The sequence below is a fragment of the Rhizobacter sp. LjRoot28 genome (assembly GCF_964253025.1).
Taxonomy (GTDB): Bacteria; Pseudomonadota; Gammaproteobacteria; order Burkholderiales; family Burkholderiaceae_C; genus Rhizobacter.
The window spans coordinates 1,501,366-1,558,612 of the sequence record NZ_CAXUQC020000001.1 but is presented as its reverse complement, the minus strand read 5'-3'; the positions used below and the strand labels follow the sequence as shown (position 1 = coordinate 1,558,612).

Genomic DNA, 57,247 nt, shown 5'->3' with positions numbered 1-57,247 from the left:
AACCTCAGCGACCGGATGCCCGCCACAGACTCCAGCGCGCGGCGGATCTCCCCTTCCTCGGTTGGACAGTCCATGTTGGAGATCCGGAATGCCGTCGCGTCGGCGCGACCGCCGGAAGCAGGGGGCGCCGACGGCGGCGGGGCGCTGCAGCCGCCGCAAGCGCCGCTCCCGCAAGACGTGGCGGAGGGATCGGAAGACACCGGTGAAGTCGACATGGCAAGCCTTTCGTCAGAGGGCCGGGCGACGGGCACGCCAAGCATTAAGCATGAAGCCAGAGAGCGCAATCACCAGCACGAGACCTTGCGCAAGCATCGTTTCAGCGGAAGGAAACATGCCAAGCAGTTCGATCCGTGGCCAGGCGATCGGATGGGCCGACAGCCAGCCAGCTTCTTGCAGGTTGGCAACACCTTTCCCCGCAAGAACGACTGCCAGCACTGCGACGAGAACGGAGCTGGCCAGAAAGAACTTGCCGAGTGGCATGCGGGCGCTGGTGCGCAGCAATACCCAGGTGATGACAGCCAGAAGAACGACACCAGTGATGAGTCCTCCAAGCAGCGCGCCTCGGTGCCCGTCCACTGCGAGCGCGGAGAAGAAGAGCACCGTCTCGAACACCTCGCGATAGACAGCGATGAACGACAAACCGGACAGGGCCCATGCCGAACGGCGAGACAGTGCTGACGACAGTTTGTCCCGTAGGTAGGCCTGCCAGCGACCCGCGCTGCTCTTTTGGTGCATCCACAGGCCAACGCCCAGCAGCACGAGGGCTGCAAAAAGCGAGGACAAGCCTTCGGTGACTTCCCTGTTCGCACCGCTGATTCCCACCACGTAGGTCGCGACTCCCCACGTCAGGCCGCCCGCCAAGAGCGCAGCCACCCAACCGGCATGTACATGAGGCAGGACGTCTTGGCGTTCGGCCTTGCGCAGAAACGCGATCATCCCGACCACGATCAGCAACGCTTCCAAGCCCTCGCGCAAGAGGATGGTCAGCGCGCCCACGAAGGTCGTTGTCGCATCCGCTCCCCCCTGGAGTTCGCTTTGAGCCCGCGAGAACAGCCCGTCCAGTCGTTCAGCCGCGGCTTGCGCCTCGTCCAGTTGCCCGGCGCTAAGAGCGGCGCGGTAGCCCAACATGGCCGACTCGATGTCGATCATCAACGGCTTGTTGCGGGCGGCCAGCACGGGCTCCAGCGGCTCAAAACCGTCCAGATAGGCAGACAGCCCAAGTCGCATGGCCTCGGCCGCGTTGCCGGCGCCGGCGGCCGCAAGGCTTTGCTGCAAACGCTCCCTGGCGAGCACGATACCCCCAGCCCCGGACGGTGCAAGTGCGGATGCGTCGTGGCGCAGGAACGCCACGACGTCTCGCGCCGCGACTGGGCCCAAGCTTTGGGCCAGTTCTACCTCCGTTCGGGTTGTGAGTGCGGCCAGATCCTGCACCGCGGCGCGCGCGCGCGCATCGGTCGACCAGAGTTTTGCACCTCGCTCGCGCATCGATGCGTCGGTCGACAGCGTGCCGGCATACCAGGCAAGCGCCCACCGGTCAGCGTCCGGCAAGTTCTGAAAGGCAGGCATCGATGTGCCGGACACGCCTTGCCCGATCACTTGGTAGAGCGCCATCAGGCTCCGCGAGGCCGCGCGCTCCCTATCGGTGAAGGCGATCGGCTTGGGATCCAAGCTCGCTGCAAGTGGTCCATCGCCGTTCCCCGTCGGGCCGTGGCAGCTCGCGCATTGCGCCTGGTAGAGCGAAGCGCCGCGGGCGAGTTCCGGTGCTTGCTTGGGCGATACCGAAACCGGGTATGCGGCCAAGAGCTGAGCGTTCGCTTGACGCGCCAGGTCGGCCACGCGAGTGGCCTCCGCCTTCGACACCACGGCCTCACGCAGCAAGCTGACGGCTTCAATCAATTGCGGCCTGGCGGGGTGGTCCGGCAAGGCTGCAGCTTGCCCACGCGCTTGCTGGCTGAAATCCAGCATTTCCGCGTACTCGGCCTCGCTGGTGATCTTTCCCGACTCGACCGCTCCGCTGTAGTCGACACCCACGTAGTCGATGAGTTGCCACAGCTGGCGAACGGCGGCTTCGTGCGCTTGTGCCTGCACACCACCAGCGAAGAGGATGAAAAGGGTGGTGACGAGGCGCGAAAAGATGGAATGCATGCGGGCGTTGCGAATCGTTGTCGTTTCCCTAATTTGAAACCCTGTAGCAGGTGTAGAGTCAAGCGATCTCAGGAGGCACCATGAAAATCGGCGAGTTGGCGCAGGCGACCGGGACGTTGGTCGAGACGGTCCGGTTCTACGAGCGCGAAGGGCTGCTGCCGGCAGCCGCGCGCACCGAATCCAACTACCGAGTTTATGGAGAAGATCATGCCGAGAGGCTGCGGTTCATCCGCCATTGCCGAGCGCTCGACATGACGCTCGAAGAGGTCCGCGTGCTGCTGCGCTTCAAGGATGCGCCGAGTGACAACTGCTCCGGTGTCAACGAACTCCTCGACCAGCACATCGGACACGTCGCCCAAAGGATTCGAGAGCTGCGCGCCCTGGAAAAGCAACTCAACACGCTGCGCGAGCAGTGCGTCGACGCGAACACGGCGGGCGGATGCCGAATTCTGAAGAAGCTGTCTGACCCTGGCGCGCCAGCGGTTGCCGGAGGCGGCCACCGCCACCTCTCAGGGACGCACTGACCAGATCACAGGCGGTCGCGCGCCACCCGCAGGAATGTTCGACGCCATCCCCCCGCTGGAGTCGGTCGATTGATGCCATACGCATTGCGCTCGGAAACACAGGGTCCAAGGCGACCATCTTTCGGCACCTGAAGAGGGTCGGCCGGGAATCATGTGATGTCACGCCAAAGCTAGCGTAAGTCGCTATCCCCGTACAGGAAATTGCAATTTGTCTGCGGCGCACTCGCCTACCCTCCAGTTCGCCGCGCAGGCAAGCGGCTAGCCAGCTGTCGCAGAGTTCGCCTTGGCTTTGCCATTTGTCGCCGGCGGTCCGACCCGCGCAAGCAGCTCCTTGACCATGTCCCCGTGGGACTGCGCTGTCGCATTGGCGCTCGCCAACAACAGCTCCAGCTCCCCATTGCGCTGATGAAGGTCGCTGGCCCGCAGACGCACGGTTTCGTACTGCTGCGCCGCCTGCTGGGCTTGGCCGCGCATGTCCTCGACGAGTTGGTTTTGCACAGCCAGACGCTCGGCGGCATGTTTCAGCTCTCGCAGCTGCTCGTCGACCTGGCGCCGCTCGGCCCGCGCGGCCGACAGCAGTTCCAGTGCATCTGTCTTCTCCTTCAGCGCGGAACGCAATTCGAGCTGCTTCGCAGTCAAGGCTTCGGCGGCACCGGCCGACTCGCGCTGCAGGTACTGCAACTGTTGTTCGTGCTGACGGGCCTCCCGGTCGCGCTGCTCGCGGGAGGCGTTGCGGAAGTGTTCTAGGGCCTCGCGGGCATGGCTGTGCTTCTCCTCCAGGGAAGCTACCTGAGCCTTGGCCGCAAGGTGCTGCTCCTGCGCGCCCTCCAACTGGGCGGTGAGCTGCGTGCTTACCTGCCCAAGCTCCAAGCGCAGCGCGGCCAACTCAGCCTCTACCCGCTGACGCGTGGTCCGCTCGGCCGACAGTTCGATCTGGCTGCGCTCGGCTTCTGACCGGGCTGCGCGGGATTCTGCTCGGGCTTTCTCCAGCTGCTCTGTCAGGCGGCGCACCTCTTCGGCGTGGCCCGCCCTGAGAGCGTCGAAGCGCTCCTGCGCTTCGAATTCCAAGCGCCCGGCCAGACTGTTGACGAAGGCCATCAATTCGTCGCTGACCGTCCCCTGAGGGACGCCCGTACCCCCTTCGTCGGCCTCGATTTCCTTTAGGTGCCGAAAGATGGTCGCCTTGGACCCGGTGTTGCCGAGTTCGATGCGTATGGCATCGATCGACGGATGCCTGCCAGCCTTCAGCAGCGCCAGTCGGGCTCGTTGGACATCGAACTTCGTCACGCCTGCACGCGCCATGCTTACACCAATTCCGTATGTGTTACGTAATGCCAGTATTACGTACCACGATACAAGCGTCAAGTTATCCAAGATGACCGATTTCTAAGAAGGATTAATATCGAATTATTCCTTGTGATGACGGTGCAAGCCGCGCTGAACCGCCCCGGACGGTACGAAACCGTCGGATTCATAAGAATGCCGCCGCTGGGCTCATGTGGCTTCATTGCTCGGGCCATGCAGCTCGAAGCCCGCAGGTGGGATGGCCTATCGGCGCCTCGGCGCTCGGCTCAGTTCAGCGTGGAAGGAAGGTTCAAACGCGCCAGCATCCAGACATTCCACTCAGGTGGATGTCCCTCAGAAATCGCCAACTGCCCCCGCTCGTCAACGACGAGATGGGGGCCGCACGCAAATCCGGACCCTGTCGGAAATAGCGTGAAGACCGTGACCCCGTGTTCCAAAGCGTGAGCAACTTCATGTGCAGCCGCAATAACCGGCTCTACCACCCAGTCGCACAACGATGGCGTTGTGACGCCCCATTCAACATGGCTGACGTTCCCATAGCAATCCTGCGCTACTCGCGAGACCGCGCACACCGATCCTCTCGGCCTCCAGTGCTCCAACGCATCCGCGAAACCAGCCGGCAATGCCGAGCTGCCAAGCCAGTTGGTCCCGGTGGTGCCCTCTTCACCTTTTCTCTTAAAGCGTCGCATGCGCTCTCTCCCTATTTAAACCGCCCGGGACGCGGTCCGCGCGCCTCCCAGCCCCCGTCAGAATTCTGGCGCCAAGCAGACGATGCCGGCCGCGAAGCCTGCCGGTGCCGAGAAGCCATTCAGGTGCTTCCCGAAGGCTCTCTGCCCCATACGTCCTCGCGCAAGTAGCACACGATCCCGCCGATCCACAGCAGCGCGGGCGCCAGCAGCAACCAGCGGAAGTCCGAGTGCAGCAAAAAGTTGGTCGCGCTCATCAGCCCGACGCCGGCTCCCCCTGTGACTGCCAGCGCCAATAAGGTTCCGGGAGCGCGACGGGCGAGAAATTGCCAAGCCACCAGGATCGTCACGGTCCCCGCGGCGATCATGAATCCGCCCATGACGTTGAAGACGTGGCTGAGCCAGCGTTCGAGGCCCGGCGCCGCTGCGCGCAAGGCGTCGAGGGACGTCCCCATGAAGCGTGGATCCTCCGGCAGCAGCGCCGGCCGAAGCGCAATGAAGTAGACGCCCAGCAGAACCATCCACAGCCCGCAGGCAACGAAAACTTTGCCGGACAGTCGCATAGGCAAAGTTGGTAACGTCATGGGGTCACGCTCACGCCGTTGGGCCCCTTGCCAACGCGAACGGTGCTCACCACGGCGCGTGACTTGATGTCGATCACCGACACGGTGCCGGCGTAGGTATTGGTGATGAACGCAAAGCGCCCTTCACGGTCCACGGCCACACCGTGAGCACCCGACCCTGTGACCACTGTTTTCACCGGCTTGAACGTCTGCAGATCGATCATGGTGACCGTTTTGCCCGGCTTGCTCCGAGTGCCCTGGTTCGCCACCAGAAGGGTGCGTGAATCCGGCGTCGCAAAGAGCTGGATCGGCACAGAGCCCACGCTGATCTTGCGGGTCACCTTCTGTGTGGCCGGGTCGATCACCGCGACCGCTTTTTCTTCCGACAGCGACACAAACGCCTGCAACCCGTCCGGCGTGAACCCCACTTGAGCAGGCCCCTTGCCGACGGGAATCTGCGCGATCTCCTTGTGACTTGCGACGTCGACAACCGAGACCGTTCCGCCTTTCAGATTGGCGACGTAGGCAAATCGCCCATCGGGCGCAAATCGCAGGCCATGCGGAAACTTCCCCACGGGGATCGTTGCCACAAACTTCCTTGTTGTTGCATCGATCACGGTGACCGAGTCGTCTCCTCCGTTCGTGATGTATGCAAACCGTCCATTCGGCGTGAGCGCAACGTGCGCAGGGTGCATGCCAACTGGGATCTTGGCGATGACTGCGTCGGTCGCCGTGTCGATCAGCCAAACCGCGCCCGGCTTGGCCATGGCGGCGTGCTCCGTTTTGTTCATGCTCACGTGTCCGGGCGCAGCATCGGGATCCCGCTCACCGTTGTTGGTCACCCAGACCACCTTGCCATCCGGCGAGACCTGCACGTTGTGGGGCATCTTCCCAACGGTCACAGGCTTGAGCGTTTTGAAGGACGCCGCGTCGAGCACGCTGACGCTGTCAGCGTTTTCGTTGGCGACGTATACCTTGTCAGCAGCGGCGACTGCATTGGCGCACGCAAGCAAAGCCATCGCTAGGAGTTTCTTGGTCATGGTTGAGTTCTCTCTGTAAGGGAAAAAAAACCGCTCCGCCCGCGCATCTCGCGCAATTCGGTGACGGCTGGCACGGTGGTGTCACTCAGGGCCAATCACAGCCTTGCGAAGCCGCAGCGCGTTGGTGATCACCGACGCCGAACTCAAGCTCATGGCCAGCGCCGCGATCATGGGCGACAGCAGCCATCCGGTGAACGGATACAGCAGCCCGGCCGCCAGCGGCACCCCCAACGCGTTGTAGACGAACGCGAACGCAAGGTTCTGCTTCATGTTGGCAACCGTCGCGACCGACAGACCGCGCGCTGTGGCAATGCCGCGCAAGTCGCCCTTGACCAGCGTGAGCTGTGCACTGTTCATCGCGACATCGGTGCCAGTGCCCATGGCAATGCCCACATCGGCGCGTGCCAGCGCCGGGGCGTCATTGATCCCGTCGCCAGCCATGGCCACCACACGGCCTTCCGCCTGCAGCTTTTCGACCAGCTTGAGCTTGTCGGCCGGCTTGACCTCGCCATGGACCTCGTCGATGCCCAGGCGCTGGGCGACCGCGCGGGCCGTGGTCTGGCCATCGCCGGTGGCCATGATGACGCGCAACCCCGCATTTCGTAACGAGGCCAGCGCTTCGGCCGTTGTGGCCTTGATGGGGTCGGACACGGCCAGCAAGCCAACCAGCTTTTGCTCGACCGCCAAGTGCATCACGCTGGCGCCCTGGGCGCGCAGCGCCTCTGCTTGGCTCGTCATGGCGGACACGTCGACGCCCAACTGCTCCATCAGCGCGGTATTCCCCAGCGCCACCGCCTGGCCGCCCACCGTGCCACGCACGCCGATCCCGGACTCCGAGTCGAACTGCTCCGGCTTGACGAGTGCCAGACCGCGTTCCTTGGCTGCCGAGACGATGGCAGCTGCGAGAGGATGCTCGCTGCCCTGGTCCAGGCTGGCTGCCAGGCGCAGCACCTCGTCGTCGGCCATCCCGGGCACCGCAACGGCCCGCTCGAACGTCGGTCGCCCCTCGGTCAGAGTGCCGGTCTTGTCGACAATGAGGGTGTCGACCTTGCGCAGGTTCTCGATCGCCGCTGCGTCGCGGAACAGCACACCGCTGGTCGCACCACGACCGGTGGCCACCATGATCGACATGGGCGTGGCCAAGCCGAGGGCACAGGGGCACGCAATGATCAACACCGCGACTGCGCAGATGAGGCCATACACCCAGCTGGGCTCCGGCCCGAAGAAGCCCCAAGCGAAGAAAGTCAGGAGGGCTACGCCGACCACGCCCAGCACGAAGTAGCCGGCTACCTGGTCAGCCATGCGCTGCATTGGCGCACGTGAGCGCTGCGCCATAGCGACCATTTGGACGATCTGCGCGAGGACAGTGGCCGAGCCGACATGCTCTGAGCGCATCACCAGGGCGCCGCTGGTGTTCATGGTGGCGCCGATCAGCTTGTCACCCGGCCGCTTGGTGACGGGCAAGGGCTCTCCCGTCAGCATCGATTCATCCAGCGCGCTGCTGCCTTCGACCACGACGCCGTCCACTGGCACTTTCTCGCCCGGCCGAACGCGCAGGTGGTCACCAACGTGCACATTCGACAGTGGCACGTCCGCCTCGCTGCCATCAGCAGCGATGCGGCGCGCCGTCTTCGGCGCAAGGCCAAGAAGCGATTTGATCGCGGCCGACGTCTGCGATCTCGCTTTCAGTTCCAGGATTTGTCCGAGCAGGGTCAACGAGATGATCACTGCAGCTGCTTCGAAGTACACGGCCACCCGGCCCATGGACACGAAAGACGCGGGGAATACTTGAGGTGCCACCGTGGCCACCACGCTGTAAACAAAGGCCGCACCCGTGCCCAGGCCGATCAATGTCCACATGTTGGGGCTGCGGTTCGCCACGGATTGCGCACCGCGCACGAAGAACGGTGCACCCGCCCACAAAACAATCGGAAGCGTCAGCACGAGTTCGATCCAGCTCTGCGTGGCCATGTCGAACCAGCCAAGACTGTGGCCGAACATCGCGAGCAAGGTGACGACGACTGTGAGCGGCAACGTCCACCAGAAGCGCCGTTTGAAGTCCTCCAATTCCGGGTTCGCTTCGTCGTCGAGCGAGGGGAGCATCGGCTCCAACGCCATGCCACATTTGGGGCAGTTCCCGGGATGATCCTGGCGAATTTCCGGGTGCATTGGGCAGGTGTAGATCGAACCTGGTTCGGTCGCTGGAGGGGGCGCCGCCACTGCAGGGATTGCTGGCCCGACGAACTTGGCGGGCTCCGCCACGAATTTGGTCTGGCACTTGGCGCTGCAGAAGTAGTACAGACGACCGTCGTGCTCATGCCGGTGCGGCGAGCCTTCGGTCACCGTCATGCCGCAGACAGGGTCCTTCAGCGCCTCAGTGCCATCGGACGACTCCGCAGGCTTGTGCGCATGGCCCTGGCGGGCGTCGTGAGTGTGCGTGTGCATGTTCAGCGGTCCTTTGCTCGCGGCAGGCTGGAACCGGGGTCTTGGCGGCCGCCATGCCCCCCGTGGCCGTGATGGAACAGGTGCATCACGGGGCAAGCCAACAGCAGCAGGTACGCCCAGGAGCCGGCGAGGTGCTCCCGGTGCTCACGCAGAAGAAAGAATATGCCGATCAACGCGGTCATGAGGACGGCACCGAGCACGGCACGCCGCGGCAGCCCGCTGGACTGGGGAGGCGGATTGGTATGAGCGTGGTCAGTGGACATGGCAGTGTTCCTTCTTGGTTCGGTGGCCCCGTGGTCACACCCGGTCGAAGACTGAGGGATTCGATCGGGAAGAGGCCGGCGGCTTCTTCAGCTTTGGGGCCGGATCTGGGAAGGAGCGCCACAGGATGAGGCCGAGTTCCCCAGCCTAGCGGCGCGCAGTACTTATCACTTGCGACAGATCAAGTAGAGCGACGGTGCGCCCGGCCCAAATCGGAGCTTGTCCGATCGACCGATCCCCAGCGCCCTGCGCCGCTATCGCAGATGGGTGTCACTTGTTCTGCTGCAACCACTTGTCCAGTTGCTCGATCTCCTTGGACTGGTCCTGGATCATCTTGGACGCCATGGCCTTCAGTTCGGGCGACTTGCCATGCTCGAGCTCCACCTTGGCCATCTTGAGGGCCTGCTGGTGATGCATCTTCATCATCATCGCGAAGTCCTTGTCGGTGTCGCCGCTCATGTGCATCTTGTGCATGCCTTGCATGCCTGATTCCATCGACTTCTTCATCTGCTCAGAGCCGTGTCCCGAGGATTGAGCAAAGGCCGATGCAGAGGCGAGCGCCCCTGCAAGCAGCACGTTAGCGATCTTGAAGTTGGAATTGAAAGTCATGGCAGTCCTTTAGGAGGTTGAGGGTCCAAAGCCGAGCAATCCGCGCTCCGTGGCCCAGCGGTGGCGCAAATGAGTTTCCTTCGAACCCCACGCGGCTCGAAGCGGTCGTTGCAGGTGGGTGCTGTCTCGCTGACCTCTTCGAAGGCTGTTGTCAGCGGCGACTTCCGCAGCACCCCGTCGCCCGCGCTGCAGCGGGTGCAGGCGCAGTTGCAAGGGCGTTCGTCACTTGGACCGGGTGGTAGCCAGCCTCCCGGATCGCGGCTTCGAAGGCGACGGTGTTGCCCAACGGCGAGTTGATCTGCACCCGCTTGGTGTCGAGGTTCACCGACACGGACGCTCCGTTGTCCGTTTTGCGAACGGCTTTGGTCACGGCGTTCACGCAGTGACCGCAGGTCATGTCTTGGACGTCAAATGCAATCACGGTGGGGTCCTTTTGATGAGTGATGGGCTCACTGTGAACCTTGTCACCGTGGGAAGGCGGCGCTCTCACTTGGCCGCTTCGATCTGCGTCAAGACGATCGCTCCCTGGGCACGTTCCGCCGCGAAGAGAACCTTGTCACCCGCTTTGAAGCGATCAAGTACAGCCGGGTCTTTCACTCGGAAGACCATCGTCATGGCGCCCATGTCGAGATTGGCGATCGGGCCGTGGCGAAGGGTCATCTTTCCCTGCTCCTTGTCGACCTTGCGCACTTCGCCCTCCGTAAGAGGTGCGTTGACGCTTGCCGAGGCGGCGGGGGGCGACGGCTGGACGCTTGGGCTGTCGTTCCCGGAGGCCGTCTGCGCGAAAGCGCCCGCGGCTGCAAAGGTCGCCAGGAGGATGGCGGTGGCGGTCTGGATGGAGTTCATGAACATTCCTTGGTGGGTTGTGACGTTTGCTGAGCGCGGAACCGGGTTCACTTCACGGTCACGCTGCCGACCATGCCGGCCTCGAAGTGGCCAGGGATCAAGCAGGCGAACTGGAACTCTCCGGCCTGGGTGAACTGCCAAACAATCTCGCCTGACTTGCCCGGCTTGACGTGCGCCATGTGGGGCTCGTCGTGCTCCATCTCCGGGAAGCGGCGCATCAACTCGGCGTGCTTCTTGAGTGCCTCCGGTGTGCCGAGCACGAGTTCGTGCAGCACCTGGCCCTTGTTGCTGGCGACCAGGCGCACGGTCTCACCGCGCTTGACGACCAACTGGTTCGGTGTGAAGCGCATCGCGTCGCTCATGTCGAGGCGCACGGTGCGGCGGACCTTCTTCGGGTCGCCCTCGCGGCCGAATGGGGTGTCTTCGACCTGCTTGGCGTCGAAGGTGCGGGGGGCGCCTTCGTGGGCATCGCCATGAGCCAGCACCAGGGTGGACAGGGTCATGCCGAGCGCACAAACCAGCGCGTGGGGAATGAATCGTGAGGTCATGGGGTCTCCTTAGTGGCTCAGTGGCCAGAGTGATCGGCGTTGGGCTTGCGCACACGCAAGGTCCGGTGGTCGGCGGGTGTGGGTTTTGAGCGGCTGGGCTCGGGCACTTGGCCCGTGTACTCGTAGGCCACGGTGCCTTGCGGGTGGCGGTACCAGCCGGGGTCCGCGTAGCCGCCGGGCTTGACGTCGTCGCGCACCTTGACCACGCTGAACATGCCGCCCATCTCCAGCGGGCCGTACGGACCGGTGCCGGTCATCATCGGCAGCGTGTTGTCGGGCAGCGGCATCTCCATCGCGCCCATGTCGGCCATGCCCTTGTCGCCCATCACCATGTAGTCGGGCACGAGTTTGGTGATGCGCTCGGCTACGCCGCGATGGTCCACGCCGATCATGTTCGGCAGGCCGTGGCCCATCGCGTTCATCGTGTGGTGCGACTTGTGACAGTGGATGGCCCAGTCGCCGGCCGCCGCGTCAAACTCGAAGGCTCGCATTTGGCCCACGGCCACGTCGGTCGTCACCTCGGGCCAGCGCGCCGAGGGCGGTACCCAGCCGCCGTCGGTGCCCGTCACCACGAAGTGCGGCCCGTGCATGTGGATCGGGTGGTTCGTCATCGTCAGGTTACCGACCCGCACCCGCACCCGCTCTCCGGTGCGGGCGACCAGCGGGTCGATGCCTGGGAAGACCCGGCTGTTCCAGGTCCACAGGTTGAAGTCGGTCATCTCCGACGTGCGAGGCGTCGCGCTGCCCGGCTCAATGTCGTACGAGGCGAGCAGGAACACGAAGTCGCGGTCGACCCTCTGCTGGCGGATGTCCTTCGGGTGAATGATGAACATGCCCATCATGCCCATCGCCATCTGCGTCATCTCGTCGGCGTGCGGGTGGTACATGTGGGTGCCCGAGCGCAGCAGCGTGAACTCATAGACAAAGGTCTTGCCGGGCGGAATGTGCGGCTGCGTGAGGCCACCCACGCCGTCCATCCCCGAGGGCAGCATCACGCCGTGCCAGTGCACCGTGGTGTGCTCAGGCAGCTTGTTGGTCACGAAGATGCGCACCCGGTCGCCCTCGACCGCCTCGATCGTCGGACCCGGGCTGGACCCGTTGTAGCCCCACAGGTTGGCATTCATGCCGGGGGCGAACTCGCGCACCACGGGTTCAGCGACGAGGTGGAACTCCTTGACGCCGTTGTTCATGCGCCAGGGCAGCGACCAGCCGTTGAGCGTGGCCACGGGGTTGTAAGGACGGCCGGTGGTCGGTACGAGCGGCGGCTGCATCGTCGGGGAGGTCTGTATCACCGCCTCGGGCAACGAGGCGGCGCTGACGCGGCTGACAGCGGTCCCGCCGAGCGCCACGGCGCCGGCGGTGCGGATAAAGTTTCTGCGATTCGACATGTGGGGTTCTGCTCAGTGGCCGCCGCCTTCGGCGGCGGCGGGAGTGGACGAGCTGGACGACAGCGCGCTGCTGCCGGGCGACTGACCGGTGATGGCGGTCTGTAGCTGGGTGTCGGCCACCCAAAAGTCGCGCAACGCCTCGACGTACGAAGTGACACTGCGCACCTGCTCGCGTGAGTCGGCAAGCAGTTCGAAGACGCCGATCAGCATCCCGTTGTAGCGAAGCAGGTTCTCTTCCGAAATGCGCTTTTTCAGCGGCACCACTTCGTCCCGGTAGTGCCTGGCCAAGTCGTAAGACGTCCGGTAAGCCGAGTACGACTCACGCACCTCGGACTGAGCATTCACCGCCACTTGGGCGGTGCGGTGCAGCGACTGCATGTACACCGACTCGGCACGGGCGAGGCGCGTCGAGCCGAAGTCGAACAACGGCAGCTCCAGTTCGATCTCATAGCCGTTGGCCCGCGGCTCGCCGGTGGCGCTCTTGTTCTGGTACCCGAGTTCCAGCACGTTGATCATCCGCGTGGCCTTCGTGAGGCCCAACGAGCGCGCGGTGGATTCGGTCGCCCGGCGGGCGGCCAGCACGTCCAGTCGTCGGTCGATGGCCGTCTGCTCGGCGTTCGCTGGTGTCGTGGGCGCGTTCGGCAAATCGGGCAGCCGATCCGGCAGCTTGACGGCCAGCTGATCGCCGGAAAGGCCCAGTGCACGCACGAGACGTTCGCGTTCAGCGACTGCCCGGTGCTGAGCCCGCCCGAGGTCGGCCGTGGCATCGGCGTAGAAGGACTGCTCGCGCATCTGGGCGAGCTTGTTGAAGTTGCCGGCCTGCACCATGCGCCGCGCCAGTTCGTTCGACGCGTCGGCGGCTTCCATGACCTGTTGGTAGTAGCGCACCAACTCGTTGGCCGCGACTGCTGAATAGAAGGCCTGGCGCGCCTCTGCGGCGACGCGCAGCGCTTCGCTGGCAGCTTGATGCTGCACCTGCTCGAAGCGGCGTCGCTCCATCGGGCGTGTGACCGGCATGGTCAACAGGCCCAACACGTCGAACATCACCGAGCGCTCTGTCTCAACGATGCCACCGCCTTCGCGGAGGCGGCCGAAAGCGAAGACCGGGTTGCGCAGGCGTCCGGCACGCACGAGTTCTGACTCGGCGATGCCCAGCTCGGCAAAGCTCGCCTGCAGGCCACGGTTGTTGAGAAAGGCCAACTCAACCGCGCTTCCGGCCGTCAGTGGCTGAGCCAGCAGTTCTTTCACCCTGGCCTGGGCGCTGTCTGTCTCCTCGGCGGTGCGCTGGTAGCTTGGTGCTTGGCCGATGCGCTCCCTGGTGAGGTCTCCGACAGGCCCGAAGCCCCCGTCGTTCGAGAAAGAGGCGCAGCCGGTCAGGACCACGGCAGCCGCCACTGCGGTGAGGCGCTTCATCGGGCGCCTCCATGCTGATGATGCGGCTTGTCCGCAGGGCGGCTGGCTGGGGCAGAGGCTGACGGGCTCGACGCCGGCACCGCGGTGGAACCTTGCCCGCCGTGCGCCGTGGCACCCGCAGAGGTGCGCAACTGGTCATTGAGCTCGCGCCAGGGCCGTGCGCCCAAGTCTCGGTACGGCTTGTAGTCGGCGAAGGCAGAGTCGTAGCGCAATCCGCCGGGAAGTGGTGGGGTCGACGGTGCGTTGGCTTGCGCTGCCGCAAGCACGGGCCAGCAAAGCGCCCAAGGCAGCGCTGCCCGTAGGAAGGGTGAGGTCATGGTGTTCAAGTCATCTGGTCGCCGATCCGTGCGGATCAGCCAATCACTCGTGCCAGTTGGCACGAGCCCCATTCGGCCTCTCGAAGAGGCCTAGAGGGTCAGATGCTTCGCGGGGGACGCTCCGGACCGCCGGAGATGAACGACGGCGCGGACGCACTCAACTTGCCGAAGTTGACGTGCGCGAATTCGACTGGCGTCGCGACGGTGGGCATTTCCGTCAACAATGTCGCGGCCGAACAGAAGGCCGAGCACATGTTGCACTTGTCATGGCCGGGCTGGCTTGCGGACTCCAGGCCGCCGCTGCCACCAGGGTCTGCCACTGCCGCGTCTGTGGCCGTATGGTGATCCGAACTGTGATCGTGGCTTCCATGATCGTGTGCCACGTGCTCGTTCGCTGAGCTGTGAAGGGGAGCCATCACCACCATCGAAGACATCCCTCCCGCCGGTCCGCATAGCATGGCGGCCGCAAACGCGCCGCGCAGCGGGAGCAGCGCGACCAGCAGCAGGATCAGCCAAAAGCGGAGGGTTTTCACGTCAAGGGTGTACGGTTTGCTGCAGTCTAAACCTTGCCACAGTGACAAAGTCAAGCGCGGGGTATCAAACGCCCAAGGCGGCCGGGCATGGTTCCGCCCTTTGCGGCTTCACGTTCATCCCCAGCCAGTGATTCGATGATGGGGCAGTCCGGGCGCTCGTCGCCGTGGCAGCATCCAACCAGCGTCTGCAGCGTACTCCTCATGGCCTGAAGCTCGCGCAGTTTCTTTTCTAATTCGTCTATGTGCGCCTGCGCGAGTGCCTTGACTTGGCGGCTCGGGCGGAGGCGGTCCTGCCAGAGACTGAGCAGTTCACGGATCTGGTCGAGCGAGAAGCCTAGATCGCGGGAATGCCGGATGAAGCGCAGCACGTGCACGTCGCGGGGCGAGTACTGCCGGTAGCCGGAATCGGTGCGGCCGATCGCCGACACAAGACCGATCGACTCGTAGTGTCGGACCATCTTGGGCGTGATGCCTGCGGCGCTGGCAGCTTCCCCGATGTTGAGGGAAGTCATGGGCAATCCTTCGACCCGTGTCGGGCCAAGAACTCGTCGATGGATCCCCATGTGACAGTCTCAGCGGACGGGGCGCGCGGTCCCGGTTCCACTTCGGACGGCGGCCGCCCCTCGCGTTCCGCCAGGGCGCGGCGCGCTGGGGCGCCGTCCGCGATACCGCGGTTCAACGCGGCGAGGAACTGTTCACCGGTCAGGTCGCGCTTGCGAGGAGGGCTGGTCATGTTGTGAGGCTCCTGGACATTTTTATCGCTGCCGCACAGTTTGCACGAGGAAGGTCAGCAACGTGCGGCGACCGGGCCCGCCTGGCGCATCGGGCCGGGAGGACCAGCGGTGGTGGTTCGTCGCGACGCGGAGCTGCTTACAGAAGCGGCGGTCGAGTCCTTGCAGCGGAGTGGGGACTTGTAGATCCAGCGGCGCTTGTAGTTCACACCGACAGGCGCAGTTTCTCTTGCCTCATCGCCAATTAAATGGGAAACTTCGTCAATTCAATGAATGAAATTGACGCAGGTTTTCCATGGAAGTCGAAGGTAAAACAGACGAACTCAAGGATCTAGAGGCGGATTTCGCCAATTTAGTCCTTCTCGCCGCCGCAGGCTCCTCAGAGGATCTGCGCCTGCTCCTGGCAAAGCTCGTCCGCAAGTATCGCGCGCGGCGGCCGGACTTTGCCGAACGCATCAACCAGGCGCTGAAGTCCACTCAGACCCGCGCGTCCGGCCCTTCCGTACTGCGCCGCGGTCCAACGGCGCCCGAAGCGTCACCGCTGCCGATGGACGCGGACTCAAGACTTTCGTTGATTCGGGTGTTCGATGACCTGGCCGGCCTGGAGGCCCCGCTGTTGACCCAAGGGCTGCTCAAGCAGATCCAAAGCATCGTGCGCGAGCGACGGGAGCGCGACAAGCTGAGTGCCCACGGCATCCGACCGACCCGTTCGGCGATTCTCGTGGGCCCGCCTGGCGTGGGCAAGACGCTGTCGGCCCGCTGGATTGCCGCTCAGATTGGCAAACCGCTGTGGATACTTGATCTGACCACGGTGATGAGCAGCCTGCTTGGCAAGACCGGCAACAACCTGCGGGCGGTGTTCGACCATGCACGTGCGAATGAGGCGGTTCTGTTGCTTGACGAGATCGACGCCATCGCCAAGCGGCGAAGCGACGAATCAGACGTTGGTGAACTCAAGCGGCTGGTAACGGCCATCCTGCAGGAGGTGGACGCCTGGCCAGACACAGGCCTGTTGCTTGCGGCGACGAACCACCCGGAGTTGGTGGATCCGGCGCTCTGGCGTCGGTTCGACGTGATCCTCACGTTTGAGCAGTCCGATCCCAGCACAATCGAGGCAGCAGTGCGGCGCTTTTTGGGCCCCGACGCGCCCGCGTATGAGCCCTTCCTGCACCTCATGGCTAGTTCGATGCATGGTCACTCGCTCTCGGACGTTGAACGGGCCATCGCCTCGATGCGCCGTGATGCGGTGCTGAATGGTGTAGCCCCAGCCGATCTAGCCGTCTCGCTTGCAGCGCAGCACATCGATCGGCTGGATAAGCCGGCGAAGCTCGATCTGGCCCTGCAGCTAGCCCGCGCCAACGGGATGTCACATAACAAGATCATGGCCCTGACCGGGGTCTCGCGCGACACCATCCGCAAGTACGCGGGACCGTCACCGATCAAGGGCCGAGGCCGCAAAAAGGAGGGATGAAATGGCGAATCGATTTCTCATCGGCAAGGGTGAGTTGCTGACCTACGACATCCCACCACCCCCGATCAAAGCGGATAAAGCCCATCCATACGGGCTGGCCGAAGCCAAGGCGCAGCTGCTGCCTCGCATCGTTTCGGCGGTGCTGGAAATGCAGGATTTGCCGCAGGATGCTTGCCCGTCCGACATCACCGTTGCGAAGATTGATCTCCACCCGGCGTACATCGCCAAGTCGTACTTTCCGACGGGCCTGCTGCGCCAAGCAGGTCTGACGTCGGTTGGAAGCCGAACGGTTCGTGTCCGTCCTCGGCGAGACCTGCGCAAGACCGCGCCGCCGGAGTGCGAGACCACACAACTCTTCGTCGCCGGCCGGCGTTCGGCATTTGCCCAGCTTCCTTCGCTGGTGACTCAACTCGTGGAACACACCAAGGAAGCAATTCAGTTCGCCGAGATCGAGGACTTCAGCAGCATGACGGTGACCGACCGATTGCGCGGTGGCCTCAACCAAAAGGGGCGCGCCTTCGAGGTCGGGTTGCACCTGCTGCCTGACCAGGGCGTACCGGAGTTGCGCCAGGCGTTCACCCGCTACGCGAAGCAATGCGGGTTCGAGGTCAATGGCGAGTTCGATTTCCCCGTGGGGCGGATGCTGTTCGTCGCGGCTTTCGGAGACGCTGCCCAGCTCGACCGCCTGGCGCAGTTTTCTCTGGTCCGCGTCGTGCGACCCATGCCGGCGATTCGCGGTGCGCGTCCACCGCTGCGCAGCCGTCCGATCTCTGTCGGGTTCTCGTTGCCTTCAGCGCAGCCCCTCTCCGACGAGCCAAGTGTGGCCATATTGGATGGCGGCTTACCTGCGAGCCATGTGCTGACGCGGTTCCTTGGTCGGTACGAGCATTCGGACCACACAGCCAAGGACGTCCCTGAGTTCGTCGACCATGGATTGGGCGTGACGTCAGCGTTCCTCTTCGGGCCCATCGAGCCCGGAGCCGAGGCGCAGCGCCCTTACGCCTACGTGGACCACTTCCGGGTGTTGGACGATCAGACGGAGCAGGAAGACGAGCTTGAGCTGTACCGCACACTGGCTCGCATCGAAGACGTGCTGCTCTCCCGTCAATACCAATTCATCAATCTCAGCATCGGGCCCAGCCTGTCGACCGAAGACAGCGACGTTCATGCTTGGACGGCAGTGCTTGACACCATGCTGAGCGACGGCGAAACGCTGATGACCGTGGCCGTCGGCAACAACGGCCAAGCCAACGCTGCCATGGGCCTGAACCGTATCCAGGTGCCCGCCGACAGCGTGAACGCGCTCTCCGTGGGGGCGGCGAACCACTCGACATCCGACTGGAAACGCGCGGACTACAGCGCTGTCGGTCCCGGTCGCAGCCCCGGGCGGCGCAAGCCCGACGTGGTCGCCTTTGGCGGCAGCCCGAAAGAGTACTTCCATGTGCCTTTGCCCGGTCGCCGCGCCGAGCTGGCCACAACGATGGGCACGAGCTTCGCGGCGCCGTATGCCTTGCGCACCGCCGTCGGCGTGCGTGCGGTGTTGGGCGATGCGGTCCACCCACTGACTATCAAGGCCTTGATGATTCACTCGGCGCAGATGGTTGCCAGCGAGTTGGTTGACGAAGTGGGCTGGGGCCGGATACCCAGTGACCTCAACCAGGTGATCATGTGCTCCGACGGCACCGCCCGCATCCTCTACCAGGGCTTGCTGCGCCCGGGCAAGTACCTTCGGGCGCCGGTTCCGCTGCCGGCCACGCCCTTGAGCGGCAAAGTCACGCTGAGCGCGACCTTCTGCTACGCCAGCCCGGTAGACGTCGAGGATGCCGCTGCGTACACCAAGGCGGGGTTAGGCATCACGTTCCGCCCGGACTCGTCGAAGTCCGCCGGCAAGCAGATCAAGTCGCGCTCGTTCTTCTCGCAAAGCACCTTCCGCACCGAGCAAGAACAACGAGCTGACCTCGGCAAGTGGGAGACGGTGCTTCACGCGAGTGAGCGAATGCTCGGGCGCAGCTTGAACCATGCGACGTTCGACATCCACTACAACGCCCGTGATGGCGCCGCCGTTGCGGGCACCGGCACGGAGTTGATCCGGTACGCACTCGTGCTGACCGTCGAGGCGCCGAAACACGCCAACCTCTACGAAGACATCCTCGCCTCGCACGCCGTGCTGAAGGCCATCGAACCGCGGGTCTCCGTGCCGCTACGCACGTGAGAACGAATCGCTGGAGCCAACATGGTCAAACCCGTTCAGCCTAAGTGCGGCGTGCCGCCGTCCGCGAATGCCGCGGCTGCGTTGGCCCGCGCCGCCAAGCGTCGGCCTCCGGACTCGACGTCGAACTGCCGACTGAAAACGAGCGCGGCGCCATGAGCGCTACCGTTGCACAGTACGTGCTGGCGGCCGACCGTGACAACACGGTCAAGAGCTATGCCGCGGCGCTGCGCAACTTCGAGGAGGTTTGGAAGGGGCTGCTGCCGACCACCGCCGACACCGTGGCGCGCTATCTGGCAGAGCACGCCGAGATCTACCTCATCAGCACGCTGCGCTTGCACTTGGCGGCGCTTGCGCGGTGGCATGCCGACAACGGCTTCGCCGATCCCACCCGGGCGCCGCTGGTGCGCAAGGTGCTGCGCGGAATTCGGGCCAAGCACGCGGTGCCGCAGAAGCGAGCCCGGCCGCTGCAGCTTGACGTGCTGGAGGACGTGTCGGACTGGCTGCTGAAAGCGCAGGCCTTGGCGCGCAAGCATGGGCGCGAGACCGAGCAACTGCGCCGAAGTCGCGACCGAGCGCTGCTGCTGCTCGGTTTCTGGCGTGCCTTTCGATCCGACGAGCTGAGCAGCATGCGCGTTGAGGACGTCCAAGCCGAGCGAGGCAAGGGGCTCACTTGCAGGCCGCGGAAGACTAAAACGACCGATGAGGGCGAGGACCGTGCCTTCCACTGCCCGGCGCTGTCACGGCTGTGCCCAGTGGACGCCTACCTCGAATGGATCGAGCTTAGTGGCCTGAAGGCCGGGCCGGTGTTCCCAGGCATCGATCGCTGGGGCAACGTGTCGCACGAGCACATGCTGAGCAAGGCCGTGCTGCCGCTGCTGCGGCGCATCCTGCACGAGGCCGGCGCGGAGGAAGCCGCCAGCTATTCCAGCCACTCCCTGCGCCGCGGCTTCGCCACCTGGGCCAGCAGCAGCGGCTGGGACCTGAAGGAACTGATGGAACACGTAGGCTGGCGAGACGTCAGCTCCGCCTTGCGCTACGTCGACGTGTCGCAGGACACCCTGAAGTGGAAATTCGAGCGCGGCCTGGCCGCCAGCGCACCACCGGTGCCTCAAACGCCTCCAGCCACGCAGCCCGTCGAGGAATCGGGGCCGTCCGCAGACCGCCAAGTCGCCACCGTTCATCTGCGCCTACTGCTGACCAAGCCCGGCGGTTCGCGGCGCGGTGCGGACCGCGCACAGAAGCAGATCGAGACGGTACACCTGGCGAAGTTCGGCGTGCGCCAGATCGACCGCGACGGCAAAAGATTCGAACTCCAAGTGCCATTTCATGACCGCGACAACCTGGACGAGACGCTGCTGGAACTGCTCGACGAGCTCTATCGCGTGGCGCTGGCCTGCGAATGCGTGCTCGAAGCCTCGCTGCACGAGCCCGCGACCGACAGCAGCTGGAACTGACGCCAAGGTCACTGTTTGCCGGGCGGTCGCATGACCGCCGCCAAGGACACCGCCTATCCGTGCTTCAAACCCGAGCTCTCGACGGCCGAAGTTGAGCGGAACTACACGCCGACGGAAGACGAACTGAATTTCGTGCAGACATTGGTGAAAGGGCCGGCACCGCAAACGGCCATGATGGTCCACCTGAAGATGGTGCAGGTGATGGGCCGGCTCATGAAGCTGCCCGACGTGCCGCAGGTCGTCCGCGATCATATTGCTCGGTGCCTGAAATTTGCGCGGTCACCCAGCGGAGATGGGGCGCTTCGAGCGCGGAGGCAACCGGGCGACCAAGATCCAGAAGCTCCGGGAGTGGTTGGACATCCGGCCCTTGCAGGAGAACGGCTTCGCCTGGCTCAAGCACGTCGCGGAGGAAGCCGCCGAGATCCAGCATTCGGCGGCGGACATCATTAATGTGATGTTGGAGGAGCTGGTTCGGCACCGCTACGAGCTGCCTGCATTCGACACCCTCAAGCGGGCCGCATTCGCCGCCCGAGAAAAGAGCAACGCCCAATATTTCAATGCCATAGCGTCTCAGCTCGGGCCCGAGACCAGGGCCAAGATCGACAAGCTGATGAAGGTCGAGGCGGGCGCTCAGACCAGCGCTTGGCATTCACTCAAGCGTGAGCCGAAGAAGCCTACCGACAAGGAAACCCGGATCTACCTGCATCACATCGAGATGCTGAAAGCGATCGTCGAGACGCTCCCCAAGCCCGACATTCCGATCCCTAAGATGCGCCAGTTCCGGTACATGGCGCGGGCGCTTGACGCCTCGGAGATGGCGGAGCTCAAGGCCCAGAAGCGCTACGCGCTGGCTGTGGTCTTCATTCGGTCGCAGTACTCGAAGTCCCTCGACGACGCGGCTCTCCTGTTCATCAAGATGCTCGGCCGACTGGAGAACCTGGCGCGCACCAAGCTGCTGCTCCACCAGGAGGGACGGGCAGAGAAGGTCGACAGCCTGGTCGAGTTGCTGTTGAACGTCATGCAGGCCTACACGATCGACGGCACCGCGGATCAGCGCGTCACCGCGATCGACAGCTCGCTGACTTGGGACGTCGATGTGGTGATCAAGGAGTGCCTGGACCACCTGGCGTATGCGGGCAAGAACTACTTGCCGTTTCTGGCAGAGCCCTACAGGTTCGTCCGCGCCCAGCTGCTGAACTGCCTACTGGTCGCCGACCCGAAATCCAGCAGCAACGACCGTGTCACCGACCGGCTGCTATCGGCGCTGCGCCAGCTCAAGCCCAGCCGGGCCGAGCGGGTCACCCTGGAAGAGCTGCAGTTGGTTGACAAGCGCGACTTCGCCTGGATGCCGCAGCAGTGGAAGAAGCTTGTCTTCCTCAAATCGGCCGATGCTGGCAAGCCCGATGTGCTGCACCGGCGCTTCTTCGAGATCGCCGTCCTGCAGATGATCCGCGACGAGTTGAAGTCAGGCGACCTGGTGGTGCGCTTCGGCGAGCAGTTCGACGACTACCGCGAGCAGCTGGTCGACGAGGAGACGTATGAGCGGGAGCTGCCCCGGTATGCCGAGGTTACGGAGCTGGACACCGATCCCGCCGCCTTCTGTGAGGCCCTGAAGGACGAGATGCTGGCCGAGTCATGGAAACTCGACAAAGCCTGGCCGGAGAATACTCACGCCGAGATCGTTGACGGGCGTCTGTCGCTGAAGAAGCCGCCGAAGGAGTTGCCGCATCCCGACGCCGCAGGGCTGCAGGAGGAACTCGACAAGCGACTGCGGCCGGTAGGCGTCATCGACGTGCTGATGGCCGTTGAGAACTGGCTGGGCTTGCACAAGATGTTCAAGCCGCTGGCCGGCACGGAGAGCCGCCTGGAGGACCTGCGCGTGCGGGTCATCATGGTCCTGTTCTGCTATGGCTGCAATCTCGGGCCCGCGCAGTTGTCGCGGTCGATCCGCAGCCTCAGCGCCAAGCAGCTGGCCTGGATCAACCTCAAGTACGTCACCGAGGATCTGCTGGAGAAGGTGACAGCCAAGGTCATCGAAAAGTTCAGCGAGTTCGAGCTGCCGAGCTATTGGGGAACCGGGGAGCACGCGTCCGCCGATGGCACGCGGTTCAACCTCTATGAGCGCAACCTGCTCAGCGAATACCACATCCGCTACGGCGCGTACGGCGGCATCCAGTACACCCGGGTGTCGGACCGCTTTATCGCGCTGTTCAGCCACTTCATCAGCTGCGGCACCTACGAGGGTCTTTTCATCTTCGACCACCTGAACGTCGACGAGTCGGATAAGCCGTCCCTCCAGCCCAGCAAGTTGCACGGGGACACTCACCAGCAAAGCTACGCCGCGTTCGCGATGTCCAAGCTGATCGGAGTGCAGCTTATGCCGCGGATCCGAGCCATCCACAACCTTGACTTCTTCAGGCCGACCAAGACGGTCAAGTACGAGAACATCGACGGCATCTTCAAGGGCACGATCGACTGGAATCTGATCGAAACGCACTTGCCGATGATGTTCAGGATCGGCGTGTCCATCAAACAGGGACGGCTGACGCCTTCGACCATCCTGCGCCGCCTGGGGACGCACAGCCGCAAGAACAAGCTGTACTTCGCGTTCCAGGAGCTGGGCAAGGTCCTGCGCACGATCTTCCTGCTCAAGTACATCGGCGACGTCGACCTTCGCCGGTTCATCAACGCGGAAACGAACAAGAGCGAGCAGTTCAACGGCTTCCTCAAGCTCAGCTTTTTCGGCAATGGGGGCGTGATCGCCGAGAACGTGCGGCACGAACAGCAGAAGGTCATGAAGTTCGCCAACCTCATGGCCAACATGCTGATGCTCTACACGGTGCACGACATGGAGCGCGTCATCCGGGAACTGAGGGACGAGGGCTTCCCGATAACTCCGGAATTGCTCGGCAAGCTGAACCCCTACAGGCTCGGGCACATCAACTTGCTGGGCGACTACGCAGTTGACCGGCGCCGGCGTATCGCGGAACTGATCCTCGCTCCCATCCTAGCCAGCTGAACGAGAGAACTGGCATCGCGGATGCGAGCTTGGATTTCTGAATTTATCTTCGACGACAACGGGTTAAGTTGGTTTTGGCGTGAAATCACATGAATCCCGGCCGACCCTCCTGAAGGAAATCGAGGCCGACGAAGGGGGTACGGCCGTCCCTCAGGTCGTGATGCTCGATCAGTTTTGCTTCGTGGACGCTAAGGTCGACTAAGATGCCGGTCAGGGATTGCCGATGGATTACTCTGTCTTCATCAGTTATTTAGCAGGCGCGGCCGCGCTGGTTGCTTGCTCGATCGGGGCGATTTTTTGGCTTGTCCAACACGAAAGTCGACGCGTGGACAAGCGTCTTGATGATCTTCTGAACGAGCGATAACAGCGCGCTCACGGAATCTGCATTGCATAGGCGCGGACATCGAGCATTGGGACCGTGCCAAGTTCTTGCAATCTGGCTATCAGTTCGAACAGAAACTTGGTCGCGGCGCGGGTACCCGGCTGCAGGACATAGTCGTTGCCATTCCTCGAGAAAGTGCCCGCGTCGGCGATGCAGCCGAGGTCAAGCACGCCGTCGTCTGGACCATGCCCCAGGTGCCCGGCCAAGGTCTCGCCTAGAGGCGGCTTCCAAGCGCAGCTCAAGGTGAGCAGCCCGGCCAGGATGTGCCCTGGGTCCTTCGCCGGCCGCACCCCGTCTACGGTTGGGACCGGCATGCTAGTCCGGCGCAAGCAGCGAACACTGGCCGCCTTTTTCTGCGCATAGCCCACGGTTTCGCTGGAGGCGTCCTGTTTCGCCTCGAAGACTGCATAGACGCTTTCGGCAGGCACAAACAGCGCCTCCTTGAAACTGAAGACCAGAGGCGAGTACTGCCGATCATGCACCACCACATCGATCTGGTCGCTGAAAGCACCCTGGCTGTCGACGACGTGGGCCTTGCTGACAATGTAGCGGCTAGGCAGATACCGGCGGAGCAGTTCGATCCAAACCGTTTCGCTCGCATCCCCCTTGTCAGTCGGATGGTTCAGCGCCTGCCGGGCCGTCCGGAGTTCGGCCTCCACCTGCCCATGTAGGTGCTCCAGCAAGGTTGGCAACGTCGGGTTGCTCATTTGACGATCTCCGCCCACGTCTTCGCCTGCAGTGTGCGCTGGGCCGTCGACTTGATGGCCGCTTTCTCACCCGGGGTCAGATCGTCAGAGATCACGTTACTGCCGTTCGCTGGGTCGACGAAGCGGCTGGTTGCGAAGTCGCTCGCCAGGTATTGCAGTACGGCCCAGATGCGAGAGGACAAGCCGCTGCCGCTGGTGTTCTTCAACGCCTCGATCACGGCCAGCTCGAGGCAAAAGGACGGACAGTTCAAGCCGTTCTGGGTGCGCCACAGCTTGAGAATGCGTGACTCCATCAACCGGTTGTGGGACAGCACATGGTCAACGTGCGTGCGGACGTTCGTCTTTGTCCAGGTGTCAGCTTTGCGCCGGTACAGGCTGTGGTCAAGCGTTAGGAAGGTCTGCTGCTTGCCTGGCACAAGGTCGACGTCGGCGCCACCGATGCGTAGACCTATCGACACGTTCTGACGCCGTGGGTTGTGGCCTAGATTTTTCAACGCGTTGAAAAGCGACTCGTAGATGTCCTTGAGCGTTTCCCGAGTGTCGGGCGACAACGAAAGAAAAAGGTCGATGTCGGTGCCGCTCCTGTTCGCCGTGCCCTTGGCGAACGAACCGCTCGGGTTCACGCCCTGCAGGTACTGTCCGCCCCACTGCCGAAGCACGGGGATGAGCACGTCGCGTGCTCGCCAGACGGGAGAGGTGGCCGAGGTGTCCACGTTTTCCCTGGCCAAGATGCTGAAAAGATAATCATCTGCGGTCACCGAGCTCTCCCCATTCTTTTCAAAGCGGGCAAGCTGCCGCGCAGCACCGGCCAGGAAAAGGATTCCCGTCCCATGTTGACCTCGGCGCGTTAGCCGGACGCCCGCAACCTGTTTCAACACCGGTTAGTCGACTTCACCGATGGACACGTCGCCTCTTTTCCTCGGGCGAATCGTCCACTAATCCGCAATCGTAGTGGACGCATCGAAGAAGTTGGGCTCTTGCTTGCCACGGGCGTGGATGTGTCCATGTCTTCGCAAGCGCCGAATGTTCGGCTACGTCTACCAGTTTCGTCACCCGGGCAGGGCTGCGGATTATGAGCGATCGCACTCTGCGATAATCCGCCCTGCTGCGCTTGGCGCAGCTCCGCTGGGGGTGTTGGTCCGGTTCGCCGGTCCGACTGAGAGAGTCCCTTTGAACCTGATTGAGGTAATCCTCGCGCAGGGAAGCCATTGCCGAAGGGGCTCGTTCCGCCGATCCATCGCCCCGGTGCCGCGCTCCCTGCCGTCGATCGAGCAACACGATGGCACACGCACACGCTTCTTCCCCGTCTCCCCGTTTCACGCATCGCCGCCGGGCCATCGCGCTCGCATGCATGACCACCGCCACCACGCTCGCGCAGGCGCAAGCGCAGTCCGCCGCGCCGCCCACCACGCTGCAGCCGCTGGTCGTCAAGGCCCAGGCGCCGGTGCCTGTCACCGGACTCACCGGCTTCGGCGACGTGCCACTCGTGTCGGTGCCGATGCAGACCACCGTGATCGGCCGTGACCAACTGGAGGAATCGCAGGCGCGGCGGCTCGCCGACATCCTGGTGTACGAGGCCTCGGCCACCGATGCCTACAACTCGCCAGGCTATTGGGACTACATCTCGGTGCGCGGCTTCACGCTGGACCAGCGCCACAACTACCGTCGTGAGGGCCTGCCGATCTCGGCGGAGACGGTGATCTCGCTGCGCAACAAGGAGCGGGTGGAGATACTCAAGGGCACAAGCGGGATCCAGTCCGGCACGAGTTCGCCGGGCGGCATCATCAACTACATCGTCAAGCGCCCGACCACAACGCCCCTTCGCCAGGGCACCCTGAGCACGGGTGAGCGTGGCAATCTCGGCGCTGCCATCGACCTGAGTGACCGTGCAGGTCAAGACGGCGCATTCGGGTACCGCCTCAATTTCGCCTACGACAACCGCAAGCCCGATATCGATCATTACGACCACCTCGAAGCGAGCCTCGCCGCCCTGGCGGTCGACTGGCGTATCGCTCCCGATTCGCTCCTGGAGGCCGAAGTGGAGTGGTCACGACAAGTTGGCAAGAGCCTGCCGGGGCACAGCCTGACGGGCGACCGGCTGCCGTCGGTGCGGGGCCCCGACAACCTCAACAACCAGCCATGGAGCCTGCCCAACAGGTTCGACGGAGTCACAGGCACGCTGCGCTTTCGGCAAGGCTTCGGAAACCGGTGGAGCTGGTTGAGCGAACTGAGCAGCCAGCAACTGGAAACCGACGATCGGCTGGCCTACCCGTACGGCTTCAATTGCGGAGTGGATGGCGGCTTCTGCGACCGATACGGCCCGAACGGCGAGTACGACGTCTACGACTTTCGCAGCGAGAACGAGCGTCGACGCACCCACGTTGCCCAAACGGCCCTGCAGGGCAAGGTCGACGCTGCGGGTTTGCGTCACACGCTGAACGTGGGCGTTCAGTACAGCCGTCGACTCGTCGACGCCAACCCGGGTTCGAACAACTATGTGGGCACCGGCAACATCGACGGCAGCCTCGTCACGCCGGCCGACCCGACGGCCGGCGAGCCAGGCACGGACAGCCGTGAGCACGCCATCGAGTGGTTCGCGACGGACGCCATCGACTGGGGCCACGGCATCACCACCTGGTTGGGGCTGCGGCACACGAGGATGCACCGTTTCAGCGTCGGCACGGATGGCGCGGACCCGTTGCCCAGCGCCGACGGCATCACGACGCCCTGGGTCGCCGGTTCCTACGAATGGAGGCCACGCCAGCATGTCTATCTGAGCTGGGGCGAAGGGGCCGAGTCGTATGTGGTCCCCGGCGCCGTCGGCCAGAGCGACTACACGAACGGCGGCCAAGTCCTCACGGCAAAGACCAAGCAATGGGAACTGGGCACCAAAGGCGAACATGGGCCCACAGCGTGGAACCTGGCCTACTTCGACGTGAATCGCCCGCACCCGGACGAATCCGGGGCCACCTACCGATTCGATGGTGGCCAGCATCACCGCGGTATCGACGGCAACATCAGCCATGCCGCCGGGCCGTGGCAGGTTCAACTCGGCGCCATGTTGCTGAAGGCTCGCCGTGAGGGCGCAGCCGAACCTGGCGCCAACGGTCGCCAGCCCGTCAACGTGCCCAAGCACACGCTGCGTGCCCAGGTCCGCTACCGCGTGGACGCCCTGCCCGGCCTCGGTCTGATGGCGCACGTCGCGCACGAGGGCCGACGCAATGTGCTCGACGACGGCTCCATCGAACTGCCCTCATGGACGCGCACGGACATCGGCGCCAGCTACGCACACAAGCTGGGGGGCAGCAACCTGACGTGGAACCTGGGGGTGCGCAACGTCTTCGACCGACGCGCCTGGAAGGAGTCTCCCACCCAGTTCGGCCACGTCTACCTGTTCCCGATGGAGGCACGCACCGTTCTCCTGTCTTTGATGGCTGAAATTTAAGAAAGCACTTGCCACGCAAGCCCGTTTATGGGCTATACTGCGAGGCTCGATTCCTCAATAGCTCAGTCGGTAGAGCGCCGGACTGTTAATCCGTAGGTCCCTGGTTCGAGCCCAGGTTGAGGAGCCAAACAAAGCAAGGCCCTAGCGATTCACATCGCTAGGGCCTTTGTCTTTCCGGGGTGCGGTTCCGTACCGCTGAGCGCCCCTCCCTGCCGGCCCTCCGCCGACCATCGCCTTCGTCACACTCGCCGTCCGCGACGTTCGCACCGGAGTGCCGCGCGCCGCGGTGAGCCGACGTGCCGGATTTACCGCTCGCTCGGGCAAACAGCTGCCCGAAGGTGGGCGGGCGCCATCGCGCGAGGCGCTGCCGCCCCCCGGTCGGTGACGCCGGGATCGACCCCCCTGCCTTGCCTCCGGCCTTCCGTGCCGCCCACGGCCACCAGCACGTGCTGCCGACTTTGTGTCTGGCTGTGGCTGCACGCCGTCTCCCGCGCGCAGACGCCCACCTCGGTGAGCAGCACGCCCAGACGTCCGCCCCACCGAACACCCGCATACAAATCAGCGACTCAACAGAGGGCAACTCCTGATCCGTGATACTTCTCACAAACTGGAATCGGTTCCATGATGGCGGTCCGGCAGGAGTGACGCCGGACCAAGAGGCACCCGTCCCGTTCGCGACCACGACAACCGACGGGTGCGGCCGCGCAAGCCCCGCTTGCGTTTCGCACGCCGACCCGGCGTCCCATCCGAGGAACCGACCCATGATCCGATCCCGTTCGACACCCGCAGGCCGCTCGTCGCGCCCCGCCGGCACCGCACGTCCGGCCGCCTGGTGGTGGCTGAGTGCCGCCCTGGCGAGCAGCCTTGCCCTGCCCGCCCATGCCGCCGACTACACGGACGGGGTGGCCGTCTCTGGCAACACCGCGACCCTGTGGTTCAAGAGCACGGTCAACACGACCTGGGTGGACGCCCACTACACCGTCAACGGCGGGGGGCAGACCAACGTCCGGATGGCCTATTCGGCGGCCAACGCGCGTCACGAGCAGCCCGTCACGGTGGCCAGCGGCAACGTGCTGAGCTACTCGTTCACCTACAACAACGGCACACCGGCCTATGACACGCCGCCGAAGTCGTACACCGTGGGCGGCCCCACCGACCCGGCGCCCACAGGTATCGCCTGCTTCTACGAGCATGCCAACTACGTCGGCGCCTCGTTCTGTGCCGACGGCAGCAGTACCTACGTGGGCGCCGCCTGGAACGACCGCATCTCCTCGGTGAAGGTGCGCGGCGGGTACCAGGTGCAGGTGTTCGACAACGCCAACCATGGCGGTCGGGCGATCGTGCTGACGGGCGACACCGCGAGTCTCGCGACCGGTAACTTCAACGACATCACGTCGTCCTTCAAGCTCGCCCCCACCGGCGACGGACTGCCCACGTCGGACACGCCGGACTTCGGGCCCCACGTGTCGATCTTCGATCCGACCACGCCGGTCACCACCATCCAGGCCAAGCTCGACGCCGCCTTCAACGCCCAGTTGCGCAGCCCCACGGCGCAGTTCGGCGCGCAGCGCGACACCTTCTTCTTCAAGCCCGGCCGCTACAACGGCGTCTACGCCAACCTCGGCTTTTACACGGCCATCGTCGGCCTGGGCCAGAACCCGGATGACGTCACCTTGCAAGGGGCGATCAATGTCGACAGCGGCTGGAACTACGGCGACGTGTCGAACGCCACCCAGAACTTCTGGCGCTCCGCCGAGAACGTGGCGTTGATTCCTTCCGGCGGCACCAACCGCTGGGCCGTCTCACAGGCTGCGCCCATGCGCCGCATCCACATCATCGGCAACCTGCACCTCGGGCCATCCAACCAGGATCACGGTCAAGGCTACGCGAGCGGCGGTTACATCGCCGACAGCAAGGTGGACGGCTCCATCTCGTCGGGCTCCCAGCAGCAGTGGTACACCCGGGACAGCAGCATCGGCGTCTGGTACGACGGCGTGTGGAACATGGTGTTCTCCGGCGTGACGGGCGCACCCGCGAACGCCTTCCCGACGCCGCCGCACACCACCCTGGCCACCACCCCGGTGTCGCGCGAGAAGCCCTACCTGTACATCGACAGCGCGGGCAAGTACCGCGTGTTCGTGCCTGCCCTGCGCACCAACGCCGCAGGTGCCAGCTGGGCCAACGGCCCCACGGCCGGCAGTTCCATCCCGATGAGCCAGTTCTACGTCGCCAAGCCCGGCGACTCGGCGGCCCGCCTGAACGCCGCGCTGGCGCAGGGTCTCCACCTCTTCTTCACGCCCGGCACCTACCACCTCGAAGACACCATCCGCGTGACGCGCGCCAACACCGTGGTGCTCGGCATCGGGTTCCCGACGCTCGTGCCGGACAAGGGCGTCAATGCCATGTCGGTGGCCGACGTCGACGGCGTGAAGCTAGCGGGACTGCTGTTCGACGCCGGCACGGTCAACAGCCAGGCGCTGCTCACCGTCGGTCCCGCCGGCGCGTCGGCGCGCCACGCCGCGAATCCGACCACGGTGCAGGATGTCTTCTTCCGCATCGGGGGTGCGGTGGCCGGCAAGGCGACGAACAGCCTCATCGTCAACAGCCACGACACCATCATCGACCACATCTGGGCCTGGCGCGCCGACCACGGCAGCTTCCCCACCGGCTGGACGGTGAACCCGGCCGACACCGGCGTCGTCGTCAATGGCAACCATGTGCTCGCCACCGGACTGTTCGTCGAGCACTACCAGAAGTACCAGGTGATCTGGAACGGCCAGAACGGCCGGACGATCTTCTTCCAGAGCGAGATGCCGTACGACCCGCCGAACCAGTCCACGTGGCGCAGCGACGCCCTGGGCTACGCCGCGTACAAGGTGGCCGATTCAGTGACCTCGCACGAGGCCTGGGGCGTGGGGGCGTACTGCTTCTTCAACATCGACCCGACGATCCACGCAGGCCGGGGCTTCGAGGTGCCGACGGTGCCGGGCGTTCGCCTGCACAGCGCCTTCACCGTCTCGCTCGGCGGGGTGGGCGTGATCGACCATGTGGTGAACAACACCGGCGGCGCGGCACAAGGCGTGTCGACGGTGCCCGTCAACATCGTTCACTTCCCTTGATCGCCCGTCGCTGACCTGGGCCCGCTGCGCGCGCGTGGCGGGCCCTTTTTCTTCTCCTTTCTTCTTTCCTGTTGCCGGATACGCCCATGACCTCCTTCACCAGACTGAACTGGCGTGGCACCCTCGCGATCGTCTCCTTGCTCGGCGCCGCGACCGCTGGCCATGCGGCCGACGGCGTCTGCCTCTTCGAGCACGTCAACTACCAGGGCGCCTCCTGGTGCACCGATGCGGACGTTGCCTACGTCGGTTCCGCATGGAACGACCGCGCCTCGTCCGTCAAGGTCCGCAGCGGGCACGAGGCCGAGCTGTACCAGCATGCCAACCACGCCGGCCGCAGCATCAAGCTGACCGGCGACACGCCCAACCTCGTCGCGCTGCAGTTCAACGACAGCCTGTCGTCCCTGCGATTGACGAAGCCCGATGCGGCCTGCAACGCGAGCAGCTGGACCCCGGGCGTGAACTACCCGCTCGGCACGGTGGTGAAGTACCTTCCGACGGGCGGCCACTACAAGGTGGTCAACGTCACCGCCAACGGGAGCGATGGCACCAACCCCACCATCAGCACCTGGTACTGGGCACCCACAAGCTGTGGCGCACCGCCCGCTGGCGGGCTGCCCGCCAAGGTCGTCGCCGGCTACTACCCGGACTGGAAGCCGGCACCGCTGCGCATCCGCGACATGAACCCGCGCTACAACGTGATCTACCTGTTCGCGGCCCGTCCGCTCGGTGGCTCACCCGGCACAACGGGTGCCGTCACGTGGACCGCACCGGGCGATGGCCGCGGCGCCGCCACGCACCTCGTGGCCGACATCCAGCACGCGCGCACGGTCCAGAAGCGCAAGATCATGCTGTCGGTCGGTGGCGCGGGCCAGGGGATGAACTTCTCCAACCGCGCGAAGTCGCGCGCCTTCGTCGACAGCATCGTGGCCATCCACACCCGGCTCGGCGGCATCGACGGCCTCGACTGGAACACCTTCGAGGCCGACCAGGCGCCGGACACGGCCGAGATGATCTGGATCAGCCTCGAGCTCAAGCGCCTCTTCCCGGGCTTCATCATCAGCGCGCCCCCGGCCCCGTGGAAGGCGGTCGACAAGGCCTTCTGCAAGCAGATGGTCGACGCGGGCGCCATGGACTACTGCGCGCCGCAGTACTACGACGGCCCCGACCTCGCCAACCCCGACTACGTGGTGAACAACGTCAAGGAGTGGGTGGCCCTGCTGGGTGCGGAGCGGGTGGTGGTCGGCTTCGGCATCAACCGCGCCACGAACTACATGACGGCCGAACAGGCCGTGGCCACCTGGAAGCGCGTAGCGGCCAACCATCCCGGCATCCGCGGCGGCTTCGACTGGGAAACCAGCACCGATGAGGAACAAGGGTGGCCCTTCGCGAACGGGGTCGGGCCGCTGATCAATCCTTGAGGTGACACCGGAGCGCCAGCGTGCCGCAATACGCTGGCGCCTCCCGATGGGCATCGCGTCAATGAGCAGCCGGAGATTCGCCGGACGGCGCGCACCACCACTGATTCCGGCCGATTCGCCAGCGCGCACGGAGCTTCGCATCGCCCAAATCCACGACGCGCGCGCGCTCCCAACATGGGCACCCCATGCACCGATGCCACGCATCGCGCTCCGTTCCGGGGACGCGACGGCCAAGCGGTCGCATGCAGCCAGGGAGCTTTCCATGTCCGGGATCCAGAACACCACCGATCTTCATCGCACCTCCAGCCAGGCCAGCATCTCCACGCCGCAGCCGACCGACACGACGCCGACGCCGAAGCCGCACAGCAAGACGCGGGACGTCGCCGCCGGCTCGCCTCATGGCCGCACGTCACCGTCCTCCTCACGGCCGCCACAACGCGCGCTGCCGACCGCCGCCACGCCCGAGATCGCGCCCGCCAGCACGGCGCTGTCGATCCGCTCGGTGCACTCCGCGCGCGAGGCCGCAGCGGAGCAGGCTGCGGCCCATTTCGACACCCTCCTCCAGGCCGGTCAGGCACGCAAGCTGACTGACAAGGACGTCATCAACGCCGTGCTGTTCCAGGCCTTGTCGGTGGGCGGTGGTGCCGCCTTCGCCTTCGGCCTGGGCCGCTCGCTCGGGGCTGACGTGGCCGAGATGATCGTGCGGGCCGCATTCGGCTCGCCTCAACTGGCGGGCGTGGGGCCTGACACCACGCAGTTCGGCGAGTCGGACCGCCAGACGGCCATGATGCTCACCAATGCCGTGGCGCGCTGGGTCGGCGCCACGGTGGGCGGCGGCATCGGCGCCGCCGTGGGCAACGTGGCGGCCCCCCGCATGGCCACGATGACCGGCAAGCAATTGCTGCCCGTACCGGCCAATGAACTGGTGCCCGACCATGTCGCCCAGCTGCTCAAGCCGGATGGCACCCCGTATGGCACCGAGGGCGTGGCGCAGCTGCGGGCCGAGGTCGCTGCGGCCCAGAAGGAATACGGCGCCGTCGGCGGCGGCACGCACATCCATGCCGGCGAGCTGGCCTTCGGCGCAGAGAACGCATTGCGCGGCCTGGGCCAAGGCAAGCAGCCGATGGGCGCACCGGTCGATGCGACGGTGTCCACGGTCGTGTCGGCCACCGCGGGCGCGGCAACCGGAGCCTATGCCGCCTTCGAGATGGCCCGCCATCGCCTGCAGGTGCCTGATGCCCGCCATAGCGGTCCGGGCTCGGCGCCCCTGGTCGGCGTGCCCACGTTCCGTCCGGGCGATCCGGCGCCCATCCCCGATCGCTTTACCGGACCGACCGCCGGGCACACGGCCCTGAATATTGCCGCGGGCACCGGCGACCGCATCGCCCAGATGGCGAAGGCCACCCTGCCCCTCGGGGCTGCCAACGTCACCGGCACCGCGATGGCAGCCGCCCTTCCCGAGACCCCCGGGGACATCGGCCACCGGGTCGTGCAGGCAACGGAGTCGGGGGCCGGGGTTGCTGCCGCGGTGTCGCCCTGGTTCCAGGCCCAGCCGGGCATTCTTGCGAAGGACAAGGCCCGCATCGCCGCGCAACAGCAGCGGGCCGACGATGTGGAGATGGGCCGGCGCGATCCTGCGCCGGAGGGCTCGGCCGCAGTCCCTCGCAACGGCTGATCACGACGCAAGGGCGGCGTGCCGACCAACGGTACTGCCCCGGCACGCTGCCCTCGCATCTTCCGACAAGCAGGAAGGCCGCCGATCGAACCGGCGACTGCCGCCACCGTGGCCGGGGCCACGGGCCCGACCGCAACGGAAGCGGTCGTTCGCTGGCCCGGCCACCTCGAGCGCGCTCGAAGCGGCACCGATCCATGCCGCCCATCCGTTCTCGGGTGGCAATCCGCAGCGGCGATGGCATGAGCGGGTTCGACTGGCGCGACGGAAAACCGGAGTACGGACGCAGCGGGCCTCCTTCGAGCAATTCTTCGAGCTCGACCTCGGAACGACGTTAGGCGACTGGCATTACCCCCCCGCTCCTCAAGCGTCCCTTCACGCAGTGGCCGGGCGGTTACCTACAGGGCGTGCAGATCGATGCCACACGGGCCGGCTGCACCAACGTGGGATTCGTTGAGCCAGACCTCCGCCAATGGCGCCAGCTACGCCTACAGCTTCACCATCGACCGCCTGGTTCGCATGGCGCCCGTGCCGGAACCTGAAACGTAGGTCATGCTGCTCGATGGCCTCGCCTTGACGGGTGCCGTGGCACCGCCTCGATCGACACCGCAGGGCCCGTCCGCTGCCCGCAGGTCAGCCAGCCGTGGGGTTCCCGCCGCGCCGTCTCGGGAACCGTCCCCATGCGCCGATGATGCCGATGGCGGCGCACCAGAGGGCGGCAAGCGCCGGTTCCGGAACCGGTGTCGCGATCGCGCTGAACCGCAGGAGGCCCTCGTAGCTGCTTCGCGTGCCCGGGATCACAGCGCTCGGCGTGCCGAAGATGCGAAAGTCGTAGTCACCCGGCCCCAGCACGATGGGCGACAGGACGACATCGCGCGCCCGAAACGGAAAGTCGGGCCGGTCCTGGGCATGCGCCTCCGCCAGCGGCGTCCCGCCCGCCCACAACGTCGCATCCATGTCGTTGATCCAGAACCAGTTGCTTGGCGGGGTGCTCACCGAGGCCGAGAAGCTCAGGCGCACGCCCGGCGCAACCGTGAAACTGTGGTGGTCCACGAAGGGGTCGAGCGTGCGGCCCTCGACGCTGAACTCGGCCGGGGCGGTGATCTCCCCCAGCGGGGCGGCCATCGACGGCGCGGCCCCGACCAGGCACAGCAGCAGCGGCACGGTCCGTGCGATCACTTTGGAATCCGTTCTCATGGGTGCTCCCGGCCAGGACGCGGCGAGACTGCGGCGCCCCTACAAACGTAGGCGCTCGGGCGCCGCGCGTCAACGCCGACACGTTCGAAGCCGATGTTGCTAGGGATGGCATCCGGGGCCGCGGCGCCTAGAGTCTTGAAGCCGCGACCCGCGGTCCGGGAGAATGGTCATGCTCACCTTGCGATCCCTTGCCCTTTGCGTCCTTCTGGGCGCCGCCACCTTCCCCGCTTCCGCGTCCAGCCCCCCGCCCCCGTGGTGGCGAGCGCCGATCCTGCCCCAGGTGTTTCACTTCTCCGGCGAGATCGCCCCGACCGTGCTGCGCGACGGCGTGCAGGTCGAGGCCGACAACTCCGTACCAGCCAGTTGGCTAGGCGGCGAGGTGCACGGGTCCTTCACGTTGATCCCGAATCGTGCTGAGAAGCTGGAGGGTTACGACACCTTTGAATGGACCGACGGCGTTCCGGATTACCGGCGCAGCGGCAATTGGTTCAACGTCAGCATCACGAACCCCGACGGCAGCACCTTCACCATGCCGGCCGACGCTCCGAACCCCTCTCCGATGGGCCCCGACAGCAGCGGCCGCATCTTCGGAGATTCAGGCGATGACCTGGACAATCGCGACTGGATCCAGGAGTCGCTGGAGATCGAACGCACTTTTTCCAACGCATCATTCGAGCAGGCGTTCAGGATCAACCTCGAGACGACCTTCGCCGCCTGGCCGAACGTGCCGGCCTTGCTCAGTTTTCCGTTTCCACAGGGGTATAGCGGCGGTCGGCTGGCCGGGGTACAGATCGACGCATCCCAGGCCGGCTACACCAACGTCGGCTCGCTGAGCCAGGTGGCCGCCAACGGGCAGAGCTACGCCTACAGCTTCACCATCAACCGCCTCGTGCACATGGCGCCGGTGCCCGAGCCCGAGACGTGGGCGATGTTGATGGCCGGGGTGGCCGTGGCGGGCGTCGGCGCCCGCAGGCGCGCGCGTCCCTCCACCTGACCCGGACTCCGGCACTGCCGGAGTCACAGGGGCTCACCCCCCGTGGCGCATGCCCTCGGCTTTGGCCGGAGGTGAGCCGGATCGTGCCCTCGCGAACGCGCCCAGCGCCGCAAGCGAGGTCAACCACAGCAGCACGCTCTCCGGCTCCGGCACCGGCGCCGCCACCGCGCTGAAGCGCAGCGTGCCGCTGTAGCTGCTGCCGATGCCGGGATAGGCTGCGACGGGTGTGCCGAACACGCGCAAGCTGTAGCTCCCGGGGCCGAGAACGATGGCTGCCAGGCTGACGTCCTGTGCGGGAAAGGGTGCGCCTGGCCGGTCCCGCGCATCGGCCTCGGCCAGCAGCCTGCCGTCGGACCACAGTTCGGCGTCGATGTCGGGAATCCAGAACCGGTTGCTCGGCGGCGTTCCGAGCATCGCCGAGAAGCTCAGGCGCACGCCATCGGCCACGGTGAAACCATGGCTGTCCACGAACGGGTCGATTCCCCCGCCGCCGACCTCGAACTCGATGGGCTCGCTGACCACCCCGAGCGGAATCGACGCGGCGCCAGCAAGCGGCGCCATCCACAGTGCCGCCAGCGTGGCGGCAAGCCGAAGCCGGGTGCGCGCCTGCATGTTGATCTCCCCCGGGGCCGCCCCGGCCAGCCTTCAACAGTAGGCGGGCGTGACGCCGTCGTCAATGTGATGTTCGTCCGCAAGACGCACGAGCCCGGTCCGTCAGCGGGTAGCGGGCAGCGCCACGACCGCCGCACGTGCGGCCGGCGGTGCGGGAGTCGCCTCCAGGGTGGTGGCAACGACGGCACCCCAGAGCGCAAGCATCCCGAGACTCATGACGATTTCGACCCAGACTTTCATGCCACGTACTGTAGGCAGCCGGAGCGTCGGGATAAAGCCGTCCTGGCGGAACACGTTGTTCCGCTTCGGCACCCCAATCGGTCAGCTCAGCGCCACGGCGGCGGCGTCCTGCGGGGTCGTTGCAGTGCTGGCAGCCAGGGGCTCGTCAGCGACGGGCCGCCCGGGCAAGGTGCTCTTTCGCTGCAGGAGGTCATGCGCCGCGAACAGCTCCACGATCCAGTCGACGAACACACGCACCTTCGCGCTGAGGTGCCGGTTCGGCGGGTACACCACATGGATCGGCACCGAAGGCGCCTGCCAGTCGGGCAGCACCAGCTCGAGCACCCCTTCACCGATGGCCTGCTGCACCAGAAACGAGGGCGCGCAGCCGATGCCCAGCCCCGCCTTCACGCCCGCCACCGCGGCATTGGTGTCGTTGAAGGAAATGCTGCGTGCGCCCTCGGCCTGCACGACGTCCTCGCCCTTGCTCAGGGCGAACGGGTAGAGCCGTCCGGACGGCAGCTGCACTGCCCGGATGAGCGTGTGGCCGATGCGCAGGTCGTCGGGATGGCGCGGCACCCCGTGCACGCCCAGATAGCCCGGCGTGGCGCAGCCCACCATGTGCACATCGCCCACGCGACGGGCGATCAGCGACTGGTCCCGGACCTCGCCGCCGCGCACCACGCAGTCGATGTTGTCGCCGATGAGGTCGACCGACCGGTCGCCCACGCCGATCTCCAGATCGATGTCGGGATAGCGGGCGCGAAAGTCCGGCAGTGCCGGCACGATCACGCCCACGCCGAGGGAGCCCGGCAGGTCGATCTTCAGACGTCCCTTGGGAGCGCTCCGTGCCGCTGTGACACTGGCCTCCAGTTCATCGATCTCACCGAGCAGGCGGCTCGCACGGTCGTAGTAGGCCGCGCCCTCCGACGTCACGCTCACGCGCCGCGTCGTGCGGTTGAGCAGGCGCACCGACAAGTGCTCCTCGAGCGACTGGATGAGCCGCGTCACGGTGGGCTTGGGCAGTTGCATGGACTCGGCCGCCTTCACGAAGGTGCCTGACTCCACCACCCGCAGGAAGGCCTGCATCGCCTGTAACTTGTCCATCCTGCCCTCCGCCCGTCTTGTTGGGGCCGATTATTGCGTCGGCGCAATTCAGCATGAGCGCGCAGGTGCTTTTCGGCGGCTGGCCGGCAGGGTATCGTTCAAGCATGTTGTCCACTGCGCGTGCCCGATGACCGACCTCGCCCTGCAGACTGCCACTTCGTCCGCCGCTGGCGGCCACTCCACCGACCACCGCGTCGACCTGGCCGGCCGCGCTGTCACGGTCCGCGTGTACGGCGATCCCCACGCGAGCCTGCCCCAGGCGCTCGTGCTGCATTTCCATGGCGGCACGTTCACGAACGGGTCGCTGGACGATGGGGGTTCCTTTGCCCGCCTGCTCGCCGCGGCCGGGGCGCTGGTGGCCTCGGTCGACTACCCGTTGGCGCCGGCGCATCCCTTCCCTGAGGCCGTCGACACGGGCTTTGCCGCGCTTGACTGGCTGCGCGGCCTTCGCGGCCGGCGCCACGGCACCGCCACGCCGGTGTACGTGGCCGGCGAAGAAGCCGGCGGCAACATTGCCGCGGCCGTGGCGCTCATGGTGCGGGACCGCAGTCCCGGGCTGCTGGCGGGTCAGATGCTGATGGCCCCGTTGCTCGACCCGTGCATGGGTTCGGCCACTTCGCGTGCAGCGGGCGTCGGTGCGGGCAATTGCCCGGTCGGCTGCGGCTGGCGCGAGTACCTGTCGAGGCCGGCCGACATCAGCCATCCGTATGCGGCGCCCGCCGTGGCGGTGCGCCTCGCCGGCATGCCGCCGGCCCTCATCGTCTCGTTCCCCGGCCACCCGCTGCGCGAGGACGCACACCGCTATGCAGCGCGCCTCGCCGAGACCGGCGTGCCGGCCCGTGAGGTCGAGCTTGCGACCGACCCGCGTCGCAACGGTGGCACCTGGGAGCCTGCCGCGCTCGACGCGCTCCGCCAGTTCATGCAACCGGCGGAACGCAACCGCCGCGTCAAAGCTCAGTGACGAACTTGGTCGTGAGGTAGCCTTCGAAGGTCTCGGTGCCGCCCTCGCTGCCGATGCCGCTGTCCTTGATCCCGCCGAACGGCGTCTCCGACAGTGCCATGCCGAAATGGTTGATGTTCACCATGCCGGCCTCCAGGCCCGCTGCCACCTGCTTGGCAGTCTTCAGCGAGTTGGTGAAGGCATAGGACGCCAGGCCGAACGGCAGGCTGTTGGCGCGGCGCAGGCCTTCTTCCACGTCCTTGAAGCGGACGACCGGTGCGATCGGGCCGAACGGCTCCTCGGTCATCAGCATGGCGTCGTCGTTCAGGTCGGTGACGACGGTCGGCGCGAAGAAGCTGCCCACCGTGCCGATGCGCTCGCCCCCGGTGACCACCTTGGCGCCCCGGCGGCTCGCGTCGTCCACGAAGGACTGCATCGCCGTCACGCGGCGGTCGTGCGCGAGCGGGCCCATCTGCGTGCCCTGCGCCAGGCCGTCACCGACCTTCACGCCCTTCATCACGTCGACGAATTTCGCGAGGAACCGGTCGTAGGCCTTCTCCTGGACGAAGAAGCGCGTCGGCGACACGCACACCTGTCCGGCATTGCGCAGCTTCGTGCGGGCGAGCATCTCGGCGGCCGGCTCGATGTCGGCGTCGTCGAACACCAGCACCGGCGAGTGGCCACCCAGTTCCATGGTGACCCGCTTCATGTGCAGGCCAGCCAGCGAAGCGAGCTGCTTGCCGACCGGCACCGACCCCGTGAAGGAGATCTTGCGCACGATGGGCGACTCGATCAGGTACTTGGACACCTCGCTCGGCACGCCCCAGACGATGTTGAGCACGCCCGGAGGCAGCCCGGCGTCCTGGAACAGCTCGGCCAGGGCGACGACGGCGCTCGGAGAGTCTTCCGGGCCTTTCAGGATGAGCGTGCAGCCGGCACCGATGGCCGCCACCATCTTGCGAATCGCCTGGTTGAACGGGAAATTCCACGGCGTGAAGGCGGCGCAGACGCCCACCGGCTCCTTGACGACGAACTGGCGCACGTTGGGGTTGCGGGCCGGAATGACGCGACCATAGATGCGGCGCGCTTCCTCGGCGTGCCACTCGGCGTGCTCGGCGCAGCTGCGCACCTCGGCGATGGCCTCGGCCAGCGGCTTGCCCTGGTCGAGCGTGATGTTGCGGGCGATGGCCTCCGCCCGCTCGCGCGTGAGCGCGGCCACCTTGCGCAGGATGTTGGAGCGGTCGAGCGGAGAGGACTTGCGCCAGGTCTCGAAGGCCTTGGCAGCGGATTCGAGGGCGAGGTCCAGGTCAGCCTTGGAGGCGTGCGGCAGGCTGCCGACCACCTCCTGGGTGGCCGGGTTGAACACGTCCTGCGTCTTGCGGTCCTCGCCGGAGAGAAACTTGCCGTTGATGTACAGGGACAGCTGGGGATACGACATGGCGGCTCCGGGCAAAGAAGGGTGAAGGAAGGGATGTCGGGTGGAATCCGATGATTCTGACCCAGATCCATTTCACCTGCTGTCCATGCGGGCGGCGCCAAAAAGCCGGCGCCCCAAAAGCAAAGGGCCACCCCAGGTGGCCCTTGCTGCCCCGGAATCCGCACGGAGTGCGGCAACGGGTTCTCGGCGTCGGTGACGGGTTCCGAAATCTGCCCAGTGATGCAGCCGGTCTTTCGCCTTGAAGACATCAGTGTAGGCCCGAGCCGGCCCGGCAGTCCATCGAAATGCAGCCGTTTCGCCCCCCGATTCAAAGGGGAGCGTCCGTCCCTGCGGCCACAATTGCGACCATGCACGCTTCTGCGCACCCCGCGTCCGGCCCCCGCTTCATCCCCGAGACGCTTCACCCGACCGCCGAGCAGGTGGCCATCCAGACCGCCCGCGACAAGTACATCGTGGTGGAGGCCAACGCCGGTGCAGCCAAGACCACCACCCTCGCCTTGCGCATGGCGGAGTCCGCCCAATGGGGCATCCCGCCCGAGAAAATCGTGGCCCTCACGTACACCCTGCCGGCGTGCGACGCCCTGCGCGGCGCGCTGCGGCGGCTCGGCGTGCCGTACGAGACGGCACGGCGCTTTCGCATCGGCACCTTCGAGCAGTTCGCCAGTGCGGTGCTCAAGCGCATCGAAGGCGGCACGCCCGAACTGCTCGACACCCCACAGGCCCTTCGTCCCCATGTGCTGCAGGCCCTGCAGCACGTGGAAGACAACCCCGAGGAGCGCCACCCCGATCACCTGCTCTTCCCCGCCGCCGGCGACGCCATGGTCGAGGAGTTCCTGCAGCAGGGCATGCACCTCAAGGGCACGATGCAGCTCGACGTCGAGCTGGCCGAAGGCAGCATCACGCCCGACTCGGCCGAGGCCCTGGGCCGCAACTACGCCCTGCTCAAGGCCTTCCGCATCTACGAGAACCAGCGCCGCCGCGGCTCGGTCGACCACCCGCTCTTCCGCGGGCCGGGCGACGCCACCTACGACCTGGCCCAGCTCATCTGGACCGACAACCTCGAGCCCGAGGCGCCCGGTTGGCCGGTCGGCATCCGCACCCTGGTACTGGACGAGATGCACGACATGAACCACAGCATGTACGTGATCCTCGACCGCATCCTCACCAGCAACCGCGACGCCTTCTTCTGCGGCGCCGGTGACCGCGACCAGGTCATTCACAAGGTGGCGGGCGCCGACGCCCGCTTCATGGGCGATGCCCTCGAAGACGCCGGACGCCGCCGCGTGCGGCGCTTTCCCCTCACCGCCAGCTACCGCTTCGGGCCGTCGCTCGCGTGCGCGGCATCCCGGCTCGCGGACAAGCCCTACGCCTCCGAAGTGCCGGCCGACACCGCCATCATGGCCGCCGCCTACGCCGGGCCGGGCCAGTGCGAGGCGGCCATCGTCGCGGCGGCACAGGCATGGCAGGCGCAGGGCCGCAAGGCGCGGATGTCCGAGTTCGCGGTGCTGCTGCGGCATGGGCATCAGTCCGTGCTGCTCGAGAACGCCCTGCTCCAGGCCGGCCTGCCCTATGTCACGGCCGGGTTCGACAGCTACCTCGTGCGTCCCGAAATCCTCCTGGTGCGCGGCCTGCTCGCCGTGGCCACCGGCGACTTCTCCAGCATCGACGACCCTGACACCCGCCGCCGCATCGTCGAGGCCTTCGTCTTCTTCGGCGACATCACCATCTCCACCCGCGACGGTGACGAGACGGATGCCATCGCTCTGCTCAGACAAGCCGTTCGTGCCGTCACGGACGACCCCTCGATCCTGCCCCTCTTCTTCGAGAACCAGGTGCTGCGCAATGCCGCACCGGCCGTCCGCCGTCGACTTGAAGCCGCGGTGGCCGTGGCCCGCGCGCATGCCGGCGACGGCCTGCTGGACGCAATGCTGGCCGCCCTGCAGCCCCGCGACCTGGCCGCTCGCGTGCTGGTGGGCGCAGCGGCCCTGCGCGCCGTCGAGGCGAACCTTGCAGGTTTGCAGCGCTCAGCCCGTGGCCACGCCTCGGCCATGGCGTTCTTCCACAGTCTCAACGAGGCCGAACGCCTGCAGCGTGAGCGCCGTCAGTCCGACTGCCTCGTACTGGCCCAGGTCGAGGCGACGAAGGGGCTCGAGTACGACCACGTCGTGCTGCCCTACCTGCGCCACGACACCTTCCCCGACCGCGACACCCCGCTCGCCGAGGAGCGCAACCTGTTCTACGTGGCCATCACCCGGGCCCGTCGCAAGATCACCCTGCTGGCGCATGCCGATGCACCGAGCCGGTTCCTCGCCGACGCCGGTTGGAAGCTGCCATCCGGGCCGGCGGCCGATTGAGTCCGTGAGAACCGGCGGGGGCGCCGCACGCCGCCGCACGCTCGGGCAGCGCTGGTCCGCACCGTCGGCTCAGCCCGAGGCCCGTGCGCGCCGGCCAGGCGTACCCAGCCGGCTCCACTGCAGACGCGCTCAGCCGCGTCGGGCCGCTTCGATCGCGGCGATGTCGATCTTGCCCATCGTCATCATGGCGTCGAAGGCGCGCTTGGCTGCCGCACGGTCGGGGTCGGCGATGGCGGCGGTCAGTGCCCGGGGCGTGATCTGCCACGAGATGCCCCATTTGTCCTTGCACCAACCACATTGGCTTTCCTGGCCGCCGTTGCTCACGATGGCATCCCAGAGCCGATCGGTCTCGGCCTGGTCGTCCGTCGCCACCTGGAACGAGAACGCCTCGTCGTGCTGGAACTGGGGCCCGCCATTGAGCCCGAGGCACGGGATGCCCATCACGGTGAACTCCACCGTCAGGACATCGCCGTCCTTGCCCGCCGGGTAGTCGCCGGGCGCCCGATACACCGTGCCCACGGTGCTGTCCGGAAACACCTTCGCATAGAACCTCGCGGCCTCCTCGGCCTCGCGGTCGTACCAGAGGCAGATCGTGTTCTTGCTGACCATGTCCGCTCCCATGTGATGAAGAACCGCATTCTCTTGGCCAGGGCTGCAGCGTGCAATTCGCATCCCAAACCCCTTCCGACCGGATGGCACCCAGCCATGCAGGACCCGGTTCGCGGACTCAAGGCGACTCCCGCGAATCGGTGCTCGGTCAGTGATGCGCGTAGGCCCTTCGACGCTAGCGGTTACCATGGCCTACGCTCAACCTCCCCAACCGGCCGCGGTGTTACGTGGCGAGCCGTCCACCTCTCCTACCTCCACACCCGCATGACGCCGATCACCACCAGCCTTGACGCACTGCTCACCGAAGAACGCGAAGCAGTGCTTTCCGAATGGCTTGCCAGCATGCGGCACGGTACCGCCCGCACCATCAGCGGACACGACGCACAGGAAGCCGCCACGATTCTCGACGCCGTGATCCGCGGCGTTCGAGCCGGAGGCGAGCCCGCTCGTTTCGAGGCCGATCCGTGGTCCGCGCTGCGCTCAGCGCTGAGCGACGTGTCGGCCACCCGCGCAGCCCAGGGCGCCTCGAGCGGCGAGACCAGCCGCTTCGTGCTCGCGATGAAGAAGCCCATCTTCGAGCGGGTTCCCCCCCGCCTCGGCAGCGACGCAGCAAGCATCACGGCGGCCCTGTGGTGGATCTCCGAACTGCTCGACCACGCGGCCCAGCACACGGTGGATGCCTACCAGCGCACCCGCGAGGAGATCATCGTTCGCCAGCAGGACGAACTGCTCGAGCTGTCCACCCCCGTGGTCAAGCTGTGGGACGGCGTGCTCGCCGTTCCGATGATCGGCACGCTTGACAGCTCGCGCACCCAGCACGTCATGGAGTCGCTGCTGCAGCGCATCGTCGAGACGGGCTCGGAGCTCGCCATCATCGACATCACCGGCGTGCCGACCGTTGACACCCTCGTCGCCCAGCACCTGCTGAAGACTGTGACCGCCATTCGCCTGATGGGTGCCGACTGCATCATCAGCGGCATCCGCCCCCAGATTGCGCAGACCATCGTCCACCTGGGCATCGACCTGCAGGGCATCGTCACCAAGGCCTCCCTGGCCGACGCCCTGGCCCTCGCCCTCAAGCAGAGCGGCTACGTCGTCACGCGTCCCAAGGCCTGACAGGAGCACCCGTGGATCGCATTCCCATTCTTCGGATGGGCCAGTGTCTGCTGGTCACCATCCAGGTCGACATGCAGGACCAGACGGCGCTCGCGCTGCAAGATGACCTCTCCGAGAAGATCCAGGCCACCGGCGCCAACGGCGTGCTCATCGACATCTCGGCGCTGGAGATCGTCGACTCCTTCATCGGCCGCATGCTGGCGAGCATCTCCGGCATTGCCCGCGTGCTCGACGCCACGACGGTGGTGGTGGGCATGCAGCCCGCCGTGGCGATCACCCTGGTCGAACTCGGCTTGTCCCTGCCCGGTGTGCGCACGGCTCTCAACGTGGAACGCGGCATGCAGCTGCTGACCGCACAGTCGAAGGAGCCGCCCCTTGACGGCCATGACGACGCGTGAAGGCTCGATGCCGCTGCGTTCCGAGCACGACATCGTCATGTGCCGGCAGACTGCTCGCAAGCTGACCCAGGAACTCAAGTTCTCCCTGGTCGACCAGACCAAGATGATCACCGCCGCCAGCGAGCTTTCACGCAACACCGTGGTGTACGGCGGCGGCGGCGAGATGCGCTGGGAGATCGTCAGCAACGGCATCCGTCAGGGCCTGCGACTTCACTTCGAGGACAAGGGACCGGGCATTCCGGACGTGAAGCAGGCCCTGACCGACGGCTGGACGTCCGGCAGCGGTCTCGGCGTCGGGCTCTCCGGAAGCAAGCGCCTCGTCAACGAGTTCGAGATCCGCACCGAGGTCGGGGTCGGCACCTGCGTGTCGATCACGCGCTGGAAATGATCGGCGGCTCGGTTCACCAGGCCATCGATGTCGGCGACCCGAGCTGCGTCGGCGAGGTCCGGCGCGCCGCGACCCGCCTCGCCCACACGCTCGGCTTCGATGACGTCGCCACTGGACGGGTGGCGATCGTCGCGAACGAGCTCGCCAACAACCTCGTTCGCCACGCCTCGGGCGGTCGCGTCCTGCTGGCCGCACTGGGCCCGGCCGGTCCGGGGGCGCGCGTGCAGTTCCTGTCGCTCGACCGCGGACCCGGCATTGCCGATGTCGCCGGTTCGCTCGCCGACGGCTACTCGACCGCCGGCACGCCCGGCACCGGGCTCGGCGCAGTTCGTCGCATGTCGATGCGATTCGACCTGTTCTCACTCCGTTCCGTGGGCACGGTCGTCCTGGCCCAGGTGGGGCCGGGGCTTCCCGACTCGACGCGGACCGATGCGTCGGACGCGGTCGAGCTGGCGGCCATCCGGCTGTGTGCCCCGGGCGAAACGGTTTGCGGCGACAACTGGTCGGCGCGCCGCAAGGACGGACAGGTCACGGTGCTGATGGCCGATGGCCTCGGTCACGGTCCGCAGGCACAGCAGGCTGCCGATGAAGCGGTGGCTCTGTTCGAGCAACATGTGGACGAAGCGCCAGCCGTGCTGCTCGACCGTCTGCACGGAGGCCTGCGTGGCACCCGCGGCGCGGCGGTCGCCCTCATCGAGGCGGACGGCGACGCAGTCCCCGGCACGCTGCGGTTCGGCGGCCTCGGAAATATCGCCGGGCGCGTCATTTCCGGCATATCAGACCGGTCGCTGATGTCGCAGCACGGCACCGCCGGCGTCCAGGCGCGCCGCGCACAGGAAGTGGCCTACGAATGGCCCGCCCACGCAGTGGTCGTGCTTCACTCGGACGGCTTCCTGACACGATGGACGCTCAACGAAGCGCGTGGCGTGCTGCGCCATCATCCTGCCGTCATTGCGGGCTGGATCGCCCGCGAGAACATTCGCGGCCGTGATGACGCGACCATCGTCGTCTTCCGCCGCCGGGAGGGATGATGGACAACATGCCTCCGAGCGGGACGCACACGCACGCCGAAGACACCGACGCCACGCTGCGCCAGGCGCTGAAGGCCGCCCAGAGCGAAGTCGAGGCCTTGCGTTCCGAGCTCGATGAAACGAACCGCGGCGTTCTGGCCCTGTACGCGGAGCTGGAGGCCCAGGCCGACGAGCTGCGCCAGGCCACCGAGCTCAAGAGCCGGTTCCTCGCCTACATGAGCCACGAGTTCCGCACGCCGATCGGGTCCATCCGCAGCATCTCCCGGCTCTTGATCGACCGCGTGGACGGGCCGCTGACGGCCGAGCAGGAAAAGCAGGTCAGGTTCATCCAGAGCACCTCGGCCGAGTTCGACGACATGGTCAACGACCTCCTCGATCTGGCCAAGGTCGAGTCCGGTCGCGTGACCATCTTCCCCGACTGGTTCAAGCTGGTCGACCTCTTCTCCGCGCTGCGCGGCATGTTCAAGCCGGTCCTGACCTCGCCCGACGTCGTGCTGGTCTTCGAGGAGCCGCACGACGTCCCGCCCATCTTCAACGACGACCGCAAGCTCTCGCAGATCCTGCGCAACTTCATCTCGAACGCGTTGAAGTTCACGACGCATGGCGAGGTGCGCGTGTCGGCACGCGGCAATGCCGACGGCACCGTCACCTTCTCGGTGGCGGACACCGGCATCGGCATCGACCCGGCCTTCCATCACGCCATCTTCGAGGACTTCTCCCAGGTCGACTCCCCGATCCAGAAACGCCTGCGCGGCACCGGCCTCGGCCTGTCCCTCAGCAAGCGACTCGCGGAACTGCTGGGCGGGTCGGTGGCGATCACGAGCGCGCTGGGCGTGGGATCCACCTTTTCAGTGACCCTGCCGGCCCGCCTGGCCACGGGCGACGGGCCGGAGCCCGCGGAGGCAACATGATGCTCGTGACGGAGAGCCAGGTGATCCAGGAGGTGCTCGTGGTGGATGACAACCCCGCCACGCGCTATGCCACCTCGCGCGTGCTCCGCGCTGCAGGCTTCGGTGTCCTCGAGGCCGGTACCGGCACCGAGGCGCTCACGCTGGCCGACAGCCACCTGGCCGGCGTGATCCTCGATGTTCACCTGCCCGACATCAACGGCTTCGAGGTCTGCTTGAAGCTGCGTGAGCGCCCCGCGACCGCCCGGGTGCCGGTGATCCACTTGTCTGCGGCGTACATCGAGGACAGCGACAAGGTCCGCGGTCTGCATGCGGGCGCCGATGCGTACATCACCCATCCTGCCGATCCGGCGTTGCTGGTCGCGACCCTGCAGGCCCTGATCCGCGCACGAACCGCGGAGGACGGCCGGCGCCGCAGTGAAGCGCGCTTCCGCGCCATCTACGACAACGCCCGCAGCGGCCTCGTGCTGTTCGACGCCACCGGGCGGATCGCCGAAGCGAACCCTGCATTCCAGGCGTTGCTGCGGCGAAGCACCGACGAGCTGGTCGGCCGGCCCCTGGCGGACTTCGTGCCAGCCGAATGGCATGCACGCCTGGAATCGCTGGTGGCCACGGCGCACGTGAGCGGCTGGCGCGGCGAGTTCCCGCTGCTCACGCCCTCCGGGGACACCGTACCCGTCGAGTGGAACCTGTCTTCTCTCGTCGAACCCGGCCTGCTGCTCGGCGTGGCGACAGACCTCTCCGAACGCATGGCCTTGTCGCGCCAGCGCGAGGCCCTGCTCGAGCGCGAGCAGGCGGCACGCGCCGCGGCCGAGCGGCTGAACCGGGTGAAGGACGAGTTCATCGCCGTCCTGTCGCATGAGTTGCGCACGCCGCTCAATGCCATCGTCAGCTGGGTGCACGTGCTGAAACGGGCCGAGGCAGCCCCCGTGCTGGCCCGAGGCCTCGAGTCCATCGAGCGCAATGCCCTCCTCCAGAGCCGACTGGTCGCCGACATCCTGGACGTCTCGCGAATGAACCTGGGCAAGGTCGGGCTCGACCTCGAGCCGGTCGATGTCAAGGTGCTGGTGGAGACCGCTGTCGCTGCACTGGAACCGTCCTGGCGCGAGCGCCAGCTGCAGATCGAGATGGGCTTCACCGGGCTGACCGATCCGGTGGTTGTCGATCCTGCACGCGTGCAGCAGATCATCTGGAACCTCCTCACGAACGCCACCAAGTTCTCTACGCCTGGCGGTGTCGTTCGCATTCTCTGCGACGTGGACGGCGACGGGCTGACCTTGACGGTCGCCGATGCGGGACAGGGCATCGCACCCGACTTCCTGCCGCATCTGTTCGACCGCTTCACGCAAGCCCAGGGTGGCGCCAACCGTGGCCACGGCGGGCTCGGCCTCGGGTTGTCGATCGTGCGCCACTTGGCCGAGCTCCACGGGGGTCAGGTCGAGGCCTTCAGCGAAGGTCTCGGCAAGGGCGCCACCTTCGTGGTTCGCTTGCCGTCCCAGGCTCCCGCGGGCGCCGTTGCGTCCGGCGATGCCGCGCCCGATCCCGAGCTGGATGGCAATGCCTCGCACCAGCGACTCGCTGGCATGACCGTGCTGGTGGTGGACGATGACACCGAAGCCCGCGAGATGCTCGACCTGCTGCTGAGCGATCGGGGGGCACGTGTCGTCACCGCGGCGTCCAGCGCCGAAGGGCTCGCCCGACTGTCGCAGGAGCCAGGCATCGACGTGCTGGTGAGCGACATCGGCATGCCGGGCGAGGACGGCTATGCGTTCATCGATGCCGTTCGTCGGCGCGAGGGGCGGGGCCGTCGACTGCCGGCCGTCGCACTCACCGCGTTCGCGCGGCCCCAGGACCGGGAGGTGGCACTCGCAGCCGGGTTCGACGCCCATTGTGGCAAGCCGCTCCGGCCGAATGCCCTGGTTGCAGCGATCCGCGAGGTGGCGTCGCGTACCAGCGCATCGTCTGCGCCCGGGGCGAGCGCAGACCCGGCCTGACGCTTCAGCCGCCCGTCCGCCCGGGGAGCGACCCGACTCTCGGACGTGCCGAACTCGACGGTCGCAGGGTCCGGCTGGACCGCTGAGCGGCCTTCACGCCAGCCGCGCCACCCGCTCGGCCAGCGCCACGATCCCGTCCGGCGACAGGTCGTCCGCGCCTACCCGCTTCACATTCCCGATCTGGGCCCAGTACTGGCCCATCGATCGGTTGTAGAGCGGATCGTAGTGGTCGTTCAGCAAGGCCGACAGCAGCGGCACCAGGTCACCCGCCTGCGCCCAGGCCTGCCACTGGGCCAATGCGGCGTTGGGCACCAGGCCCTTGAGCGAGCCGAGGCGCTGGCTCAGGGCGGCGGGATCCTGCACGAGCCAGTCGTAGTCGCGCAGGAGGTGATCGACCCGCGCCTGCGGCGTGGCCACGATCTCCACGAGCGGGCTCGCCCGCATCGCATCGCTCAGCGACTCGGGCACGGTGATGCGGCCGATGCGCCGACTCTCCGCCTCCACCCACACGGGCCGCGCCGGATCGAACCCGGCCATGGCGGCGAAGAGCTGGGTCTCGAACGCCTTTTGCGCCGGCTGCGGCACGCCCGGCACCTCACCCAGCACCGAGCCGCGGTGTTCCGCCAGGCCTTCGAGATCGAGCACCTGTTCGCCCGCCTCGGCCATGGCGTGCAGCACGCGGGTCTTGGCGCTGCCGGTGGCGCCGCACAGCACCCGCCACGACAGCGCGGTGCTGAGCGCGGGCAGGGTGTCGACGACATGGTGACGCCACGCCTTGTAGCCGCCCTTGAGCTGCTGGGCGTCCCAGCCGACCATGCGCAGCACGTTCACGAAGCTGCCGCTGCGCATGCCGCCGCGCCAGCAATAGACCATCGGTCGCCACTGCGTGCCGTGCCTGGAAAAGGACTCGTCCAGGTGACGGGCGATGTTGCGCGCCACCATGGCGCCGCCCATCTTGCGCGCCTCGAAGGCCGACACCTGGACGTAGGTGGTGCCCACGAGGTGGCGCTCCTCGTTGCTCAGCACCGGGCAGTTGATCGCCCCGGGAACGTGATCGAGTGCGAACTCAGCCGGCGTGCGGGCGTCGATGATGGCGTCGAACTGCGGAAGGTCGACGACGGTGTAGGGTCGGGTGGACACAGGGCATCACTCTTTCGCAAAAACGCATTGTCAACCGTGAACGGGGGTCAGGCCGCGGCGCAGCCAGGTGCTCGCGCCATCGACCACGAAGACGAGCACGAACATGGCGAGCACGACGGTGGCGGCCTGCGCCTGCTGGAACAGCGACAGGTGGTAGTACAGCATCTGCCCGAGCCCGCCCGCGCCGACGAAACCGAGCACGGCGGCCATGCGGATGTTCATCTCCCAGCGGTACAGCGTGTAGGCGGTCCACTGGGCCACGACCTGCGGCAGCGTGCCATAGCAGAAGGCGGCAAGCCGTCCGCTCCCGGCTTGCCGAAGGGCAAGCTCGGCCGCGGGCGGGGCGTTCTCGAGCGTCTCGGCGAAGAGGCGCCCCAGCACCCCTGTGGTGTGCAGCGCCAGGGCCAGCACGCCCGCGAAGGGCCCGAGACCCGCCGCCAGCACCATCAGCGCCGCCCACACGAGCTCCGGCACGCTGCGCAGCATGTTCAACAGCAACCGGGTCGAGTGCAACGCGGCGCCTCCCAACCGGCCCGACGCAGGAATTGCGAGCGCGATGCCGCCCAGCATGGCCAGCAAGCTGCCCACCGCCGACACCGCGAAGGTCTGCAGCGCCGCCCACGCCGCCTGCTGAACGAAGGCCCGGCTCAGGTCAGGCGACAGGAACTCGCCGATGAAGCGGCCCATCGCACGCATGGAGCGAGCGGAGAACAGTCCGCTCAGGTCCAGCGCCAGAAAGGCGAAGCTCGCCACCACCGCCAGCAGCACCAGGCCTGCGGCGGCCCACCCGGCCGCATGCCGCGGCACGGCGAGGGCGGACGTCGTGGCGCGCGGTCCGTTCATGCGAGCACCCGCCGCAAGCCCGCGCTGAGGGCATCGGCCAGCAGCACGAGCACGAGGAAGGTGGCGAGGATCACGCTGGCCTCGCCACCGTTGAGCATCTTCATCGACTGGTCCATCAGCTGCCCGAGCCCTCCTGCGCCGACGAAGCCCATCACCACCGAGGCCCGCACCGCGCATTCCCACCGGTACACGGTGTACGACACCAGCTCCTGGGCCGCACCGGGCAGCAGGCCGTACAGCAGGGCCGCCCGGCGGCCACTGCCGGCCTCCAGCAAGGCCCGCGCGCTGCGGGTATCGCCGGACTCCAGGATCTCGGCATACACCTTCCCCAGCATGCCGGCATAGGTGACGGCCAGCGCGAGCACGCCTGCGGCCGGGCCCAGGCCCAGCGCACGCACCAGCACCAGCGCCCACACCACCTCCGGAATGGCGCGCAGCAGCGTGAGCACGCCACGCACCGCCCCGCGCACGGCCCGGCCCGCCGCCATTCCACGCGCCGGCCCGAGCCGCGACACCGACAGCGACTGCGTCATCGCAAAGGCGAACGGCAGGGAGAGCACCCACGCGAGCGCCGTGCCGGCCGTTGCCATGGCAAGGGTCTCGACCGTGGCGCGCATCAGGAGCGCGAGGAATTCCGCGTTTACCGCGGGCGGCAGGAAGCCCGCCAGGAAGCTGCCCATCACCTGCAGGTTGCCCGCGTCCAGCAGGCGCGCCGGCTGGAACTCCGACAGCTGCAGCAGCGGCCACAGCAGCACGACCGCCACGAGCACGGCCGTGGCGCGCTGCCGCGCCGCCGGATCGCGCAGGCGGGTCGTGGCGTCCAGGCGGGAGGCACTCATCGATCGCTCACCCTGCGTTCAGCGGCACATCGAGACGGGCACCGCAGGCCCGAGCCCGGCCGCCGGCGGCTCGCTGGCAGACGCGCCTTCCCCGCCGTACAGCGCTTGCAGCATGGCCGGCGTCACCGCCGAGGCCGGCGCGTCGAACAGCACCGCGCCATCCCGCACCCCCACCACTCGCGGAAACCACTTGAGGGCCAGGTCCACCGCATGCAACGACGCCATCAAGGTCGCCCCGGTGGCGCGACTTTGCGCGAGAAGCTGGCTGGCCACCAGGTCGGCGCTGGTCGGGTCGAGCGAAGACACCGGCTCGTCGGCGAGCAGCAGGTCAGGTCGCTGGTAAAGCACCCGCGCCACCGCGACCCGCTGCAGCTGACCGCCCGAGAGACGATCGCAGCGCTCGAAGAGGCGATCGCCCAGGTCGAGCCGGGCCAGCGCCTCCCGCGCCCCGTCGATGTCGGACGGGTACAGCAGCGAACGCAACGCACGGCCGGCCGACCACTGGCCGAGCCGCCCCGCCAGCACCGCCGTGACCACCCTGAGACGCGGCGGAATGGGCGGTGTCTGGTGCACGAGCCCGATGCGGGTGCGCAAGCGGCGCAGCGCAGCGGCTGACAGCCGCCACGGGTCGTCGCCCAGCACCTGCACGGCGCCCTCGGTCGGCCGCAAAGATGCGGCCGCCATGCGGAGCAGCGTCGTCTTGCCCGCGCCGGACGGCCCGATCAGTGCGACCTGTTCGCCCGCACCGACCGAGAGATCGACCGCCTCGAGGGCCCGATGCCCGTTGGGATGGACATGGCCCAGTCCCCGGAAGCTGAGGCTCACGCCGAGCGCCTCCGCCGAGTCACTTGATCAGGCCGGCGGCCCGCGCCGCCGACTCGATGCCGTCGTAGTTCGAGGCCTGCGTCGGCAGGAAGCGGCTGGCCCGCTGCAGCGCCATGATTTCCTTGTGCTCCGCCTTGGCCGGGTCGAGCTTGAGGAAGGCTGCGGTCAGCTTCTTGACGAGCGCCGGGTCCAGGCCGGGGCGCACCGTCCAGTTGTAATCGAAGTACGGCGGCGTGACCGAGAGCACCCGCACGCGCGCCGCATTGGGGTTGTTGGCTTCGGTCAGCTTGTCGAGCACGGAGGCGTTCAGCACCCCGGCGTCGGCGCGCCCCGAAGCGACGAAGGCTACGGTGGCGTCATGCGCGCCCGAGAACGCCACGGCCTTGAAGTCCGTCTCGGGCCGAATGCCCGCCTGGTTGAGGAAGAAGCGCGGCATCAGGTGACCGGAGGTCGACGAGGGCGAGCCGAACACGAAGGTCTTGCCCTTGAGGTCCTGCAGGGTGCGGGCCGTGCTCGCCACCGGCACGATGAAGCGGCTGGTGAACTTCTCGTCTTCAGCCCGCTGCACGATGGGCTGGGCCCCGCCCTGGGTGCGCAGCTTCGCCTGCACGAAGGTGAAGCCGCCCAGCCACGCCAGGTCGATCTTCTCGTTCGCCAGGCCCTCCACGACGGCCGCGTAGTCGGTCACGGGGGTGAACTGCACCTCGAGACCGGTTTCCTGCTTCAGGTAGTCGCCCAGGGGCTTGAACTTGCGCTGCAGCTCGGTCGGCGCCTCGTCGGGGATGGCGGACACGCGCAGGACCTGGGCCGAGGCCAGCGCCGACACGGCCACCAGCAGGGAGGCAAGGATGGATTTGAGGAGGAAAGGCTTCATGGCGAGGGCAAGGGCAAGGGAAGGGGCAAGGGCATGCGACAGAACCCGAGATCATGCCTGCGTTTTGGCCGCCGCTGACACAATGGCGGTCTTCCCGTGCCCTGCCCCGCCGACGCCATGACTTCCGCCCCCGCACCGCTTCGCCTCACGAGCTTCTCCCACGGAGGCGGCTGCGGCTGCAAGATCGCCCCGGGCGTGCTCTCCGAGATCCTCAAGCGCAGCGGCACCGGGCTCATCCCGCCCGAGCTGATGGTGGGCATCGAGACGGCCGATGACGCGGCGGTCTATCGCCTGAACGACGAGCAGGCGCTCATCGCCACGACCGACTTCTTCATGCCCATCGTCGACGACCCGTTCGACTTCGGACGCATCGCCGCCACCAACGCCATCAGCGACGTCTACGCCATGGGCGGGCGACCCATCATGGCGCTGGCCATCGTGGCCATGCCGGTGAACCAGCTGCCGGTGGACGTCATCGGCCGGATCATCGAAGGCGGCCAGTCTGTCTGCCGCGCGGCCGGCATCCCGATCGCCGGGGGCCACACCATCGATTCCGTGGAACCGATCTACGGCTTGGTCGTCATGGGGCTCGTCCACCCGGACCGCGTGCGCCGCAACGCCGCCGCCCGGGCCGGCGACGTGCTGGTGCTCGGCAAGCCGCTGGGCGTGGGCATTCTCTCGGCCGCCCTCAAGAAGGGCCGCCTCGATGATGCCGGCTATGCCCGCATGGTGGACGTCACCACCCGGCTCAATACCCCCGGCATCCGCTTCGGCGCCATGGCGGGCGTGCACGCCCTCACCGACGTCACCGGCTTCGGTCTCGCCGGCCACGGCCTCGAACTGGCCCGCGGCGCCGGGCTCACCGCGGTGATCGACTGGCATCGCGTGCCCCTGCTGCCCGGCGTTCAAGCCCTTGCCGACGACGGCATCGTAACGGGCGCCTCCGCCCGCAACTGGGCCGGCTACGGCGCCGAGATCACCCTGGCCGATGACCTGCCCGCCACCGCCCGCTCGCTCGTCACCGACCCCCAGACGTCCGGCGGCCTGCTCGTGAGCTGCGCACCCGACACCGTCGACGCCGTGCTCGGGGTCTTCCGCGAGGAAGGTTTCGGAGACGCGACCGTCATCGGCCGCATGGAGGCCGGCCCGGCCGGCCTGACGATCCGTCGCTGATCAACCTCCTGCCGACCCCCGCCCGATCAACTTTCAACGACCAGATCGCACGGCTGCCGTTGCCGTCCACGGTCGCCGAGTGCCGATGATGGCGCCTACATGGGTATGCGCAGCACGCGTCTTGAGCGGCTCTCTGGCCGTGCCGCTCCTCTTCCCCGAGCCGCTGTGGAGGCAGGCAGACCGGACCGCGCGATGTTCATGGCACGGCCCGATGGCAGGCCATGCCCTTCTGAACGATGCGCCAGCTCCGCGCAGGCACGTGCGTCGTTGTGCCGGATGCGTCAATGCGCTTGACATCCAACGCGCAGAAGTCCGGTTTGCCGAAACCACCCGAGGACCTGAAGTCGACAAGCTGATACTGCACGTTCGCCTCCGGGACGAAGGAGACCGCGATACGGCAAATCTTGTTGTTCACGCTCGCCGTGTCCAAACCAAAGAACTTCTCCTCGCCCGGAGCCAGACGCATCGGGCGGGACGAGCCAGCCCTGGGCACCCCACTACGCCCTTGGAAACAACCCTTGGCATCGAACTGGAGCGCGTACACGGCCGGGCCCATGGCGGACGACCCCTTGAACACCACCGTGGCAGCGTCGGGCGCATCTTCCGCTGGCGGCTGATGCTGCTTGCCAGCGCAGCCGATCAGCGCGGCGGCGCACAGAAACGGAAGAAGCCGGCGTGGGCAGTGTGGGGCGAAGGGCATGGTCGGACTCCTGAATGAGTTCACCTTAAAGCAGAACGTGGCGGCGACGGGGTGGCCGCCACAACCGCCGGCCGGCCAGAGGGGTCTTCGGCGCATTGCGTCTCGTCCCCACGCCGCAGCGGCGACCTCCTCGATAGGACAAGGTCGCGCGAATTGAACGGCCGCTTCAGACAGTCTTCTGAAGCGGGGGAATTCGTGACGTCACTCCCGCGGCGCCACGGGCTTCCGTGCAGGCCGATCCAGCGGATCATCCGCCGGCCGCCGCAGCAAGGGGGCCTGCATCCGCCCCGGCGGCACGGGGTCCGGATGAAACGGGACCGCCCGGCGTGGAGGTGTCAGGAGCGCACTGCGCTCTTCGCGGAAGAACAGTGGCAGCACGACGCCAGCCACGAGCATCAGCCACCCGATCGGAGCCAGCGCGCCGAACCCGTGGCCGACGGCTGAGTCGCCCAGCAGGAATGGCAGCGCCATCAGCAACCCGCCGCCCAGGATGAGCTGGATCGCGGCACCACGGCGGCGCCGCGGCGTCCAGGTGGATCGACGACGGGAAGTGGGAGCAGGCATGGAAACCTCGGGATTGCGGACCGAATCATAGTCAGACTTGCGGCTGCCACGGTGAGCGTCTCGTGACAAGGCGCACGCTGAGCCCGGGAGGATCACCCCCTACTTTTAGGGGTGTGCATCCCCCACAACACGGGTCGCCACAGTCTTGCGGGGAGCTTACGATCGCGGGCGTCCGAAGTTTGATCCATCGCAGTTTCCCCGCGCGGCCCTGTCCGTTCGCCTGGCTCACCCGCCCGGGGCCGCTCTTTATCGACCACTGCCCACCATGACTCCCACCAGCCCTCCCCTTGCCGCCCCGTCGTCCGACCCTTCGACGGAACGACAGCCGGGCATTGGTGCGTCCGGCACACCGTCGAGCGACGAAGCGCCGCTCAAGGTCCTCGTCGTCGACGACCACGCCCTGCTGCGCGTGGGCATCGTCACCAGCCTGCAGTCGATCACCCACGTCCGCCTGCAGTTGCTCGAAGCCGGCAACCTGGGCGACGCGATCGAGATCTACCGCCGCGAACCCGACATCGCGCTCGTGCTGCTCGACCTGAACATGCCGGACAGCAAGGGCTTGCAGGGGCTCAAGCAATTCGTGGAGACCTTTCCGCTGGCCAAGGTGGCGGTCATCAGCGGCACGCAGGACGAGTTCGTGATCGGCCATGTGCGGGCGCTGGGCGCGGTGGGCTACGTGACCAAGGGACAGGATGCCCGCGCCATGTCGGACGTCGTGCTCGGCCTGCTCG

At 66.5% G+C, this 57,247-nt stretch carries 50 protein-coding genes, 1 tRNA gene, 1 pseudogene and 1 riboswitch (2 of these 53 running past the window's edge); of the genes and pseudogenes, 22 read left to right on the top strand and 30 right to left on the bottom strand.

Features of this window, described 5'->3' with window-relative positions:
* Together ACSQ2F_RS07370 and ACSQ2F_RS07365 are read right to left on the bottom strand one after the other, a co-directional pair.
* Positions 1–215, bottom strand: the beginning of a protein-coding gene (locus ACSQ2F_RS07370) for a heavy metal translocating P-type ATPase (RefSeq protein WP_436021281.1). 2,050 nt of this gene lie to the left of the window's left edge; 215 of the gene's 2,265 nt are visible here — the first part of the coding sequence; it begins with the start codon at positions 213–215; its stop codon lies off the left edge, out of view.
* Between the two features lie 13 nt (positions 216–228).
* Positions 229–2,145 carry an FTR1 family protein gene (locus ACSQ2F_RS07365; RefSeq protein ID WP_436021279.1) on the bottom strand — a complete coding sequence of 639 codons (1,917 nt, stop codon included), beginning with the start codon at positions 2,143–2,145 and terminating at the stop codon, positions 229–231.
* Positions 2,146–2,225: 80 nt separating this feature from the next.
* Between ACSQ2F_RS07365 and cadR the strand changes: the two genes are divergently transcribed.
* Positions 2,226–2,669, top strand: coding sequence for a Cd(II)/Pb(II)-responsive transcriptional regulator (gene cadR, locus ACSQ2F_RS07360; RefSeq protein WP_436021277.1), 444 nt, complete (start codon positions 2,226–2,228; stop codon positions 2,667–2,669).
* Between the two features lie 258 nt (positions 2,670–2,927).
* On the opposite strand, the gene ACSQ2F_RS07355 is transcribed toward cadR, so the two are convergent.
* The 13 genes from ACSQ2F_RS07355 to cueR all read right to left on the bottom strand — a co-directional run bounded on the left by ACSQ2F_RS07355 (position 2,928) and on the right by cueR (position 15,135).
* Entirely contained in the window at positions 2,928–3,956 is a 1,029-nt protein-coding gene (locus tag ACSQ2F_RS07355) for a DNA-binding protein (RefSeq protein WP_436021275.1), read from the bottom strand.
* An 826-nt stretch (positions 3,957–4,782) separates the two neighbouring features.
* Positions 4,783–5,223, bottom strand: coding sequence for a hypothetical protein (locus ACSQ2F_RS07350; protein WP_436021273.1), 441 nt, complete (start codon positions 5,221–5,223; stop codon positions 4,783–4,785).
* A gap of 17 nt (positions 5,224–5,240) precedes the next feature.
* Positions 5,241–6,263 (bottom strand): cytochrome D1 domain-containing protein, encoded by a 1,023-nt coding sequence (locus tag ACSQ2F_RS07345; protein ID WP_436021271.1) that lies wholly within the window; start codon positions 6,261–6,263, stop codon positions 5,241–5,243.
* A gap of 81 nt (positions 6,264–6,344) precedes the next feature.
* Positions 6,345–8,714 carry a heavy metal translocating P-type ATPase gene (locus tag ACSQ2F_RS07340; protein ID WP_436026766.1) on the bottom strand — a complete coding sequence of 790 codons (2,370 nt, stop codon included), beginning with the start codon at positions 8,712–8,714 and terminating at the stop codon, positions 6,345–6,347.
* The gene (locus ACSQ2F_RS07335) at positions 8,711–8,971 is read right to left on the bottom strand and encodes a DUF2933 domain-containing protein (protein WP_436021269.1); all 261 of its coding nucleotides are present in this window, start codon (positions 8,969–8,971) and stop codon (positions 8,711–8,713) included. Before ACSQ2F_RS07335 ends, ACSQ2F_RS07340 begins: the two co-directional genes overlap by 4 nt.
* Before the next feature lie 268 nt (positions 8,972–9,239).
* On the bottom strand, positions 9,240–9,578 hold the full coding sequence (locus tag ACSQ2F_RS07330) for a DUF305 domain-containing protein (protein WP_436021267.1): 339 nt from the start codon (positions 9,576–9,578) through the stop codon (positions 9,240–9,242).
* A gap of 151 nt (positions 9,579–9,729) precedes the next feature.
* On the bottom strand, positions 9,730–9,999 hold the full coding sequence (locus tag ACSQ2F_RS07325; protein ID WP_436021265.1) for a heavy-metal-associated domain-containing protein: 270 nt from the start codon (positions 9,997–9,999) through the stop codon (positions 9,730–9,732).
* A gap of 65 nt (positions 10,000–10,064) precedes the next feature.
* Positions 10,065–10,424 carry a copper-binding protein gene (locus tag ACSQ2F_RS07320; protein ID WP_436021263.1) on the bottom strand — a complete coding sequence of 120 codons (360 nt, stop codon included), beginning with the start codon at positions 10,422–10,424 and terminating at the stop codon, positions 10,065–10,067.
* A 47-nt stretch (positions 10,425–10,471) separates the two neighbouring features.
* The gene (locus ACSQ2F_RS07315; RefSeq protein WP_436021261.1) at positions 10,472–10,972 is read right to left on the bottom strand and encodes a cupredoxin domain-containing protein; all 501 of its coding nucleotides are present in this window, start codon (positions 10,970–10,972) and stop codon (positions 10,472–10,474) included.
* A gap of 17 nt (positions 10,973–10,989) precedes the next feature.
* Positions 10,990–12,360, bottom strand: a complete 1,371-nt coding sequence (locus ACSQ2F_RS07310; RefSeq protein WP_436021259.1) for a multicopper oxidase family protein — start codon at positions 12,358–12,360, stop codon at positions 10,990–10,992.
* 12 nt (positions 12,361–12,372) lie between these two features.
* Positions 12,373–13,773, bottom strand: a complete 1,401-nt coding sequence (locus tag ACSQ2F_RS07305) for a TolC family protein (RefSeq protein WP_436021257.1) — start codon at positions 13,771–13,773, stop codon at positions 12,373–12,375.
* A 415-nt stretch (positions 13,774–14,188) separates the two neighbouring features.
* On the bottom strand, positions 14,189–14,623 hold the full coding sequence (locus ACSQ2F_RS07300) for a hypothetical protein (RefSeq protein WP_436021255.1): 435 nt from the start codon (positions 14,621–14,623) through the stop codon (positions 14,189–14,191).
* A gap of 50 nt (positions 14,624–14,673) precedes the next feature.
* The gene (gene cueR / locus ACSQ2F_RS07295) at positions 14,674–15,135 is read right to left on the bottom strand and encodes a Cu(I)-responsive transcriptional regulator (RefSeq protein ID WP_436021253.1); all 462 of its coding nucleotides are present in this window, start codon (positions 15,133–15,135) and stop codon (positions 14,674–14,676) included.
* Between the two features lie 514 nt (positions 15,136–15,649).
* Here cueR and ACSQ2F_RS07290 point away from each other — a divergent pair.
* From ACSQ2F_RS07290 to ACSQ2F_RS07270, 5 genes and pseudogenes are all read left to right on the top strand, one after another.
* Entirely contained in the window at positions 15,650–16,825 is a 1,176-nt protein-coding gene (locus tag ACSQ2F_RS07290) for an AAA family ATPase (protein ID WP_436021251.1), read from the top strand.
* 1 nt (position 16,826) lies between these two features.
* Complete coding sequence (locus ACSQ2F_RS07285; RefSeq protein WP_436021249.1) at positions 16,827–19,037, top strand: S8 family peptidase; 2,211 nt, start codon at positions 16,827–16,829, stop codon at positions 19,035–19,037.
* Positions 19,038–19,189: 152 nt separating this feature from the next.
* Positions 19,190–20,491, top strand: coding sequence for a site-specific integrase (locus ACSQ2F_RS07280; protein WP_436021247.1), 1,302 nt, complete (start codon positions 19,190–19,192; stop codon positions 20,489–20,491).
* A 30-nt stretch (positions 20,492–20,521) separates the two neighbouring features.
* Positions 20,522–20,710: pseudogene (locus ACSQ2F_RS07275) on the top strand (DUF4158 domain-containing protein); the annotation flags it as partial.
* 52 nt (positions 20,711–20,762) lie between these two features.
* Complete coding sequence (locus tag ACSQ2F_RS07270; protein WP_436021245.1) at positions 20,763–23,510, top strand: Tn3 family transposase; 2,748 nt, start codon at positions 20,763–20,765, stop codon at positions 23,508–23,510.
* A 372-nt stretch (positions 23,511–23,882) separates the two neighbouring features.
* Here the strand turns inward: ACSQ2F_RS07270 and ACSQ2F_RS07265 are convergent, their stop codons facing one another.
* Both ACSQ2F_RS07265 and ACSQ2F_RS07260 read right to left on the bottom strand, forming a co-directional pair.
* On the bottom strand, positions 23,883–24,599 hold the full coding sequence (locus tag ACSQ2F_RS07265; protein ID WP_436021243.1) for a DUF6602 domain-containing protein: 717 nt from the start codon (positions 24,597–24,599) through the stop codon (positions 23,883–23,885).
* Positions 24,596–25,474, bottom strand: coding sequence for a nucleotidyltransferase (locus ACSQ2F_RS07260; protein ID WP_436021241.1), 879 nt, complete (start codon positions 25,472–25,474; stop codon positions 24,596–24,598). The genes ACSQ2F_RS07265 and ACSQ2F_RS07260 overlap by 4 nt, the downstream gene beginning before the upstream one ends.
* A gap of 242 nt (positions 25,475–25,716) precedes the next feature.
* Positions 25,717–25,819, top strand: a riboswitch (TPP riboswitch).
* 131 nt (positions 25,820–25,950) lie between these two features.
* On the opposite strand from ACSQ2F_RS07260, the gene ACSQ2F_RS07255 reads away from it, so the two are divergent.
* The 5 genes from ACSQ2F_RS07255 (at position 25,951) to ACSQ2F_RS07235 (ending at position 34,256) form a co-directional block, all read left to right on the top strand.
* Positions 25,951–28,044, top strand: a complete 2,094-nt coding sequence (locus tag ACSQ2F_RS07255; protein WP_436021239.1) for a TonB-dependent siderophore receptor — start codon at positions 25,951–25,953, stop codon at positions 28,042–28,044.
* A gap of 51 nt (positions 28,045–28,095) precedes the next feature.
* Positions 28,096–28,171: transfer RNA gene (locus tag ACSQ2F_RS07250), tRNA-Asn, on the top strand.
* 634 nt (positions 28,172–28,805) lie between these two features.
* Complete coding sequence (locus ACSQ2F_RS07245) at positions 28,806–31,163, top strand: peptidase inhibitor family I36 protein (protein WP_436021237.1); 2,358 nt, start codon at positions 28,806–28,808, stop codon at positions 31,161–31,163.
* 86 nt (positions 31,164–31,249) lie between these two features.
* Entirely contained in the window at positions 31,250–32,581 is a 1,332-nt protein-coding gene (locus ACSQ2F_RS07240) for a peptidase inhibitor family I36 protein (RefSeq protein ID WP_436021235.1), read from the top strand.
* Between the two features lie 262 nt (positions 32,582–32,843).
* Positions 32,844–34,256: a hypothetical protein gene (locus tag ACSQ2F_RS07235; protein WP_436021233.1), complete on the top strand. Its 1,413-nt coding sequence runs from the start codon at positions 32,844–32,846 to the stop codon at positions 34,254–34,256.
* A 630-nt stretch (positions 34,257–34,886) separates the two neighbouring features.
* Here the strand turns inward: ACSQ2F_RS07235 and ACSQ2F_RS07230 are convergent.
* On the bottom strand, positions 34,887–35,417 hold the full coding sequence (locus ACSQ2F_RS07230) for a hypothetical protein (protein WP_436021231.1): 531 nt from the start codon (positions 35,415–35,417) through the stop codon (positions 34,887–34,889).
* 202 nt (positions 35,418–35,619) lie between these two features.
* On the opposite strand from ACSQ2F_RS07230, the gene ACSQ2F_RS07225 reads away from it, so the two are divergent.
* A complete protein-coding gene (locus tag ACSQ2F_RS07225) occupies positions 35,620–36,444 on the top strand; it encodes a PEP-CTERM sorting domain-containing protein (RefSeq protein ID WP_436021229.1) in 825 nt (274 codons plus the stop codon).
* Between the two features lie 33 nt (positions 36,445–36,477).
* Here ACSQ2F_RS07225 and ACSQ2F_RS07220 read toward each other — a convergent pair whose 3' ends face one another.
* From ACSQ2F_RS07220 to ACSQ2F_RS07210, 3 genes are all read right to left on the bottom strand, one after another.
* Positions 36,478–37,056, bottom strand: a complete 579-nt coding sequence (locus ACSQ2F_RS07220) for a hypothetical protein (RefSeq protein WP_436021227.1) — start codon at positions 37,054–37,056, stop codon at positions 36,478–36,480.
* A 102-nt stretch (positions 37,057–37,158) separates the two neighbouring features.
* Positions 37,159–37,296, bottom strand: coding sequence for a hypothetical protein (locus ACSQ2F_RS07215; protein WP_436021225.1), 138 nt, complete (start codon positions 37,294–37,296; stop codon positions 37,159–37,161).
* Between the two features lie 81 nt (positions 37,297–37,377).
* Positions 37,378–38,382, bottom strand: a complete 1,005-nt coding sequence (locus ACSQ2F_RS07210) for a LysR family transcriptional regulator (RefSeq protein WP_436021223.1) — start codon at positions 38,380–38,382, stop codon at positions 37,378–37,380.
* A gap of 127 nt (positions 38,383–38,509) precedes the next feature.
* Between ACSQ2F_RS07210 and ACSQ2F_RS07205 the strand changes: the two genes are divergently transcribed.
* The gene (locus ACSQ2F_RS07205) at positions 38,510–39,343 is read left to right on the top strand and encodes an alpha/beta hydrolase fold domain-containing protein (RefSeq protein WP_436021221.1); all 834 of its coding nucleotides are present in this window, start codon (positions 38,510–38,512) and stop codon (positions 39,341–39,343) included.
* Here the strand turns inward: ACSQ2F_RS07205 and ACSQ2F_RS07200 are convergent.
* Complete coding sequence (locus ACSQ2F_RS07200; protein ID WP_436021219.1) at positions 39,330–40,760, bottom strand: NAD-dependent succinate-semialdehyde dehydrogenase; 1,431 nt, start codon at positions 40,758–40,760, stop codon at positions 39,330–39,332. The two genes, ACSQ2F_RS07205 and ACSQ2F_RS07200, sit on opposite strands and share 14 nt — an antisense overlap.
* Before the next feature lie 347 nt (positions 40,761–41,107).
* Here ACSQ2F_RS07200 and ACSQ2F_RS07195 point away from each other — a divergent pair, with 347 nt between their 5' ends.
* Entirely contained in the window at positions 41,108–43,114 is a 2,007-nt protein-coding gene (locus ACSQ2F_RS07195; protein WP_436021217.1) for a 3'-5' exonuclease, read from the top strand.
* A gap of 129 nt (positions 43,115–43,243) precedes the next feature.
* Here the strand turns inward: ACSQ2F_RS07195 and ACSQ2F_RS07190 are convergent, their stop codons facing one another.
* Complete coding sequence (locus tag ACSQ2F_RS07190) at positions 43,244–43,723, bottom strand: VOC family protein (protein WP_436021215.1); 480 nt, start codon at positions 43,721–43,723, stop codon at positions 43,244–43,246.
* Positions 43,724–43,987: 264 nt separating this feature from the next.
* On the opposite strand from ACSQ2F_RS07190, the gene ACSQ2F_RS07185 reads away from it, so the two are divergent.
* The 6 genes from ACSQ2F_RS07185 to ACSQ2F_RS07160 are packed head-to-tail and all read left to right on the top strand — an operon-like array spanning position 43,988 to position 49,558.
* The gene (locus ACSQ2F_RS07185) at positions 43,988–44,839 is read left to right on the top strand and encodes an STAS domain-containing protein (protein ID WP_436021213.1); all 852 of its coding nucleotides are present in this window, start codon (positions 43,988–43,990) and stop codon (positions 44,837–44,839) included.
* A gap of 11 nt (positions 44,840–44,850) precedes the next feature.
* Complete coding sequence (locus ACSQ2F_RS07180) at positions 44,851–45,237, top strand: STAS domain-containing protein (protein WP_436021211.1); 387 nt, start codon at positions 44,851–44,853, stop codon at positions 45,235–45,237.
* Complete coding sequence (locus ACSQ2F_RS07175) at positions 45,224–45,625, top strand: anti-sigma regulatory factor (RefSeq protein WP_436026764.1); 402 nt, start codon at positions 45,224–45,226, stop codon at positions 45,623–45,625. The genes ACSQ2F_RS07180 and ACSQ2F_RS07175 overlap by 14 nt, the downstream gene beginning before the upstream one ends.
* Entirely contained in the window at positions 45,622–46,656 is a 1,035-nt protein-coding gene (locus ACSQ2F_RS07170) for an ATP-binding protein (protein WP_436021209.1), read from the top strand. Before ACSQ2F_RS07175 ends, ACSQ2F_RS07170 begins: the two co-directional genes overlap by 4 nt.
* A gap of 8 nt (positions 46,657–46,664) precedes the next feature.
* Positions 46,665–47,567, top strand: a complete 903-nt coding sequence (locus ACSQ2F_RS07165; RefSeq protein WP_436026762.1) for a sensor histidine kinase — start codon at positions 46,665–46,667, stop codon at positions 47,565–47,567.
* Positions 47,564–49,558, top strand: coding sequence for a response regulator (locus ACSQ2F_RS07160; protein ID WP_436021207.1), 1,995 nt, complete (start codon positions 47,564–47,566; stop codon positions 49,556–49,558). Before ACSQ2F_RS07165 ends, ACSQ2F_RS07160 begins: the two co-directional genes overlap by 4 nt.
* A 93-nt stretch (positions 49,559–49,651) precedes the next feature.
* On the opposite strand, the gene mnmH is transcribed toward ACSQ2F_RS07160, so the two are convergent.
* Genes mnmH through ACSQ2F_RS07135 form a run of 5 tightly spaced genes read right to left on the bottom strand, consistent with a single transcriptional unit; the run spans position 49,652 to position 54,079 of the window.
* On the bottom strand, positions 49,652–50,698 hold the full coding sequence (gene mnmH, locus ACSQ2F_RS07155) for a tRNA 2-selenouridine(34) synthase MnmH (RefSeq protein WP_436021205.1): 1,047 nt from the start codon (positions 50,696–50,698) through the stop codon (positions 49,652–49,654).
* Between the two features lie 30 nt (positions 50,699–50,728).
* On the bottom strand, positions 50,729–51,541 hold the full coding sequence (phnE, locus tag ACSQ2F_RS07150; protein ID WP_436021203.1) for a phosphonate ABC transporter, permease protein PhnE: 813 nt from the start codon (positions 51,539–51,541) through the stop codon (positions 50,729–50,731).
* Complete coding sequence (locus ACSQ2F_RS07145; protein ID WP_436021201.1) at positions 51,538–52,380, bottom strand: PhnE/PtxC family ABC transporter permease; 843 nt, start codon at positions 52,378–52,380, stop codon at positions 51,538–51,540. The genes phnE and ACSQ2F_RS07145 overlap by 4 nt, the downstream gene beginning before the upstream one ends.
* Before the next feature lie 18 nt (positions 52,381–52,398).
* Positions 52,399–53,205, bottom strand: coding sequence for a phosphonate ABC transporter ATP-binding protein (locus ACSQ2F_RS07140; protein ID WP_436021199.1), 807 nt, complete (start codon positions 53,203–53,205; stop codon positions 52,399–52,401).
* Positions 53,206–53,224: 19 nt separating this feature from the next.
* Positions 53,225–54,079 (bottom strand): putative selenate ABC transporter substrate-binding protein, encoded by an 855-nt coding sequence (locus ACSQ2F_RS07135; RefSeq protein WP_436021197.1) that lies wholly within the window; start codon positions 54,077–54,079, stop codon positions 53,225–53,227.
* Positions 54,080–54,196: 117 nt separating this feature from the next.
* Between ACSQ2F_RS07135 and selD the strand changes: the two genes are divergently transcribed.
* Positions 54,197–55,252, top strand: coding sequence for a selenide, water dikinase SelD (gene selD, locus ACSQ2F_RS07130; RefSeq protein WP_436021195.1), 1,056 nt, complete (start codon positions 54,197–54,199; stop codon positions 55,250–55,252).
* A 196-nt stretch (positions 55,253–55,448) separates the two neighbouring features.
* Here selD and ACSQ2F_RS07125 read toward each other — a convergent pair whose 3' ends face one another.
* Together ACSQ2F_RS07125 and ACSQ2F_RS07120 are read right to left on the bottom strand one after the other, a co-directional pair.
* The gene (locus ACSQ2F_RS07125; RefSeq protein WP_436021193.1) at positions 55,449–55,952 is read right to left on the bottom strand and encodes a hypothetical protein; all 504 of its coding nucleotides are present in this window, start codon (positions 55,950–55,952) and stop codon (positions 55,449–55,451) included.
* 201 nt (positions 55,953–56,153) lie between these two features.
* Positions 56,154–56,516 carry a hypothetical protein gene (locus ACSQ2F_RS07120; RefSeq protein ID WP_436021191.1) on the bottom strand — a complete coding sequence of 121 codons (363 nt, stop codon included), beginning with the start codon at positions 56,514–56,516 and terminating at the stop codon, positions 56,154–56,156.
* A 265-nt stretch (positions 56,517–56,781) separates the two neighbouring features.
* On the opposite strand from ACSQ2F_RS07120, the gene ACSQ2F_RS07115 reads away from it, so the two are divergent.
* A protein-coding gene (locus ACSQ2F_RS07115) for a response regulator (protein ID WP_436021189.1) crosses the window boundary here: on the top strand, positions 56,782–57,247 show its 5' portion. 254 nt of this gene lie beyond the right edge of the window; only the first 466 of its 720 coding nucleotides appear in the window; it begins with the start codon at positions 56,782–56,784; its stop codon lies beyond the right edge, outside the window.

Coding starts and splice junctions, on each gene's coding strand:
- ACSQ2F_RS07195 (WP_436021217.1), top strand. CDS start 41,108: ATGCACGCTTCTGCGCACCCCGCGTCCGGCCCCCGCTTCATCCCCGAG.
- ACSQ2F_RS07255 (WP_436021239.1), top strand. CDS start 25,951: ATGACCACCGCCACCACGCTCGCGCAGGCGCAAGCGCAGTCCGCCGCG.
- ACSQ2F_RS07335 (WP_436021269.1), bottom strand. CDS start 8,971: ATGTCCACTGACCACGCTCATACCAATCCGCCTCCCCAGTCCAGCGGG.
- ACSQ2F_RS07240 (WP_436021235.1), top strand. CDS start 31,250: ATGACCTCCTTCACCAGACTGAACTGGCGTGGCACCCTCGCGATCGTC.
- ACSQ2F_RS07210 (WP_436021223.1), bottom strand. CDS start 38,382: ATGGACAAGTTACAGGCGATGCAGGCCTTCCTGCGGGTGGTGGAGTCA.
- ACSQ2F_RS07165 (WP_436026762.1), top strand. CDS start 46,665: ATGCCTCCGAGCGGGACGCACACGCACGCCGAAGACACCGACGCCACG.
- ACSQ2F_RS07265 (WP_436021243.1), bottom strand. CDS start 24,599: ATGAGCAACCCGACGTTGCCAACCTTGCTGGAGCACCTACATGGGCAG.
- ACSQ2F_RS07280 (WP_436021247.1), top strand. CDS start 19,190: ATGAGCGCTACCGTTGCACAGTACGTGCTGGCGGCCGACCGTGACAAC.
- ACSQ2F_RS07220 (WP_436021227.1), bottom strand. CDS start 37,056: ATGCAGGCGCGCACCCGGCTTCGGCTTGCCGCCACGCTGGCGGCACTG.
- ACSQ2F_RS07170 (WP_436021209.1), top strand. CDS start 45,622: ATGATCGGCGGCTCGGTTCACCAGGCCATCGATGTCGGCGACCCGAGC.
- ACSQ2F_RS07145 (WP_436021201.1), bottom strand. CDS start 52,380: ATGAGTGCCTCCCGCCTGGACGCCACGACCCGCCTGCGCGATCCGGCG.
- selD (WP_436021195.1), top strand. CDS start 54,197: ATGACTTCCGCCCCCGCACCGCTTCGCCTCACGAGCTTCTCCCACGGA.
- ACSQ2F_RS07305 (WP_436021257.1), bottom strand. CDS start 13,773: ATGAAGCGCCTCACCGCAGTGGCGGCTGCCGTGGTCCTGACCGGCTGC.
- ACSQ2F_RS07125 (WP_436021193.1), bottom strand. CDS start 55,952: ATGCCCTTCGCCCCACACTGCCCACGCCGGCTTCTTCCGTTTCTGTGC.
- ACSQ2F_RS07225 (WP_436021229.1), top strand. CDS start 35,620: ATGCTCACCTTGCGATCCCTTGCCCTTTGCGTCCTTCTGGGCGCCGCC.
- ACSQ2F_RS07215 (WP_436021225.1), bottom strand. CDS start 37,296: ATGAAAGTCTGGGTCGAAATCGTCATGAGTCTCGGGATGCTTGCGCTC.
- ACSQ2F_RS07175 (WP_436026764.1), top strand. CDS start 45,224: ATGACGACGCGTGAAGGCTCGATGCCGCTGCGTTCCGAGCACGACATC.
- phnE (WP_436021203.1), bottom strand. CDS start 51,541: ATGAACGGACCGCGCGCCACGACGTCCGCCCTCGCCGTGCCGCGGCAT.
- cueR (WP_436021253.1), bottom strand. CDS start 15,135: ATGACTTCCCTCAACATCGGGGAAGCTGCCAGCGCCGCAGGCATCACG.
- ACSQ2F_RS07185 (WP_436021213.1), top strand. CDS start 43,988: ATGACGCCGATCACCACCAGCCTTGACGCACTGCTCACCGAAGAACGC.
- ACSQ2F_RS07205 (WP_436021221.1), top strand. CDS start 38,510: ATGACCGACCTCGCCCTGCAGACTGCCACTTCGTCCGCCGCTGGCGGC.
- ACSQ2F_RS07120 (WP_436021191.1), bottom strand. CDS start 56,516: ATGCCTGCTCCCACTTCCCGTCGTCGATCCACCTGGACGCCGCGGCGC.
- ACSQ2F_RS07330 (WP_436021267.1), bottom strand. CDS start 9,578: ATGACTTTCAATTCCAACTTCAAGATCGCTAACGTGCTGCTTGCAGGG.
- ACSQ2F_RS07190 (WP_436021215.1), bottom strand. CDS start 43,723: ATGGTCAGCAAGAACACGATCTGCCTCTGGTACGACCGCGAGGCCGAG.
- cadR (WP_436021277.1), top strand. CDS start 2,226: ATGAAAATCGGCGAGTTGGCGCAGGCGACCGGGACGTTGGTCGAGACG.
- ACSQ2F_RS07345 (WP_436021271.1), bottom strand. CDS start 6,263: ATGACCAAGAAACTCCTAGCGATGGCTTTGCTTGCGTGCGCCAATGCA.
- ACSQ2F_RS07365 (WP_436021279.1), bottom strand. CDS start 2,145: ATGCATTCCATCTTTTCGCGCCTCGTCACCACCCTTTTCATCCTCTTC.
- ACSQ2F_RS07315 (WP_436021261.1), bottom strand. CDS start 10,972: ATGACCTCACGATTCATTCCCCACGCGCTGGTTTGTGCGCTCGGCATG.
- ACSQ2F_RS07310 (WP_436021259.1), bottom strand. CDS start 12,360: ATGTCGAATCGCAGAAACTTTATCCGCACCGCCGGCGCCGTGGCGCTC.
- ACSQ2F_RS07245 (WP_436021237.1), top strand. CDS start 28,806: ATGATCCGATCCCGTTCGACACCCGCAGGCCGCTCGTCGCGCCCCGCC.
- ACSQ2F_RS07290 (WP_436021251.1), top strand. CDS start 15,650: ATGGAAGTCGAAGGTAAAACAGACGAACTCAAGGATCTAGAGGCGGAT.
- ACSQ2F_RS07350 (WP_436021273.1), bottom strand. CDS start 5,223: ATGCGACTGTCCGGCAAAGTTTTCGTTGCCTGCGGGCTGTGGATGGTT.
- ACSQ2F_RS07135 (WP_436021197.1), bottom strand. CDS start 54,079: ATGAAGCCTTTCCTCCTCAAATCCATCCTTGCCTCCCTGCTGGTGGCC.
- ACSQ2F_RS07160 (WP_436021207.1), top strand. CDS start 47,564: ATGATGCTCGTGACGGAGAGCCAGGTGATCCAGGAGGTGCTCGTGGTG.
- ACSQ2F_RS07285 (WP_436021249.1), top strand. CDS start 16,827: ATGGCGAATCGATTTCTCATCGGCAAGGGTGAGTTGCTGACCTACGAC.
- ACSQ2F_RS07235 (WP_436021233.1), top strand. CDS start 32,844: ATGTCCGGGATCCAGAACACCACCGATCTTCATCGCACCTCCAGCCAG.
- ACSQ2F_RS07320 (WP_436021263.1), bottom strand. CDS start 10,424: ATGAACTCCATCCAGACCGCCACCGCCATCCTCCTGGCGACCTTTGCA.
- ACSQ2F_RS07200 (WP_436021219.1), bottom strand. CDS start 40,760: ATGTCGTATCCCCAGCTGTCCCTGTACATCAACGGCAAGTTTCTCTCC.